This window comes from Thalassospira mesophila, from assembly GCF_002115755.1.
GTDB lineage: Bacteria > Pseudomonadota > Alphaproteobacteria > Rhodospirillales > Thalassospiraceae > Thalassospira > Thalassospira mesophila.
This window is the reverse complement of the sequence record NZ_JFKA01000002.1, coordinates 115,344-173,014: the sequence shown is the minus strand read 5'-3', so window position 1 is coordinate 173,014 and position 57,671 is coordinate 115,344. Positions and strand designations below refer to the sequence as shown.

Genomic DNA, 57,671 nt, shown 5'->3' with positions numbered 1-57,671 from the left:
TCAACCGTCGGGGCAATTTTATCGGGATCAACCGAGCGCGGGCGTTGCCCGCACAGGCCCATCAAAACCGCCGTGTCGGTGGCGTGCCCCTTGCCTGTCAGGGCAAGCGACCCGTAAAGGTCAACAATCACGCTGCCGGTTTGGGGCAGAAGTTTGCGGGCATCCATTTCCAGACAAAACCGGTAACCGGCCCGCATCGGGCCAACGGTGTGCGAACTCGATGGTCCGATTCCGATGGTATATAAATCAACAACAGAAAGATTAACGTCCTGGGGACGTTGCGTGGATGAAGTGGGCATAGGCCTCCCTCGGCTCTGATCGCGTTATATTTTTCTGCAATATTTGCTGCGATATCAACGAACCGGTGCCAGCCCCCTCTGTCCTTTAGGGCCAAGTGGCCCTTACCTGAGATTGTGCGTCGGGCGCATGCACGCCGCGACTTCATCCTTCGGTGGAAAACCGCCAAAATAACCGGCTTTCGCTCTCCAGAGCCTCAATCCGCAACGGTCCATGTGCCTGAGAGTGTTCGGGGTGAATTGCTCCTTCGGCGCCTGCCGGAACGTTGCCCGGCCGGTCTCTCCCATTGCGGTGTGCGAGGTATCACCGTTTAAGGATTTTATCGTACCTGTTTGAGGCGATCCTTGTCAAAGCAGGGCTGGTTGCGACGCGAAAATTTCCTGCGCGAAGGCTGTTCAGCACCATCTTTCATGATAAGTTATGATCAGAATTTGCGTCAGATGGCGGAACCCACCGCGCCCGGCGCCGTTTTGACCTATGACTGGATCATCATTTACAGGTTTGTTTACTGGTAATTCAGTCTTTTATCCTAGAAGTGGGGTTATGACAGTGACTGTATCGAACGCCGTAAAGCGTCCCCGTCCGGTGGTGCTCTGCATTCTGGATGGCTGGGGCTATCGCAAAGAAAGCGAAAACAACGCCGTTGCACTGGCCAATACGCCGGTGTGGGACGATTTATATGCCCATAATCCAACCGGCTTTATGATGGCCTGTGGCCTTGACGTTGGCCTGCCCGAAGGGCAAATGGGCAATTCCGAAGTTGGCCATATGAATTTGGGTGCCGGCCGCGTTGTCATGCAGGAACTGCCCAAAATTGACGAAGCCGTCAAAACCGGCAGCATTGCCGATACCGATGCCGTCAAAAAAGTGATTGCCAGCCTGAAAAAAAGCGGCGGCGTGTGCCACATTGCCGGGCTTTTATCCGAAGGCGGGGTTCATTCGCATCAGGTGCATATGGCGGCCCTGGCCAAAATTATTGCCAATGCCGGTATTGCCGTCAAAATCCATGCTTATACCGATGGCCGCGACACGCCGCCGCGTAGTGCGGCCGGATTTTTGAAAAAATTCCGCGCCCTTCTGGGCGATGCCGATATTGAAATTGCGACCGTTACCGGGCGCTATTATTCGATGGATCGCGATAATCGCTGGGAACGGGTCAGCCAGGCCTATTTCGCGATGGTCGATGGCAAAAATTACACCAATGCCAAGCAGGCAAAATCTGCCGAAGACGCCATCACCAACGCCTATGATGCCGACACCAACGACGAGTTTATTTTGCCAACCATCATTGGCGATTATGACGGCATGAAAGACGGCGACGGTCTGCTGATGACCAATTTCCGTGCTGACCGGGCGCGCGAAATTCTGGCTGCCCTGTGCGCGCCCGATTTTGACGGGTTTGACCGTAAAACACCGGTTAAATTTGCCGTTCAGGCCGGAATGGTCGAATATTCATCCCGCCACGCGGCTTATATGGATGCGATTTATCCGCCCAAAACCCTGCCCAATATTTTTGGCGAAGTGGTTTCCAGGGCGGGCATGAAACAGTTGCGCATTGCCGAAACCGAAAAATATCCGCATGTGTCGTTTTTCTTTAACGGTGGCGAAGAACAGGTCTATCCCGGCGAAGACCGCATTTTAGTCCCCTCGCCCAAGGTTGCGACCTATGATTTGCAGCCCGAAATGTCGGCCCCTGAAGTCTGCGCCAAACTGGTTGCCGCGATTGAAGCCGAAACCTATGACACCATCATTGTCAATTTCGCCAACCCCGACATGGTCGGGCATAGCGGTATTTTATCGGCAGCCATGAAAGCCGCCGAAGCCGTTGATGAATGTGTGGGCAAGGTTGTTGCGGCCATTCGCAAGGTGGGCGGCGTTATGTTTATTACCGCCGATCATGGCAACTGCGAAACCATGGTTGACCCCGACAGCGGCGAACCGCACACCGCCCATACCCTGAACCCGGTACCGACCATTCTGGTTAACGGGCCAAAGGGTATTACCCTGCGCGATGGCCGCCTGGCCGACGTTGCCCCGACATTGTTGCAATTGCTGGGCGTGCCGCAACCCGCGGACATGACCGGAAAAACGTTGATCGAAGGTCTGAACCCCGATGCTGCGCTGCCCCCGGCAAGCTGATATTGGCAAATGGTTGATGGTACCGGCACTGGCGACCGTGATGGTGGCGGGGGCCGGTACCCTTTTTCCGGCAAGCGCCGAGTCCCTGCGCAAGGTCGATTCACGCCTTGATGCCGTGCAAAGCCAGCTTTCCGAACAGCAAAAGCAGGAAGAATTCCTGTCGCGCAAATCGCACGAACTGCTGACCGAGGAACAGGCCCTGCAATCCGAAGAAGTATCGGTTGCCCGCCGGGTTCAGCAATATGAAAGCGAACTGACCGATATTGAAGACAAGCTGGTCGAGCTTGAAAACCGGGAAAAAGACGCCACCACCGCGCTTGAAGACAAGGCCGGGCAATATGCCCGCATCCTGATGGCGCTGGAACGGTTATCAACCACCCCGCCTGCCGCCTTGATTGCCTTGCCGCGCAGCCCGCAAGACACATTGCGATCGGCGATATTGTTAAAGGCGGCCTTGCCCGGCGTTGAACAGCACGCCAAGGATTTAAAGCGCGAACTGGGCGAAATCACCGATCTTCGCGCCACCATTAAAACCCGGCGCAGCGACCTTGGCGACGTCACCGCAAAACTGCGCGACGAACGCGAAAGCCTGTCGCGATTGCTCGACGATAAACGCCAGTTACGCCAGGATACCGAAGACGAAGCCCGCGAAGCCGCCCGTGCTGTGCAAAAAATGGCGCAGGAAGCCAAAACGCTGGGCGAGTTACTTGCCAGCATTAAAAACCGTGCCGATGGTTTGCCCTCCCCGCGCGAAAAGCCCGACTATGAATTGGTCAAGGACGCGCCCGACAGCGAAATTACCAATGTGCTGCCAACCCAAAGCGCATCTGTGGCCCAACCGGCCCGTAAAAGCAGCCCCGATCGCAGCGACGCGGTCGAAGAAGCATCAGTTGCCAGCTCCATCACCGAGGCCCGAGGGCATTTGCGCATGCCTGCGGCGGGCAAAATTGTAACACTTTTTGGTGAACGCAGCGTACAAAGTGGCCTTCCGGGCGGCGCGCACGCCAAGGGAATTGAGATTGAAACCCGCCCTGAAGCACAGGTTGTCTCGCCTTTTGATGGCAAAGTGGTGTTCGCCGGGCCGTTCCGTGGCTATGGCCGCCTCTTGATTATCGAACACGGCGAAGGATACCATAGTCTTGTTGCGGGTTTTGATCGTCTGGACAGTGTGGTAGGACAATATGTACTGGCGGGTGAACCTGTTGGAACCATGGGCGAAAACAGGCCAAAACTGTATCTCGAAATGCGCCATGACGGCGAAGCGATCAATCCGCTTCCCTGGCTGGCATCACAAAACGGCAAGGTAAGCGGATGAAAACGTCTCGATTGGTAGTATTTGCACTGGCGGCGGGCCTGAATATCGGTCTTGCGGCGCCGGTTTTTGCACAGTCTCCGGCCCCCAGTAGCACCCCGACATCATCAGCCGAAACCTATCGGCTGCTAAACCTTTTTGGCGACGTGTTTGAACAGGTCAAAGCCAAATATGTTGAACCGGTCGATGACAAGAAACTGATCGAAGCCGCCATTAACGGCATGCTGACCTCGCTTGATCCGCATTCATCCTATTTGAATATGGATAATTTCAAGGACATGCAGGTTGATACCCGGGGCGAATTTGGCGGGTTGGGCATCGAAGTCACCCAGGAAAACGGCTTTGTAAAAGTTATTTCCCCGATTTTTGATACCCCGGCCCAAAAGGCCGGTTTGCAGCCGGGCGATTTTATTACCCATATCGATGGCAAATCGGTGCGCGGCCTGCCGCTTAACGACGCGGTCGACATGATGCGCGGCAAGGTTAATACCGACATCAAACTAACCATAGTGCGCAAGGGCGAACAGGCCCCGTTCGATGTAACGCTGACCCGGGCTGTGATTAAAATCCAGTCGGTGCGCCCGCAGGTGAAAAACGATGTCGGTTACATCCGCATTACCAAATTCAGCGAACAAACCTTTAGCGGCCTGCAACGCGCCATCGAAGACCAACGCAAGGAAATCGGACCGAAACTGAAAGGTTTCGTGATCGACCTTCGCAACAATCCCGGTGGTTTGCTTGATCAGGCGATTGCGGTTTCCGACGCGTTTTTGAACGAAGGCGAAATTGTTTCGACCCGCCCGCGTGATACCAAAAACACCGAACGCTATACCGCCAAGGACGGCGACCTTGCCGACAGCCTGCCGATTGTTGTTCTGATCAATGACGGGTCGGCGTCGGCATCGGAAATTGTCGCCGGTGCCTTGCAAGACCATGGCCGTGCGATCATTATGGGCACACGCAGCTTTGGCAAAGGGTCGGTTCAGACCATATTGCCGATGCCGGGCAATGTCGCCCTGCGCCTGACCACAGCGCGTTATTACACCCCGTCTGGCCGTTCGATTCAGGAAGTCGGTATTGTACCCGATATCATTGTTCCGCAGTCGAAGGTCGAAACCGTCGAAACCGGCCAGCGCCGGTCCGAAGCAGACCTGAATGGTGCCCTGCATAACGAGGATACAACCACCCTCGATGCTGAAACCGAAGCAGACCAGCGCCGTCAGGACGCCGAAAAAGTAACCGAAGACGATTATCAGCTTGCCCGCGCACTTGATATGATCCGGGGTATCTCGCTTTATGGCAGCTTCCGATCAAAAAGCTGAAAGATCGTGACGGGAACAGGAAGAGACTGACCCGCAGTGATCGGTAAACTGTTCAAATTTCTGCGGCCTCGCCGCAAAACGGAATCCTCTGCAACCGATACGGACGACGATATGTTGTCCGACACGGTGGCGGAGGATGTTCCGTTTACAGAACTGCCTTACGACGAACAATACCGTCTGTTGCCGTTACGCCCGCCGTCGCGGCGCTGGCGGCTGTCCAAATTTTTGTTGCTGGTACTGTGGCTGTTGCCGTTTGGCATCGCATCCCTTGTCGCCCTGCCCATTATCGACCCCGAAACCGGCTGGCGGCTGATCCATCTGGGCGGACCAAAAGTAACCGACGCCATCCCCGGTACAGAACGCGAGCTGCAAGACGAAATTGCCAAAGGCGTGCTTGATGTCGAGGCAAAAAACCGCGCCGAAGAAGAAGCCCGCCGCAAGGCTGCCGCCAGTGCAGGCACCGCGGATGGCACAAGCCCCGACGCGCTGGGTGACCTGCCGCCGGGCATTGCCGACCTGACAGGTAACGGGGCAAATGGCACGGGCGAAAATGCGGGCAAAGAAGCCATTGCCCCGGGCGGCCCATCGCCCGAGGAACTGGCCGCCATGGCCGCCGATGGCGAGTTTGATGTTAAAATAGAAGCCGATCCCCTGCGACCGGCCCCGATCCCCGGTCTGGATGAAGAAGGCAGTTTTGGCCGGGTGCCCCGCATTGCCGACGATGGCACAACGCCGGCACAGGCCTATGCCCGGCCCTTTACGCTGGAACCCGATCAACCCTATGTCGCGGTGATTGTGACGGGGTTGGGCCTGAATGCCGACCGCACCAATAAAGCCATCGAAGATTTACCGTTGAATATTTCGCTGGGCCTGTCGCCCTATGCCGAAAACCTGCCCAAAACACTGGCGCGGGCCCGGATGGTCGGCCATGAAGTGTTTTTGCAGTTGCCCATGGAGCCCGATGACTTCCCGTTATCGGACCCCGGCCCGCGCGCCTTGATGACCAGCCTGCCTGAAGGCGAAAATCTGGTGCGGCTGGAATGGCTTTTGGCCCGCTTCCCCGGATATGTCGGCGTGGTTGGCCATTTGGGGTCCAAATTTGCCAATCTCGACAGTTCCATTCGCCCGGTTATTGATTTTCTTGATAAAACCGGGCTGATGTATATTGATGGTAGCAATACCGGCATGGTCAGCCTGGCGGCGCAATTGGCCGCCAATGTTGAAGAACCCAATGCCATTGTTGATTTTAATATCGATACCGTGCCCAGCCGACGTGCAATTGATGCCCAGTTAAGTGCACTGGTAAACAAGGCCAAGACCGAGGGTTTTGCCATTGGTCTTGCCCAATCCTACCCGGTGACAATTCAGCGGTTGCGTAACTGGGCGCAGCGGCTGGAACGTCAGGGGGTCAAACTTGCACCGGTTTCTGCCCTTGCCAGCAAGCAGGTCAAACCGCAATCACCACAAGAAGCCGCCGCTGCCCAACGCATGAACCAAACAACCGAAAATGCGGGCAAGGGGGACTCTGCGCCAACCAATGCTGACGCCACCGAAGAAACCATCGAGGGTAACTGATCTGCCATGTCCAAAGATCCTGCCAAAAAACCCAAAGCAGACAAGAAGAAAAAATCCAAAAAACATAAATCCACCTCCCTGCCCCTGCCCCTTGATGCCGGGCAATCGTCCGACAGCGATGCACCGGGAAGCGACCTTCCCTATCGCCCTTGTGTTGGCATCGCGCTGTTTAACGGGCGCGGCGATGTCTGGATTGGCAATCGCATCGGATTTGAAGGGGCATGGCAACTGCCCCAGGGCGGCATTGATGGTGACGAAACACCAAAACAGGCGGCCTTACGTGAATTAATGGAAGAAATCGGCACCGATCAGGCCGAAATCATTACCGAAACCCCGGAATGGCTGACCTATGATTTGCCAGAACACCTGATTGGCAAGGCATTTGGCGGTAAATATCGCGGGCAAAAGCAAAAATGGTTCGCCATGCGCTATCTTGGCAAGGACGAAGACTTTGTCATTCATGGTGATCACCCGGAATTTGACGCCTGGCGCTGGAACGATTTTTTGTCCCTGCCCGACATCATTGTACCGTTTAAACGCCCTGTTTACCTGCAGTTGGTAGAAATTTTCAAAACTGTTCCAGATCAAATAAAACAGGGGCCTGATCAGGCATAAGACCAAATGCGCGCTTGAACAAAGCACGCATTTGATTAAATTCCGGTGTCATTATCACCCCTGGGTTTGGAAAGGTTCTAAAATGGGTATGGATCGCCTGATATTTGGTATATTGGCCATTGCCGTTGGCCTTGGTGGCCTGTTTTATGCGTCAGCCGCACATGACGGATATTCCTATTTTGTCGGACTGGTGATGTTTTTCGGGGCCATTCTGTTTATGTTCTCGCTGATCAACAGCCATTTCGACGAGGTTGAAAAAACACATTAAACCCCGACGGACACGCGCCCGGCGGGGAGATAACGAAAGGACCGGATTTTGACCAATACACATTGGGATCCAGACCAGTATGGCCTTTTCGGTGATGAACGCCGCCGCCCGGCGATTGACCTGATTGCCCGCCTGCCCAAACCCGCCCAGGGATTTAACCCGACCAATATTGTCGACCTTGGATGCGGGCCGGGAACCGTCACGTCGCTTTTGGTCGACGCGTTTGCCACCAATGGTAACGAACCGGTCATTACCGGCATCGACCATTCGGCAGAAATGCTGGAAAAGGCGCGCGCCCATGATGATCGCATCATCTGGCAGCAAAGCGATATTGCAGCGTGGGAACCAGAGGCCCCGATTGACCTTTTGTTTTCCAATGCGGCCCTGCAATGGGTGCCGGGCCATGCAAACCTGCTGCCCCGCCTGTGTGGCTTTGTAAAACCGGGCGGCTTGATCGCCCTTCAGGTGCCTAACAATTTTCTTGCCCCCAGCCATCAGCTGATTTCGGAAGCCGGTGAAAAATGGGAAAAGGAAGTTGCCGCAGCACAGGACCAGCTTAAAATCATGCGTCCGGGCGATTATTTCGATGTTCTGACCCCGCATTGTAGCAATGTTGATTTGTGGCAAACCCAATATTGCCATGTTCTGCGCGGGGAAGACCCGGTTTTTAACTGGGTGTTTGCAACCGCACTGCGCCCGGTTCTGGCCAACCTGCCCGATGATGATGCCCGTGCTGCCTTTTGCGCGCATTACAAAACCCGGCTCAAACACGTTTACCCCGCCCGGCCCGATGGCATCACGCTATTTCCGTTCAACCGGCTGTTCATCGTTGCCAGCAAACGCTAAAATCGGGCAATCCATTTTCTTGTCACGCGATACCCGGCCCGCAACAACATGACAGGTGCGACCATGTCCAACCACGCCGAACTTGCCGCAAAGTCATTGCCGACTCCGGGCCGCAGGGTCCGCGATGTGTTTGTTAAGCTGTGCGGATACGAAACCCGCATTCGCCAGTGGGGCACACCGGGCAAGCCTGTCATCGTGATGGTGCATGGGCTGGCCCGGTTATCGACCGATTTTGACATCCTCGCCCGCGAGTTGACCGATGATTATTTCATTTTGTGCCCCGATATTGTCGGCCGCGGCTATTCCGCCTGGGCCCAAAACCCGGATGAAGAATATGTACCGGGCTTTTACGCCGCCCAAATGATTGAAATGCTGGATCATTTCAATATCGATCACTGTAGCTGGATTGGCACATCGATGGGCGGCATTATCGGCATGGTCGTTGCCGATGTGGCACCCAAACGCATTGACCGGATTTTGCTAAACGATATCGGCCCCGAACTGGCACAAGATGCCGTGGACAGGATCAAGGCCTATGTCGGGGGCACGCCGGAATTTGCCAGCATTGCCGAAATCGATGCCATCATGCGGGTCATTTATGCCCCGTTTGGCCTGGAAAATGACGCCGAATGGGCCGAACTGGCGATGTATTCGGCCCGTCGCCTCCCCAATGGCAAATATGCCATGCATTACGACCCGCGCGTGATGGAAGTTTTCCGCGATCAAATCGACGATTACGATGGCTGGGACATATTTAACCGCCTGTCCTGCCCGCTGACAATGTTTAGCGGCGTGCAATCCGACCTGGTGCCGGAACCGATTGTGAAAAAAATGCAGGCGGCAAAACCGGAAATGCATCTGGTCAGTCTGGAAAATTGCGGCCATGCACCTTATCTCAATACCAGGGGCCAGGTCGAATCGGTTAAAATATTCTTAAAAAGCTGAATTAATCACACAAAAACCACTTTAGCCCGCATACTGGAATGATCCAAAAAAGCTGGAAAACCAGTTGGGAATGGTTGCTATGCAATAAGTCGGCTGGCCATTGGCGCCAAAATGACCATATTGCCGCATCCTGACACGCAAACAAAAAAAACCGCATCCCGTCGCCAGACGTTGTTCGGCCCAAAGATGCAAATTTTTTTCTTTCGGGGGCGTCCTTTTCGGTGCCTGCAAACGTTCAGGTTAGTGACTGTCGATTTATCGGCGGTCACGCATGAACACTGCAGATGGTACTGACGTGAGCAAGACGGGAATAACGGCGATGACGACGCAGCAATATTTAAAAGCAGGACTGATCGGCGGCATTGCGATGCTAACCGCCGTGTTCCCGTTTATTGCCTGCGCACAGCAAGCCGTCAGCGAAACCGAAATGGCCGTTCCCGCAGCACCGGCAGAAACAGCCGCTGATACATCAAGCTATCTGGTGCAGGGTATTTTACCCGCACCGGGACGGCATGGATTTGATAATTATTTCAGCAGCGCGCCGGGCCGCCGCCACGGCGCAGTCCTGACTTTGCCGGGCAGCAAAACCAACGGGAATACCAAGGACCAGTCTGGCTTGATGTGGTTTGAAGCCAACAGCGACCAGACCGCAAACAAAGGCCTTTCAGCCCAGTTTGGCATTGGTTATTCGCCCAATCGCGCGGTTGGTTTTGCCTTTGGCCCGGTTGTGGAGCTTAACGGATCGCTGGGCCACCATATTGGTACATCAGGGACCGACGACGAAGACTATCTGGTGACGCCAACATTACGTAATGACAGCGGCATTTCCGGTGCCGGGTTTAATGGCGAAACCGGATCCGACAGTGCGGGCCTTGCTGCCAGCCTGTCCTATATGCCGTTCGAGGATTTATGGGTTGGCATCCATGGCCGCCTGACCAGCGACCTTACATCATCGTCAAGCAGCAGCTCGACCGACCGGTTTGATGCCATGTTGGGCCTGACTGCAGGCTATCGGCTGCAATTTTAAGGCATAAGTCATCAATTTCCGCTAAAATCGCGCTATGGCACGGCTGTTCTCTTGCCAGTGTGGCAACGAGGCTGCATGTTGCCAATGGACGCATTTTTAATGCCGCCCCCAAAGACAGGGCAATATACCCGCCTTTGGTTTTAGAATTACGGCAAGCCCTGGAAAATAAATGACCGTGTCACCTTCGCCTTTTTCCGGTTCTTCTCAAGATCCGTTTCTTGCTTGCAAGGAACTGGCTGCGGCCAAAAACGCCAATCTGTACCGGGCCGCCATGCGCCTGAACCCGGCGCGGCAGCGGTTTTTTCTGGCGGCTTATGCCTCCATGCGAGTGATTGACGATATTGTCGATGACGGTTTTTTAGAAAAATCCGACGCCGAGCGCGATAATCTGCGCGATGACACCTTTGATATTATCGACCGCTGGCAAGACCAGATCGAAGCTGCCAAGGTGATGGCCGACAACCCGTGGCCCGATGTTGGCCCCCTGCCCGGCCCGGTTTACGATGCGCTGACCCTGACATTGGGCGAAAGCGATTTATCGGTCGAACCGTGGGTCAAACTGGCCGAGGCCCTGCGCAAGGATGTCGCCGAAGACCCGCTAGATGAGTGGGACGATTTTATCGCCTATTGCGAAGGGGCCACCGCTGCCCCGGCATCAATTTTCGTCTATTTGCTGTCTGCGCGCTATGACGACGAAATCGGTTATGTTTCCAACCTGACGGCATCGCCGTTATATCACGCGCGCGACATGGCAATTTTTTGTTATGTCATTCACATCCTGCGCGACCTGCCGATTGACGTTAAAGGCCCGGACCGGCTGGTGACCATTCCGGGTGAAATGTTACTGGCAGCCGACATCAGCATTGGCGAAATTCGCAACGCAATCGGTCAGCAAGACTATGACACGCTGAACGTGCTGGGCACCTTCATGCTGGAAAAGGCATGGGAACATTTTGAAACCGGGCAAGCCCGCAGTGCCGAACTTCTTGCCATTCTCGAACCCGAGGAAACCGACACATTATCGCGACTGTTCAGTGTTTACATCGAACTTGCCGCGATGATGGATGGCGGATATGGCGCATTTCTGGCCGACCGGGTTGCCATTATTGACACCACCGCCGAGAAAAGCCTGCCCGATCAAAACACCATTGTTCATACGGCCAAGCCCCCCGCCGACAAGGATGCCCCCCGTGATGATGCCGTTAAATCGGCCCCCAGGGATAATTCCGCATCCGGGTCTGGCGGCAACAATACCGCGTCGTAGCCCCCCACCACATCATCGCCATAACGCCCGTTTTTAAAATAAAGGCCCGGCAAACTGAATTGCCGGGCCTTTATCGTTCAGATTATCGCCGGGATTCCCGGCTGTCTGGTCTGCTCAGTTCATTGCCTTGGCACTTGCCGGGCTATCGCTGCCCGGTGCCGGTTTGGCATCGTCCTTCGCGCCAACCAGCAACGCCTTTGCATTGGCATGTTGCTCAAGCTGTTTGCCGGTATAGCCCGCAATGCGGAAATATTCCGGCCGTGATGACAGTTTCAGGGTATAATCCCCGTCTTTGCCATCGCTTTTGCCCATCACATACTCAACCGGCTGGTCCTTGCCCTTGATCGTCAGGGACACTTTCAACACCGGATGATCCATGCCGTATTCCGGTTTCGCATCTTTGCCCAGCACCGACGAAATCCGAACCTTTGCCGTCATCGCCGCAAGCGTAGAGGCGGCAGCAGGTTGCAATTTCTGATCCGGTGCCGCATTGGCAAGGTTCCAAACCGTTTGCGTTTTGGCTTTGTCCAGGTCTGCCTTGTCGGCGTTTTCATCCGTTGCCGGTTTGGCAGCAGATTTATCAGCAGATTTGGCATCGCCTTTTGCAACCGGCACCTCGCTTGCCACCAGGGACAGGCCATCGACATCCATTTTAACAATATCGTCAGCCGATATTTGCAAAGCCGTGCTATCGATCCAGTCATCTGCCTTGGCCGGGGCGTCATAGCTGCCCATGGTTACGGCATAGACTTCGTTCTGATCATCGCGGCGGGCATGGGTTTGATGGGTGCCCTGCGATGTCCCGAAATACAGGGTCGCCACCGCCTTATCGCCGTTTTTAAGGGTAATACGGCGTTCAAAATCATCCTTCGCCAGTTTAAACCGTTTGATCGCACCGCTTGATGTCGCAATTGGCAGGCCTTCGTGAAGGCCGGTCAGTTTGCTGATCAAACCATCAACCTTGGTGCCATCGGCCGGGAAATTGTCCTGATCGGGCAATTGCCAATCCTTGCCGTTTTTCGCAAGGCTTACCTTGGCACCATCTGAATCCTCGATGGTGACATGGTCGATATCAACAGCATTAACCTTGGTCGCGACAAGTTTATCGCTTCCGCCGGTATCCGTGCTTTGCGGCTGGTAAAAATTGATCCCGATGGCAAAGCCAACCTGGACGATAAACAACACCACCAATATCTGAATGGTCCGTTTCATAATTTCAGACCTCCTCAAGAATGCGCTGGTAATGTTTGCGTTCGGTTGCCGCCACCCGGCGACGCCAGCCCCACACAGCCAAAAGACCGATCAGGGCAATACCGTAATTCAGATATTCCCAAATCTGTTCAGAACCTTCGGATGTTGGAACAAGGGTCCGGGCAAACTGGGTCCGTCCGCGCAATGCCAGCAAGGATTGATCTTCAAGCGACCAATCGATCACGTTTTGCATAAATTCCAGCGGTGCCGTGTAGCGTGTGCCCATTCCGCGTGATGCAAGACTAAGCGACATATCATCGGCAAAGCTGTTGGACCCCACCAGAACCAGACGGGCAGAAGACGGCGAACGATCAATCACGCCGCCAATCTGAACGTTTTTATCGTCGTCCTTTTTAGCTGTGGCCGCATCACCTTTTTTCGCATCCTTTTTATCGGCGTTTTTGGCGTCATCTGCCAAAAGCGGCGATTCCTTACCGGCATAGAAGGATTTGAACTGCCCTTCAATCGCGACGGCCAGATCATGCGGTCCACGGTCGCCCGAAACAGCAAACCCGGCATCAGGATGGGCTTTGTAATCGGGCAGAATATCGGTGCTGTCTGACAACCAGCTTTGTTTGGAGCTGTGCAGAAGGGCCGTTACCGTGCGGTCCTTGTTTTTGGCACCATCGACCGTTACCGGCGATGCCCAGTTCAGGGTGAGCTGACCCAGCCCGGCAGTTACCGGGTTATCGCCATTAAGCTGATCACCGCGCAAATCGGGGAAATGCGGGTATGGCATCATGCTGATTTGCTGGACCGTCATGCCGCCAATTTTGCGTTCGACCGGCACTGGCAAGGATGCATTTTGCGGGTCCAGCACCATTTTATCGTCAATCGAGACGCCATAACCGGCAAGCCAGTCTTTCAGGCCAGAGTCGACTTTTTTGGCCGAAAGGGTGTTGGTAATGCTGATATCGTAAGGCGATGTTGCCATCACCACACTGCCACCGCGCATCAGGAACTGGTCAATGGCAAAACGCTGTTTGTCATCAAGGTTGACCGGGTCCATGACCATCAGCAAATCGGCGGCTTCGGGAACGTGGCCGTCTTTCAAATCGGTTTCCACCACACGGGCGTTTTCCGACAGGGTTTTGTCGAGTTCCGTATAACGCGGGCCGGGGGCCTGCTGCATATAGGGGCTCGGCGGGGGCGATGCCGGTTTAACCAAAGCAATGGTTTTTAAAAAACCCGGTGCCATGCGATGCAGGGCCGAATCGATCGATCGTTTCAGCGCAGCTTTGTCCGTGGTTTCAGGCAAAGGCACCTGTACCTCGTCCTTGCCGCTTTTCAGCATCATATAAAACCAGAACGGTTGCGGGTTCATCAGGCTGGCCACTTGCGGGCTAAAGCCATAATCATCTTGCAACCGGGTTGCCAGCGCACCGTCATTTGCATCGGGGTCAGCAAAGGCAATGTTAAACTTGTCGCCTGCCTGATCCTTATAATCCTTTAAAACGCCGTCCAGCGTTTGGCGGAATTTCTGCAACTGATCGGGCAATTTATCGCTGGGCGAAACAAAGCCTTCAAACGTCACCGGCTGGGTCATGTTTTCAAACGGGTTGCCCCCGGCCTGATACTGATTGACCAGTTTGCGAATGGTGCGGCTGATCTCATATTCCGGGTTTTTCAGGCCAACATTGATGTCGCCCTCACCCCGGGTTTTTACCTCGATCAAATCGCCATAGGTCAATGTTTCGAACTGATCGCCATAGGCAACGACAATATCGAAATAGGAATTAACCACGGACGACTGATAGCGGCTGTTGGTCTGAAACGGCACCGGACGGATACCGTATTTGGATGCGGCTTCCTGTTCCTTATCGGGGTCTGCCGTCGGGTCAATAAACTCCACCCGGACATGGCCCTTGGATGCCACCTGATATTCCGACAGCAAATCCTTTACCCGCGGCACCAGCGGGGCCAGCAACGGGTGGGTTCGCGGCGAGAAATAGGCCCGAATGACCAACGGTTCCTGCAAATGTTGCAGTTCCTGCTTGGTCGAGGATGACAGCGAATAAATGTGCTGGTGCGTCATATCGGCGCGTGCCGCCGTAATTGGCGCCAGCCAGAAGTTGGCGGCAACAAAGTTCAGCACAAACAGGGTGGCAACAGCCCCCCACACACGGTGTTTGTTGCTGGTCGGGTTGCCATGCCAGCGCAGTTTTTCAAGGCTGAACAGGTTCAGCGTTAAAAACACACCAACAATCGACAGGTAATAATAAAGATCGCGCAGATCGAGCACACCGCGTGTGATGGACTGAAACCGGGTGCCGGTGCCCAATGCGGCCAACAAACCGCCAATTTTATCACCAAACAGCGATGTCAGCGTATCGGACCCGATCAGGTAAAATACACTGCATACAAGCGCGGTCAGGATAAGCGCGACAATCGGGTTATCGGTGCGGCCACTCATATAAAGGCCGATGGCGATATAGGCGGCGGCCAAAAACAGGGTGGCGACATAACCACCAATTACCGGGCCCCAGTCAAGCGGGCCCAGAATGGAAACAGTAATCGGCAATGGCAGGGTTAACACCAGCGCCAGAACCACCAGCAGCAATGCAGCCAGAAACTTGCCCAGCACCAGCGAAATGGGCCGGACCGGGGCGGTTAACAAGGTTTCCAAAGTTCCGGACCGACGTTCTTCGGACCAGGCCCGCATGGTCAGGGCGGAAACCAGAAAAATCAGTAACACCGGCATCCATTTAAACAATGGCTGCACGTCGGCAATGTTGCGGGCGAAAAAGGTTTCAACCCAGAAAAACACAAACAGATTTACCGCCAGAAACGCGCCAATAAACAGATAGGCGGCGGGTGTGGCGAAAAATCCCCGAAATTCCTTGCGGGAAATACGCAGGATGTCAGCCATTGACCACCTCCTCATTCACCTCGGCGAAAATGGTTTCAAGATCACGACGTTGCGGCTGCAACGCATAAAGCTGCAAGCCTTCGCGGTTTAGGGCCTGCGCAATGACTGGCGCGGCATCATTGCTGGCATTCAATCGGTAATGATGCAGACCGCCTTCTTCGGAATGGCTAACAATGCCAGTAATTTCAGGGATGGTTGAAAAGGCCTGATCAGCATCGCGGTCCACCGTTACCAGCAACCCGCCTGATTGTTGCAAGTCATCAATGCGGGCATCGACCACCAGTTTGCCCGCCCGCATGATCAGCGCACGTTCGCAAACGGCCTGTACTTCTTGCAAAATATGGGTGGAAACAATCACGGTGGCGGTTCTGGCCAGTTCGGCAATCAAATCGCGCATATGGCGAATTTGCGTGGGATCAAGGCCGTTGGTCGGTTCATCAAGAATGATGATATCGGGATTATGCAAAATGGCCTGTGCTACGCCAACACGCTGGCGATAACCGCGCGACAGGGTTTGAATGGACGCGGTTGCCTTGGCTTGCAAAACCGTGCGGCGAATGGCACTGGCCACCGCCGCCGGGCGTTTATCGGCAGGCACACCATGCAGGCTTGCCTGATAATCGAGATAGTCGATTACTGTCATTTCCGGCCAAACCGGGCAGTTTTCAGGCAAATAACCGATGCGTTTCTGAATGGCGCGGGTATCTCGCCCGACCTCCAGGTCATCAATGGCAATTTTGCCCGATGTCGGCTCCAGATAGCCGGTAATCATTTTCATGATTGTGGTTTTACCGGCACCATTATGGCCCAGCAAACCGACGATCTCGCCGTGCTTTATTTCAAAACTGACGTCATCCACCGCTATGAAGTCACCATAGCGGCGCGTCAGATGCTCAAATTTGATCATCTGTTAGTTCCGTAAACGGGATTTTTGAACGGGATGGGACACATGTAATTATTCACGCATCGCGGGGAGAGCGACACATGCCAGCTTTTTGCTGAAATTTAAGAAACCTGCCCGTTACGAAGGCGGAGGGATAGGTGTAACGAGCAAGCAGTGATGAAGTCGGCTGTCATGACCAGTCATTGTGACAAACGTCCATGCTGTGACAAAACCAGGGAGGGTTAGCACCCCCAACCTTTGGCTAGAACATGGCAACAATATGACACCCTGCCCATGGGACCAAAAATTGCAAAAATTTGCTAATTTTACGCGGGTCAATGTCGGAAAACCCGCCCTCCATCACGGCTTGGCAGATCGTTCAAAATTGCTCTGAAAACTGCAGGACCGCCTGAAATACCGGCTCAAAAAGCCTATACCTTTTAGGGATGCCTTCAAATTGCCTGCATGAAGAAATGCAGAACCATCATCCGGGTAAGTGGCACCTGCCATAAAAAACCCCTGCCAGAAGACTCCGGCAGGGGTTTGTCAAATATCATCCGACTTGTGGCAGGCAGATCAGCCCCGCACGTGCTGCCTGATCAATTTTGGCGCAAGGCAGCCACACCGGGAAGAACCTTGCCTTCAAGCCATTCCAGAAACGCCCCACCCGCGGTCGAGATATAGGAAAAGTCGGCATCAACGCCGGCATGGCGCAGGGCTGCAACCGTATCGCCGCCACCGGCAACCGACAGTAATTTGCCAGCTTTGGTCAGCTTGGCCGCGTGTTGGGCCACCGAAACCGTTGCCGTATCAAACGGGGTAATTTCAAACGCACCCAGCGGGCCATTCCATACCAGCGTTTCACAGCTTTCAAGGCGCTTGTTTAAATCGGCAATGGTGGCCGGGCCTGCATCCAAAATCATGCCATCGGCATCAATCGCTTTTAGATCCGAAACAACATGATCGGCATTTTCTTTAAATTCCTTGGCAACCAGTCCATCAACCGGCAATACGATTTCGCAATTGGCGGCTTCGGCCTTGGCGAAAATTTCGCGTGCGGTTGCCAGCAAGTCATGCTCGCAAAGCGACTTGCCCACATCCACACCCTTGGCAGCCAAAAACGTATTGGCCATACCGCCGCCAATCACCAGCTGGTCAACCCGTTCCACCAGATTGCCCAACAGATCCAGCTTGGTGGAAATTTTGGCACCGCCGACAATCGCCATAACCGGGTGTTTGGGGGCTTCAAGCGCCTTGCCCAGGGCTTCAAGTTCGATCTGCATCAAACGACCGGCATAAGCGGGCAGTTTGCGCGCTAAACCTTCGGTCGAGGCATGGGCGCGGTGCGCGCACGAAAAGGCATCGTTAACGAAAATATCACCCAGCTTTGCCAGTTCATCGACAAAGGCGGGGTCATTTTTTTCTTCCCCGGCGTGGTAACGCAGGTTTTCCAGAAGGGCGATATCGCCGTCTTTCAAACCATTCACCACATCGCCAGCAGCCTGACCAATACAGTCATCAGCAAAGGCAACCGGGCGGCCCAGCTGTTTTGCCAGCGCATCGGCCACCGGCTTAAGCGACATTTCAGCAACGCGCTGGCCTTTGGGCCGCCCGAAATGGGTAATCACCACCACCCGCGCACCGGCATCGGCCAGTTCGATCAGGCCCGGCACGGTACGGTCGATACGCGTGGTATCGCTTACGGCACCATCTTTCATCGGAACGTTAAGGTCGGCACGCAGCAAAACGCGCTTGCCTGCGACAGAAACACCGTCAAGCGTATTGAAATCAGCCATTATCAGAACCTGCCTTTGCGTTTAACAAGCCCCGGCGGGGCAATACAGTGATGCCCCAAAACCGGAAGCAGCCGCCAGAACAGCGGCGCGATCATCGGGTGCCTTTTTTGGCCGATCCGCAAGCCCGGTGCAAGCCCCAACGCAAACCCCGCGCGAAAACCCGATCAATGAACACCAAAAAGGGAAGGATGGAGAACACCGGAAAAACTGGTGGCAACCGGACCGGTCATTAGCACATGGTCATCGGCCAGCCATTCAATGCCCAAAACGCCGCCATCAAGAACAACTTCGACGGTGCGCCCGGTCAGGCCGCGGCGTGCCGCAGCAACCCCGACGGCACAGGCACCAGTGCCACACGCACGGGTAATGCCCACACCGCGTTCCCACACCCGCATGCGAATGCGGTTTTCCGCCATAAGATGGCAAACTTCGATGTTGGCGCGTTCGGGAAACATATCGTGATGTTCCAGAATCGGTCCGTATTTTTCCAGGTCAATTTTTTCGGCATCATCGACAAAAAATACCGCATGCGGGTTGCCCACACTCACACCCACCGCATCCGATAACGGGCCGACCGACACCGGAATGTGATTGGTATCAACCGCTTTAAGCAACGGAATTTCGCGCCAGTCAAGCCAGGCCGGGCCCATATCAACGCTAACCTGGCCATCTTCAAGCCCCCGGGCTTCAAGCAACCCGGCAACGGTTTGCACGGTCACATCGCGACGGTTCAGCTCGGCCATCAAAACATCGGCAACGCAGCGCGTGGCATTGCCACAGGCACCGACTTCGCTGCCATCATTGTTGCGAATGCGCATGAAGGCATCGGCGTCGTCATCGCGTGATGGTTCAATGACAATAAGCTGGTCACAGCCCACACCGGTTTTGCGATCGGCAATGCGGGCGGCGGTGGCGTCGTCCATGTCAAGCACGACCGAATCGCGTCGTCCGTCAAAAACGACAAAATCGTTGCCAAGGCCATGCATCTTGATAAAGGGAATTGCGTTCATATCACTGGGCTACCGGCTGTAAAAAGGCGATCAGGCCCTACAGCATCACGGCTTTGAAGCCGGGGCGCAATAGCGGATTTTGCGTGGCACAAAACCGGCATCTGAAAAAAACGATTTCATGCGCAAATTTGGCTCGTCGACCGCCACATAGGTGGCCGCACAGCCATGCAGACGCAACAGGCGATCCATTGCTTCGCGCATGCAATGCAGGACATGGCCGCGGGCAACAATTTCAACGGCTTTGACATTGTCGACATGCAACACCGAACCGATGCTGATATCGGCACGAATTTCATATGAAAACAGCCCGTGAACATAACCGCGTTCGTTGCAAATAATCATAATTCCCTTGCTGCGCAGCCACAGGCTTTCAGGGATCGGGTCATCGGCGCACACATAATCTGCCACGAAATCCTGCCATTTTTGCAGGGTCATGCCAGGCTCGGTCATCTGGACCAAAGGGTATGTCATATCCGCAACGCCAGCGGTCAAGGGGCGCGCTTTATAGCTGTTCAACATGGTTGTTTTCCCGAGTTTGTCGGCAGATCATGGCGTAAAGAAAACAGCCCAGCGTTGATGTGCATCAACAACAGATAGCCCAATAACAAGGCATAAGCATTACTGCGACAAAGCGTTTCGAACCGGCACAACCTTAACTGGCACCTTGTCCGCGCATCGCGTTAATCGCCCCGCATTGGCAATGGTCAATCCGGGGCGGACGAAATGCACGAACGATGCCGGAAACAGGTGTTTCCTGCCTGGTTTGCCCTGTCATACCGGCGTTCACGCCTGACGGGACAAACACCGGAAGTTTTAATCGTCGGCGGCACGGGGGATGACAAGGTCATTGCAGGATGCCGCCAGGGCTGTTCGGATTGCCGGCCCCATGCGGCAATCCACCCGCACACGTAAACGGGAGTCGAGAATGAGCCAGGGGAGCATGGCACAGACGGCTTCGTCCGCCGTTGACTATAATATGGACGTAGTGCGCTGGGGCGCGCTGGCGACTGTCTTTTGGGGCGTCGTCGGCTTTATGGCAGGTGATTTTATCGCCTGGCAATTGGCGTTTCCCGCATTAAACTTTGACTTCGAGTATATGAATTTCGGGCGTCTGCGCCCGCTTCACACCTCGGCAGTTATTTTTGCATTTGGCGGCAATGCGCTGATCGCGACATCGTTTTATGTCGTTCAGCGCACATGTCGCGCCCGCCTGTTCGGTGGCAAGGCTTTGCCTGCCTTCGTATTCTGGGGTTATCAGCTGTTCATCGTTCTGGCCGCTGTTGGCTATGTCATGGGCGTAACCCAGGGCCGCGAATATGCCGAACCGGAATGGTTTGTTGACCTGTGGCTGACTGTCGTCTGGGTTTGCTATCTGGCTATTTTTGTCGGCACCCTGCTAAAACGCCAGGAACCGCATATTTATGTGGCCAACTGGTTTTACCTGGCATTCATCGTGACCATCGCGATGCTGCATCTGGGTAACAACCTGGCGGTACCGGTTTCCTTCATGGGCACCAAATCCTACTCGTTGTTTTCGGGTGTGCAGGATGCGTTGACCCAGTGGTGGTATGGCCACAACGCCGTAGGCTTCTTCCTGACAGCCGGCTTCCTGGGCATGATGTACTATTTCATTCCCAAGCGTGCTGAACGTCCGGTTTATTCCTATCGCCTGTCGATCATTCACTTCTGGGCGCTGATCTTTCTTTATATCTGGGCTGGTCCGCACCACCTGCACTACACGGCCCTGCCCGACTGGGCGCAAACCCTTGGCATGACCTTCTCGATCATGCTGTGGATGCCGTCCTGGGGGGGGATGATCAACGGCCTGATGACCCTTTCGGGGGCCTGGGACAAACTGCGTACCGATCCGGTTCTGCGTTTCATGGTTGCCGCTGTTGGTTTCTATGGCATGTCGACCTTCGAAGGCCCGGTTATGTCGATCAAATCGGTCAACGGTTTGTCGCACTATACCGACTGGACCATCGGTCACGTTCACTCTGGTGCTTTGGGCTGGGTTGCATTCATCACCTTTGGTGCGATCTACTTCCTGATCCCGGTTCTGTGGAACCGTGAACGTCTGTATTCCATGCGTCTGGTGGCCCATCACTTCTGGCTCGGCACCATTGGTATCGTTCTCTACATCACCTCGATGTGGGTATCGGGTATCATGCAGGGTCTGATGTGGCGTGCCCACGATCAGCTTGGTTTCCTTCAGTATTCCTTCATCGAAACCGTTGAAGCCATGCATCCCTACTACATCATCCGCGCCACTGGCGGCACCTTGTTCCTGCTTGGTGCCTTCGTAATGGTCTGGAACGTCTACAAGACGATCCGGGGTGATGTTCGCCGGGAAGCACCCATCGGGGTCAGCGCCCCGGCAGCGGTCCAGTAAGGAGGGATGGAAAATGCTTCTTAAAAAACACCACTTCCTCGAGAAGAACGTTTTCTTCCTTATTCTCGGTATTTTTCTGACCATCATCATCGGCGGGATTGTTGAAATCGTTCCGTTGTTCACGATGGAACAGACGATCGAGAAGGTTGACGGTGTGCGTCCCTATACGCCGCTGGAACAGGCCGGGCGGAACATTTATATCCGCGAAGGGTGCTATAACTGCCATTCGCAGATGATCCGTCCGTTCCGTGACGAAGTGGAACGTTATGGCCATTACAGCCTGGCTGCAGAGTCAATGTATGACCATCCGTTCCAGTGGGGATCAAAGCGTACCGGGCCGGATCTGGCGCGTGTCGGCGGGAAATATTCCAATGCCTGGCATGTTGCACACCTTGATGATCCACGTTCGGTCGTACCGGAATCGATCATGCCGGGCTATCCGTTCCTTGCCAAAAAGGAACTGAAGTTCGAAGACGCTGCGGAACATCTTAAAACGTTGCGCATGGTCGGCGTTCCCTACACCGACGAACAGGTCGCTGACGCTGTTGCGGACCTTCATCTTCAGGCCACCGCAGACGAGGATTACGACGACTTCCTCGCCCGCTATCCCAATGCCGCCACCGGAGATTTTGACGGCAATCCGGATAAACTGACCGAGATGGATGCCCTGATCGCGTATCTGCAGATTTTGGGACGGATGGTGGATTTCACCACCTACAACCCAAGCTTGAATCTGCGCTGAGACAAGGACGCGAATCATGGAATTCTTTTCCGCACTCGCTGATTTTCTCCGGCCCTTGTGGGGGCTGTGGCTGATGATTTTCTTTGGTGTGATTATTGCTTTCGTCATGTGGCCAAGCAAAAAACGCCAAAAGAATTTCGAAGACCATGCCCAGATCCCGTTCAAGGACCAGGACTAGGGAGAACCGAGCTATGTCGACGCATGTCGAAAAAGACAATGTTACCGGCCGCGAGACCACTGGCCATGATTGGGACGGCATCAAGGAATTGAACACGCCGCTCCCGTCCTGGTGGGTTTATGTGTTTTGGGTCTGCATCATCTGGTCGATCGGTTACTGGGTGGTTTATCCATCCTTTCCAACCGCACACGGCTATTTGAAGGGTATGTTCAACGTTACCGAACGGTCGAAAATTGAAGAAACGATGGCAAATGTAACTGCCGAACGCGCACCATATATGGAACGCCTCGCAGCGCTGGATGTTGACCAGATTGCCAACGATTCGGAACTTCTCAATTTTTCGATGGCGGGCGGCAAGGCTGTATTTGCTGAAAACTGCGCCCCGTGCCATGGCACGGGCGGGGTGGGCAATACGGGCTTCCCGTCGCTTCAGGACGATGACTGGCTTTGGGGGGGGACGCTGGATGATATCTCGCAAACCATCCATGTCGGCGCGCGCTGGGCACAAAACGACGATACCCGCTTTAATGATATGCCTGCCTTTGGCAAGGATGGCATCTTGTCCAACGCCGAAATCAGCGACGTTGTGCAACATGTACTGTCCTTTAGTGGCCGGGAAACCGACCCTGCCGCCGCGACGCGGGGCACAGAAATCTTTGCTGATAACTGTGCCGCATGTCATGGCGACAACGCCAAAGGCATTACCGAAATGGGCGCACCTAACCTGACCGACAATATCTGGCTGTATGGCGGCGACCAGGCCACCATCACAGCAACGGTCACCAATGCCCGTCGCGGTGTTATGCCTGCCTGGGAAGGCAAGCTTAGTGACGAAACCATCAAAATGCTGGCGGTTTATGTTCACTCGCTTGGCGGTGGCCAGTAAAAACCACAATGGGACGGCGTTAAAACCGCCCTGTTATCCTGACAAACAAGAAGACCGGGGTTTTGCCGCCCCGGTCTTTTTTGTTGGCAATTAACGTGCTACCCGGCCCGAGGTGTGGTTGTGCGGCTTTGCGGCACACACCGCGTGATAAATGCTGAAATAAAATAAGAAAATTCAACAAACAGGCGTCGCTTCCTTGCAAGCAGGCGGGCATTCCCCAATCTGGCAACAATTATTCCCAGCCGCCCTAAAATCCTGTCACATCAGCTACTTGCGCACCCACCCGTCTTTTGCCCTCTCAAAGCATCGCCTTTTTCCGGTGTATGAACGGCCCCCGCCTGTCGAGCGGCCATAACTGGTTCGTTCAAAATTGATTTGTGTCATGGAACAGCATGGCCCGTTTACAATATTTTGCCTGCGGGATTTGAATAATCCCAAGTCTGTCAGGCCGAGCGTGCCGACCTGGCAGATCCCCGCAGTACCGACTGATTGATTGCCCCACAATCAATATGAGCAGAGCAGCCGGTCTGTATCGCACGGCAAATGGTCAGGTCTCGATCATGGAATTGTCTCGTACTCAATCACCCGCGCCCGAAAAGATGACGCCGCAAAACAACGACGCGCAGCTTGAGGACGACATCCCGCTCTATAAAGACCGCGAAAAGGTCTATCCAAAACGGGTATCGGGTTATTTCCGTAATCTGAAATGGTTTGCCCTGATCACGTTGCTGGCCATTTACTGGATAGTGCCGTGGCTGCGCTGGGATCGTGGTCCGGCAGCGCCCCATCAGGCTGTCCTGATCGATATGGATCAGGGTCGGGCCTATTTCTTCTTTATCGAAATCTGGCCGCAGGAAGTTTATTATATTACCGGTATTCTGATCCTGGCTGCGATTGGCCTGTTTCTGGCAACGTCGCTGTTTGGTCGCATCTGGTGTGGCTATGCCTGCCCACAAACCGTATGGACCGATCTGTTCATGCTGGTTGAACGTTATATTCAGGGCGACCGTAACGCCCGCATGCGCCTGGATAAAGCCCCGTGGTCGCTTGAAAAATTCGCCAAAATTGGCGGCACCCATTTAACATGGATTGTCATTTCGCTGATCACCGGCGGGGCCTTTGTTCTGTATTTTAACGACGCGCCAACCGTGATCATCGATATTTTCACCGGCAATGCCAGCATGGCGGTTTATGTCACCACAATATCGCTGACATTTTCGACCTATCTGCTGGCGGGGTGGGCCCGTGAACAGGTTTGCACCTATATGTGCCCGTGGCCCCGGTTTCAGTCGGCGATGCTTGATGACGAATCCATGATCGTCACCTACGAAGCATGGCGCGGGGAACCGCGCGGCTCGATCAAACGCAAAAACCTTGTCCGCGGTGAAGTCCCCGAAGTCGGCCATTGCATCGATTGTCAGGCCTGCGTCAATGTCTGCCCCACCGGGATCGATATTCGCCACGGCCTGCAACTCGAATGCATTGGCTGCGGGCTGTGCATTGATGCCTGTAACGAGATGATGGACAAGGTCAGCTTCCCGCGCGATCTGGTCCGGTTTGACTCGGTCCAGAATTCACAATTGCGCGCACATGGCCAGGCAACCAAAGTCCGCATTGTTCGCCCGCGCACCATTTTTTATTCCATCTTGCTGGTGCTGGTGGCCGGGGTGATGATGTTTGGTTTGCTCAACCGCAGCACCATGGATGTCAATGTCCTGCGTGACCGCAATCCGCTTTATGTGCCGCTTTCCACCGGCGATGTCCGCAATGGCTATACGCTAAAGGTGCTGAACAAGGAACAAAGCGCGCAAACCTATCTTCTGGATCTTTCGGGCGTTAACGCCACCGATTTTCAGATTATCGGCCAGAAACCGGCTGCTGACGGCAAATTCTCGCTTACCGTTGCCCCCGATCAGGTCGGAAGTTACCGGGTTTTCATTGCAGCCAACCCGTCCAGCCTGCAAAGTGATGCCACACCGATTGATTTCATTGTGACCAACACCGACACCGGCGTTTCTGAAACCCATGACACCATTTTTGCCGGCCCGAAAAAATAAGGGTCGGCCCGCCGAAAAGGGCCGTCGAAATGACCACTACAACCACTCAAAACTCGATCCCGGCTTCCTCAGGCCCGCGCAAATCGGACCGGTTGATCCCGTGGTATTTCGTGGGCGGCTTTGCCGTCATGCTGTTCGCCAATGTCTGCCTGATCGTTTTTTCCCAAACCAGTTGGGTCGGACTGGTCAGCGAGCATGCCTTTGAAGATGGCAATAACTATAACGAAGCCATTTCTGATGCCAAAGCCCAGGCCAATCTGGGCTGGCGCACCAAGGTAACCGTTGCGGGCGTTATTAATAACGAAGCCACCATTACTGTGCTGTTTCGCGACAAGGCACAGGAACCGATTACCGGTGCCAAAATGGAAGCGGTTTTAATGCGCAATGATCGTGATGACATTGATGAAAAAATCATGCTCAGCGAAATCAGCCCCGGCCAATACCGCACCCGTGCCAAGGTTCCGGTCTATGGAAACTGGAAATTGCGCATTGTCGCCCATGCCCAAAACCACGACTACCAGGTCGTCGAGGATGTACTGATCAAACAATGAACGCGATTACCGCCTGCCGCCATTGTGGCGAGCCGGTGACCGCCAGCTCGCCGGCTGGGCCAGACTTTTGCTGCACAGGATGCGAAGCCGCCTTTTCCCTGATTAACGATCTGGGCCTTCAATCCTATTACACCCGCCGCAGCGTTGATCCCAACATTCGTGCCCTTAAACCCGAAGATGACGGGCCGGGGGCCTTTGATTTTACCGATCTTGTCAATATCGGCGAGAACGGTGATTGCCGTCTTGATATGATGATCGACGGGCTGCATTGTGCGGCCTGTGTCTGGCTGATCGAAACCATTTTGCAACGCCAGCAACAGGTGGTTCAGGCCCGGATCAACATGTCCACCCGCCGCCTGCATCTGGTTTGGCAAGGCCCCCCCGGTGACATTGCCCGGTTGGTGGCCCCGGTTTTCCAGATGGGATACCGGCTGATCCCGTTTGATCCCGAAACCCTTGAACGTGCCGCCGACCAGCGCAACCGCGAACTTTTGCGCTGTCTGGCTGTGGCCGGGTTTGCCGCAGGCAATGTCATGCTGCTTTCAGTATCCATCTGGGCGGGCTACCTTCAGGGTATGGGCGAATTTACCCGCGATTTGTTTCACTGGTTTTCCGCGCTGATTGCCGTGCCTGCCGTTGCCTATGCCGGGCGGCCGTTTTTTCGGTCGGCCCTGGGCGCATTGCGCCACGGCCGGGTAAACATGGATGTGCCGATTACACTCGCGGTATTGCTGGCCCTGGGCATGAGCCTGTTTGAAACCATGCGCGGGGCCGAACATGCCTATTTTGACAGTGCCATTACCTTGCTGTTTTTCCTGTTAATCGGGCGCTATCTTGATGGTCGCGCCAGAAGCCAGGCACGATCGGCTGCCGAACATATGCTAACCCTGCGCGCACGTTCCATCACCGTGATTGAAAAAGATGGAACGCGCAAATTACTGGCCCCGGAAAAGGCACAACCGGGCATGATCGTGCTGATTGCCACGGGCGAACGGGTCGGCATTGACGGCGATATCATCGACGGGCAGTCCGATATTGATACCAGCGTTATCAGCGGCGAAAGCCTGCCGACCACGGTAACCATCGGCAGCCGGGTGTTTGCCGGGACCATGAATTTGTCAGCCCCGATCCGGGTCTGCATTACCGCAACGGGCGATTCGACCCTGCTGGCCGAAATTGTCCGCCTGATGGAAAACGCCGAACAGGGACGGGCAAAATATGTTGCCCTTGCCGACCGTGTTGCCCGCGCCTATGCCCCGGTGGTTCACAGCCTTGCGGCAATTACCTTTCTGGGCTGGTGGCTGATTGGCGGCATTGGCTGGCAAGATGCCCTGATGAACGCGATTGCGGTACTGATTGTGACCTGCCCCTGTGCGCTGGCGCTGGCGGTACCTGTGGTTCAGGTGCTGGCAACCGGGCGGCTGTTAAAGGCCGGTATTTTGGTTAAATCTGCCACGGCACTGGAACGGTTGACCAAAATTGACGGGGTTTTGTTTGATAAAACCGGCACACTAACAACCGGCCGCCCCGACCTGATATCGACACCCGACGCCGATTCCCTGAAACTGGCCGCATCGATGGCCGCAAACAGCAACCATCCGCTGTCGCAAGCCCTGGTTCGCGCGGCCGGCAACACATTTGTTGCCGCGCGTGTTACCGAACATCCAGGACAGGGCCTGTCGATGATATTGGCCCGGGGCGAGGTCCGGCTGGGTAGCCGTGAATTTTGCGGGGCAGCCCACGCCATCACGCCCCAAACGGCTGAAAACGGCCCGGAAATATGGCTCGCCGAACCAGGCAAAGCTGCCATCCGGTTCGGTTTTCGCGATTTACCCCGCCCCGATGCCGCCGCCACCATTGCCGCCCTGCGCCATAAAAAAATCCCGGTGCAGTTACTTTCGGGCGATCGCGCGGAAAATGTCCGCCAGCTAGCCCACGACCTTGATATCAGTGACTGGAAAGCTGCCCTGTCGCCCGCCCAAAAGGTAGCGGTGGTAACGCAACGTGCCCGCACCGGGCATTACGATTTGATGGTGGGCGACGGCATCAACGATGCCCCGGCCCTTGCCGCGGCCCACGCCTCGATGTCTCCGGCCAGTGCCGCGGAAATCAGCCAGAATGCCGCCGACATTGTCTTTCAGGGCGACAGATTGGGGGCGGTTATCACGGCCCTTGATGTTGCCCGGATGGCCGACAGACTGGTCCGTCAGAATTTCTCGCTGTCTTTTGCCTATAATCTTGTCACCATTCCGTTGGCGGTGGCTGGCATTGTAACCCCGCTAATCGCCGCCATTGCCATGTCAACATCATCGCTGGTTGTTATTGCCAATGCGCTGCGCCTGAACTGGAAAAAACAGCCCGAAACAACACCGAAAGCTGCCGGATAAAAATAACGCGTAATAATCGAGACGAAATAACCGTGAACAAAAAACAAATAACGATGAGCAGGAAGAAATAACCATGAGTAATCTGCTGCTTTTGATCCCGATTGCACTGTTTCTGGGCCTTTTGGGGCTGGGTGCTTTTTTATGGGCATTGAAGTCCGGGCAATTCGACGATATGGATGGTGCGGCAAACCGGATATTGTTTGACGACGATGAAAATATTGGTGTCCCCAAACAAACGGACCCAAAATGACACGGTGCAACGAATAGCTTGAATCCTTGCATCACAATCGTCTAAAGTAATTCCAGTTTGTGCCCGTGAAGATTGTGCAGCCTCGGAGAATCAGATGGCGGTTCGTTCCCAACTTTGTGATGCCTGTGATATCCGGGACCTGACATTTTGTTCCGCACTTCATGGTGAAGAACATATACGTCTGCGCCAGTTGCTGACTCACGTTCAGTATGACGGGCACAGCACCATTTTTCACGAAGCCGAAGAAGCCGATTACGTTTTTAACGTCACCTCGGGCTCGGTGAAACTTTACAAGTTGCTGGGCGATGGTCGCCGCCAGATAACCGGTTTTTTGTTTGCCGGTGATTTTCTGGGCCTGGCCCTGAACCTGACCTACAGCTATACCGCCGAAGCCATTGAACCGGTCACGGCCTGCCGTTTCCCGCGCCAGAAGCTCGAACGGCTGTTTGACGAATTTCCCCGCCTTGAAAAACGCATGCTGGGCATGGCGGTTGACGAACTTGCCGCCGCCCAGGACCAGATGCTGCTTTTGGGCCGGAAAACCGCCAAAGAAAAAGTCGCATCCTTTTTGCTGATGCTGGCACGCCGTCAGGAACATCGTGGTGTTAATGACGCCGCCATCGAAGTACCGATGAGCCGGTCAGACATTGCCGATTACCTGGGGCTGACCATCGAAACCGTGTCGCGCACCTTGACGCAACTGCGTAAGGAAGCGACCATTTCGCTTAAAGACAACAAACATATCGAGGCCATTGGCCTGAGCATGCTTGAAGATCTGGCCGAGGGGCTTTAACCCGGAAAAGCGGCCATTTTCCCGGCTATTTCCGCGATCAGGGCGGTATATGGGATGCACCCCTGACGAAAGTGCATATGCGCCTTTCAAAAAATATTTCGCACCTGCTGTCATCCTATTGTAAACATGACTGCCCGTCCGGCGAAGACCGGGCTGTACATACCGGTAACCCGGGGGAGAAACGTCATGAGTACCACCACCAATAAAAAGGGCCGGGTCACGGTTCCTGCCCTTCGCGCCCGCAAAGGCGGAGAGCCTATTGTCTGCCTGACCGCCTATACCACCCCCATGGCGCAGCGCCTTGACGCCCATTGCGACCTGCTTTTGGTGGGCGATTCGGTGGGCACTGTGGTTTACGGCATGGACAACACGCTGGCTGTTACGGTTGATATGATGATCAACCACGGCAAGGCTGTGATGCGCGGCAGCAAAAATGCCTGCGTTGTCATTGACCTGCCCTTTGGCAGCTATCAGGAATCCAAAGAACAGGCCTTTCGCACTGCCGCCCGGATTTTGTCCGAAACCGGTTGTGCCGCAGTCAAATTTGAAGGTGGCGCCGAACTGGCTGACACCATCGAATTTCTAACCCGGCGCGGCGTTCCCGTCATGGCCCATATCGGCCTGATGCCCCAGCAGGTTAACACGCTGGGCGGCTTTAAATCGCAAGGTCGCGATGATGTAACGGCCAGCAAGGTTATGGCAGATGCCAAAGCCGTGGCCAAAGCCGGGGCTTTCAGCGTTGTGATTGAAGGCACGGTCGAAGCCGTTGCCCGCGCCATTACCGCCGAAATTGACATTCCCACCATTGGCATTGGTGCATCCCCCGCCTGTGACGGGCAGGTTTTGGTCACCGAAGACATGCTGGGCCTGTTTTCCGATTTCACACCGAAATTTGTCAAACGCTATGCCAATCTGGGTGATCAGGTTGCCGAAGCTGCAGCGCGTTATGCCGCCGAAGTTCGCAACAGAAGCTTTCCCGGTGACGAACATTGTTATGGCATGACCAAACCGGGCAATTTGCGCGCGGTAAAATAAGACAAGCGATTTTCAAAATATGAGCCTGCATACTGTTCACACCGTCGCCGATCTGCGCGCCCAGGTTTCCTCGTGGCGCGCAGAAGGCCTTAAAATTGCGCTTGTGCCCACAATGGGCGCACTGCATCAGGGTCATATCAGCCTGACAACACTGGCCCGCCAGTTTGCAGACCGCGTTATTGTCAGCGTTTTTGTCAATCCTACCCAGTTTGGCCCGACCGAGGATTTCGCCGCCTATCCCCGCACCCTGCCCGCCGATCAGGTGATATTGCAAGATGCCGGGGTCGAGCTGTGTTTTGCCCCCACGGTCGAGGAAATGTATCCGTCGGGTTTTGCCACCCGCCTGCATATCGATAATATGACCGACATGCTGTGCGGTGCCTCGCGCCCCGGCCATTTTGATGGCATGGCACAGGTGGTCAGCAAATTGCTGCTTCAGGCCCTGCCCGATGTCGCCCTGTTTGGCGAAAAGGATTACCAGCAGCTTATGGTGATCAAGCGCTTTGTCACCGACCTGAACATTCCGGTATCCATCATTGGCGGCCCCATTCACCGCGAACAAGACGGGCTGGCGATGTCGTCGCGCAACCGGTATTTATCGGCGCACGAACGTCAAACCGCCACCACGCTTTACCAGGTTCTCACCGCAATTGCCGATCGCGCGGCGCGCGGCGATGCCATTGAACCGCTGCTCGAAACCGGTCGCCAGCAAATTGCGGCGGCGGGCTTTACCCCGATTGATTATCTGGAAATTCGCGACGCTGAAACCCTCGACCTGATGCAGGGCATAATCAACCGCCCGGCCCGGGTTTTTGTTGCCGCCCGCCTTGGCAAGGCCCGCCTGATCGATAATTTCGCCATTACGCCGCACCAGGAAGACTGACCGACCCCACGTTTATACCAGTCCCGTTGGTCCGCGATCCGGCTGATCGAGCCTTACCAATCGCGGCACACGTCGCGCGGTGCCGTCGCACGTGACCGGTTCGCCATAATTTGGCATTACCCAAGGCTGGCATTCTTTGCCATTGCCGCGCCGTCTGGTTGTTACAGCACCGAAAACCGGTGCGAATCCGCATTGAACAAGGCGATACGGATTTAACGGTGCAAACACCGATGAAAACGGCTGAAACCGGGCATTTCGCGCTGCTTTACACTTGACTCTTCCCCTGCACTCACTTAAACACCCCACAGCAAAGGTCATCCGTGTGGTGACTCCCCCAGTCCTCGAGATCTCGAGCACTGGGCAAATTTTTTTTGTGCGCACATGGTGGAAACACCGGCAAACAGACGGGATATGGGATGTTTGAAGGACTTAGCGATCGGCTTGGCGGCGTTCTCGACAAACTGCGTAAACGCGGTGCGTTAAAGGAATCTGACGTCCGCGAAGCCATGCGCGAAGTTCGTGTCGCCCTGCTTGAGGCTGACGTCGCCCTTTCCGTTGTTAAAGACTTCATCAACAATGCGACCGAACGTGCGATTGGCCAGGATGTCCTGCGCTCTGTCACGCCGGGTCAGATGGTCGTCAAGATCGTCCATGATGAACTTAAAAACATGCTGGGTGAAGGCGAAGAAATTAATCTTGCCGCCACGCCGCCAGTTCCGATTTTGATGGTTGGTTTGCAGGGCTCGGGTAAAACCACCAGTTCCGCCAAAATTGCCCTGCACCTGACCAAAAAGCGCAATAAAAAAGTCCTTCTGGCCTCGCTCGATATTTATCGCCCGGCCGCCCAGCAGCAGCTTAAAATTCTGGCTGATGCCAATGGCCTGCATGTTTTGCCGATCATTATGGGCGAAAAGCCGGTTGCCATTGCCAAGCGCGCCATGGATATGGGCCGCAAGGAAGGCTTTGACGCCGTGATCCTTGATACGGCCGGTCGCCTGCATATCGACATGGAACTGATGAGCGAAGTCGCCCAGGTCCGTGATGCGGTGAAGCCGACCGAAACCCTGCTGGTCACCGATGCCATGACCGGCCAGGATGCGGTGAATGTTGCCAAGGAATTTGCCGACAAGGTTGGCATTACCGGTATCGTTCTGACCCGTGTTGACGGCGATGCGCGCGGCGGTGCGGCACTGTCGATGCGCCAGATTACCGGCTGCCCGATCAAGATGCTGGGCGTTGGCGAAAAGATCGACGAGATGGAACCTTTCCATCCTGATCGTATTGCTGGCCGTATCCTTGGCATGGGCGACGTTGTCAGCCTGGTGGAACGTGCAGCAGAAACCATCGAGCGTGAAGACGCTGAAAAGATGGCCAAAAAGCTGCAGAAAGGCCAGTTCGACTTAAACGACCTTCTGGCACAGCTTAAACAGCTTCAGAAAATGGGCGATCTGTCGGGCATCATGGGGATGTTGCCGGGCATGGGTGCAATGAAAAAGCAGATGGCCCAGACCAAGATCGACCCGAAGCTTTTGAAACATCAGGAAGCAATTATTCAGTCGATGACCGTGAAAGAGCGCGAGAACCCCGCGCTCATCAAGGCATCGCGTAAAAAACGTATTGCAGCGGGTTGCGGCCTGAGCGTTCAGGACGTCAACAAGCTTCTCAAACAGTTCCAGACCATGGCGACGATGATTAAAAAGGTCGGCAAAATGGGCAAAAAGGGAATGTTTGGCAAAGGAATGCCCCAGATGGATCCGTCCATGCTGGAAGGCGGGGATGCTGGAGATCTTCAGCTTCCCAAAGGTTTTCCCGGTGTTGGCGGCGGTATGCCGCGGCTTCCGGGAATGGGCGGCGGTGGCTTGCCGCCGGGCTTTCCGGGGTTTGGTAAAAAGAAATAACCATGCCCCCGGTTCGAAAGAACCACATCATGCGGTCTCGCACGAACCTTTGTTAAAGGTTCATTCGAACCGGACCAAATTGGCCCTGCAAAGGGCTGTAACGTAAAGACTACTAAACCCGAGCTGAAAGGAACTTATCCGAATGGCTGTCAAGATTCGTCTCTCCCGTGGCGGTGCCAAAAAGCGTCCTTACTACCGTATCGTAGTTGCTGACGCCCGTGCCCCGCGCGACGGTAGCTTCATCGAAAAGGTCGGAACCTATGATCCGATGCTTCCGAAAGAAGCTGAAAACCGCGTAACCTTCAAAGAAGAACGCATTAAATATTGGCTCGGCGTTGGCGCCCAGCCGACCGAACGCGTTGCCCGTTTCCTGGGTAAAGCCGGTCTGGCCGAAGCATTCAAACCGACCGAACAGCCCAAGAAGTCTGCTCCGAAGGCGAAAGCCCAGGAACGTCTTCGTGAAAAAGCTGCCAAAGCCGAAGCTGCTGCTGAAGCCGCTGCCGAAGCTACCAGCGAATAATTGGCTGATCGTACAATTTGATCAGATACCAGGTAATTGTGAACTGACATGGCTGAGAACCGCAAATCCAAAAACGATACAGATTTTGTCTGCATTGGCATGATCACGGCCCCTCACGGGGTTCGCGGTGCCGTGCGCGTCAAAAGCTATACCGTTGACCCGGATAATCTGGTTGGTTATGGCCCGTTATTTGATGCCAAAGGGAAACAGAAATTCAAACTGTCGCCCGTTGGCCACGTTCGTGACCAGTTGATCGCCAAGATCGACGGTGTCAACGACCGTGACGCGGCTGAACGACTGCGCGGAACCCGGCTTCATATTCCACGGACGGCATTGCCGGACACGGAAACAGACGACGAATTCTATCTTGCCGATCTGGTCGGTTTGAAAGCGATCCATGTTGATGGATCTGTTTTTGGCACCGTCCGCGGCGTGGCTGATTTTGGGGCGGGCGATGTTATCGAAATCGCCCTTGAAGAAAGCCGGGGAAAAGTTGTTGTGTTGCCGTTCACCCGCACAGTTGTGCCAGAAGTGATTTTGTCAGAACGCAAGCTGGTGGTTAACCCGCCCGAGGGGCTGTTGCACGATGACGATGGGCCGGGCAATCGCCCGGGTCGCACATCGAAATCAGGCAACAACGCCCAGGCCGACCGCGACTCCGAAGCCGTGACCGCAGATGCGGCAGGCGCGGAAACCGCGACCGGCAGCGGAAAGGAGGCCTGAAGGATGCCCGTGTGGCAGGCCAAAGTTGCAACCCTGTTCCCGGAAATGTTTCCCGGTGCCATCGGCCAGGCTTTGGCTGGCAGGGCGCTGGAAAACGGGATCTGGTCGTTGGATGTCAAAGACATTCGCGACCATGCAACCGACCGCCACCGCACGGTTGACGATAATCCTTTCGGGGGTGGGGCCGGTATGGTCATGCGCCCCGATATCGTCGATGCCGCCCTGCGTGAACTCCGTGCTTCGGCACCGGAATTACCGCTGATTTATCTCAGCCCGCGGGGAAAGATGCTGAACCAGAAACGGTGCCGCGAATTGGCAACGGGACCAGGTGTGATGCTGTTATGCGGCCGATACGAAGGTATCGACCAGCGCGTATTGGATGAACACCAGGTCGAAGAAATCAGCATTGGCGATTACATCCTTATGGGCGGCGAATTGCCGGCCATGGTCCTGATTGAATCGTGCATACGCCTGATCGAAGGAGTGGTGAATAAAGCCGCTTCCGTCGATGAGGAAAGCTTTGAAACCGGGTTGCTGGAATATCCGCATTACACGCGCCCGGCCAATTGGAACGGGCGTGAAGTACCGGAAATTCTGCTCTCCGGGCATCATGCCAAGATACAGGCCTGGCGGCTTGACCAGGCAGAAGAAATCACTCGTGAACGGCGTCCTGACCTTTGGGATCAGTATGTTGCCACGGGCCCAGCAAAGAGGGTTAAATCATGACCAATGCAATCATTCAGCAGATCGAAAAAGATCAGCTTGATAAAATCTCCGCAAAGCGCGCCGTGCCGGAATTTGATGCCGGTGATACCGTTCGCGTTCACCTGAAAGTTGTTGAAGGCACGCGCGAGCGTATTCAGCAGTTTGAAGGCGTTTGCATCGCGCGTAAAAACCGCGGCCTGAACTCTTCCTTCACCGTGCGTAAAATCGCATCGGGCGAAGGTGTTGAGCGTATTTTCCAGAACTATTCCCCGGCGATTGACAAAATCGAAGTCGTGCGTCGTGGTGATGTTCGTCGTGCAAAGCTTTATTACCTGCGCGGCCGTACTGGTAAATCGGCACGTATCGCCGAACAGACCACCGGTCACAAAGGCAAGCTGACGGCGGCTGAACGCAAGAAATAAGCTGCCACCGGGCAACCGGACAGCACAAAACGGGTCCATTGCAAAATGGGCCCGTTTTTTTATGCCTAACCCTTATCTGCCCTGCCACATCCCCTTGCGTATCTGTACCTCACGCGCCATTGGCCGTGATTGATCCATGCCGGTCTGTGGCGATTGAACGATTATAAAAACACGCAATAGTTGCGTTATGGCGAATCGGTAAAAACTGCCCGCCAACCATCTCATTGGCGGAATTGTTCACCCTTAGCCATCACATTTTTCTATATCAGCTATTTAGACTATGGGGCTCAATCCCGCTTTATAGGCTGCATCAGCTACCCAAAGATGCCAAATTTTGACCGTTTCAATTTAAAGATGTTGCCGCCTGAAAAAACACCCGCTCCGGCGCTTGCGATTTGCAAGCTGGCGTGTATAAAAACAGTCCCGCGGCAAAAACAGTCCCGGGCAAGCGTTTCTGAATAATAAAATTTCGCAGCGCCAAGCTGCGCCGGAGGAAATGGCGGTATCCCGCCACCCTGCATTACCGCCAGATTATCCCGTGATGATCGTACGGTTTTATCCCCGGTATCATTCGCATCGCCTGCCCGCGCGCCTTATGTTTTGCAATAACGCACACAGGATCGAATAGAGAGGAGGTCGAGATGGGAAACCCGAAAACCCTTTTTGACAAAATTTGGGCAAGCCATGTGATTAATACGCAGGATGACGGCACCTGCCTTATTTATATCGACCGCCATCTCGTTCACGAGGTTACCAGTCCGCAGGCCTTTGAAGGTCTGCGCAATGCCGGTCGCAAGGTGCGCCATCCCGAACTGACGCTGGCCGTGCCCGACCATAACGTGCCGACCACCGACCGCTCCCAGGGCATCAAGGAAGAAGACAGCCGTATTCAGGTTGACACCCTTGACCAGAACGCGCGCGACACCGGCATTCACTATTTCCCGATGAACGATCTTCGTCAGGGTATTGTGCATATTGTTGGCCCGGAAGAAGGCTTTACCCTGCCCGGTGTGACCATGGTTTGCGGTGATTCGCACACCTCCACCCACGGGGCCTTTGGCGCGCTGGCATTTGGTATTGGCACATCCGAAGTTGAACATGTGCTGGCCACCCAGACCCTGGTTCAAAAACCGGCCAAAAACATGCTGGTCAAGGTCGAGGGTGATTTGCACCCCGGCGTGACTGCCAAGGACATCACCCTTGCCATTATCGGCCGTATCGGTACCGCAGGCGGCACCGGCTTTGTGATTGAATATGCCGGTTCGGCCATTCGTGCGCTTTCGATGGAAGGCCGCATGACGGTTTGCAACATGGCGATTGAAGGTGGCGCACGCGCCGGTTTGATCGCGCCGGATGAAAAAACCTTTGACTATATCAAGGGCCGTCCGATGGCACCCAAGGGTGCGGCATATGAACAGGCTGTTGAATACTGGAAGACCCTGCCCACGGATGACGGCGCACATTACGACAAAGTCGTCGAACTTGATGCCAACGACATCATCCCGCAGGTTACCTGGGGCACCAGCCCGGAAGACGTTGCCCCGATCAGTGCTGTTGTGCCTGGCCCGGACGATGTGACCGATGCGGGCAAGAAAAAAGCCATTACCCGTTCGCTCGAATATATGGGTCTGGTTGCGGGCACTCCGCTTGAAGAAGTTAAAATCGACCGTGTTTTCATTGGTTCTTGCACCAATGGCCGGATCGAGGATTTGCGCGCAGCCGCCGTTGTCGCCAAAGGCCGCAAGGTTGCGGCATCGGTTAATGCCATGGTCGTTCCGGGTTCGGGACTGGTCAAGGAACAGGCCGAAGCAGAAGGTCTGGATCAGATCTTTCTTGAGGCCGGTTTTGAATGGCGCGAACCGGGTTGCTCGATGTGCCTGGCAATGAACCCCGACCGTCTGGAACCGGGTGAACGTTGTGCATCGACATCAAACCGCAACTTTGAAGGCCGTCAGGGCCGCGGCGGTCGGACCCATCTGCTTAGCCCGGCGATGGCCGTTGCAGCAGCGGTAACCGGTTATCTGACCGACGTTCGCAAGCTTGAAATTGTGTAAGGCCCGATAATGTCTGCACAAGCCTTTACCAGTTACGAAGACGGCATACCGCGTTACGGGCGGGCAATGGTGTTAGAAAGCCTGTTGCCCCAGCTTACCGGGATTAACCTGCCCGATTTCGTTGCTAATGACATCGACGCCACCGAAGACCTGATAGAAGCCCTGGGTCGGGTGTGGGATGCCGAAAACAAGGGATAAGACAATGGACAAGTTCGACACTTTAACCGGTGTGGCCGCACCGTTGCCGATGCTCAATGTCGATACCGACATGATCATCCCCAAGCAGTTTCTCAAGACCATCAAACGTTCCGGTCTTGGCAAAAACCTGTTTGATGAAATGCGTTTTGACGATAACGGCGACGAAATTCCTGGTTTCGTTCTGAACCAGCCGGCGTATCGCAATGCCAAAATTCTGGTCACCGGAGCCAATTTTGGCTGTGGGTCATCGCGCGAACATGCGCCCTGGTCGCTGCTTGATTTTGGTATTCGCTGCATTATTGCGCCCAGCTTTGCCGACATTTTTTACAATAACTGCTTTAAGAACGGCATTTTGCCGATCGCCCTGCCGCAGGAAGATGTTGATAAACTGATGCTTGACGCCGAACGCGGTGCCAATGCCACGGTGACGATTGACCTTGAAAAGCAGGAAATCACCGGCCCGGATGGCGGTTGCATCAAGTTTGATGTCGAACCGTTCCGCAAGCATTGCATGCTTAATGGCCTTGATGACATTGGCCTGACCCTGCAACAGGGTGATGCGATTAACGGCTTTGAAGCCGAACGTGCATTGTCGCAGCCCTGGCTGTCGCTTTAAAAAATTACGGGCGGCGCAAATATTTTACGCCGCCCGTTTTTAATTCCCGCATATCTGGCGCGCTTGCGCGCCGCTGTTTCTTTGCGAAGGTTTGAAAATGACGATTACCAAAAAAGTTTTGATGTTGCCGGGCGACGGCATTGGCCCCGAAGTGATGCGCCAGGTTCAGCGCGTTATGGACTGGATGGCCAAAAAACGTGACATCAATTTTGACGTCACCGAAGGCCTGATCGGCGGCGCCTCGATCGATGCCCACAACAACCCGCTGACCGACGAAACCCTGGCCGACGCCATGGCTGCCGATGCCGTGTTGCTTGGTGCTGTGGGGGGCCCGAAATGGGACAACATTCCGTTCGACATCAAACCCGAACGCGGCCTTTTGAAAATTCGCAAGGAAATGGGCCTGTTTGCCAATTTGCGCCCGGCCCTGGTATTTGACGCCCTTGTCGGCGCATCGACCCTGAAGGAAGATGTGGTTAAGGGTCTCGATATCATGATCCTGCGCGAATTGACCGGCGGCATTTATTTCGGCCAGCCACGTGGCATTGAAGAACGCGACGGTGTTCGTTTTGGCTTTAACACGCTGGTTTATTCGGAACCCGAAATCGAACGTATCGCCCGCGTTGCCTTTGATATGGCGATGAAGCGCAACAAGCGCCTGTGCTCGGTCGACAAGGCCAACGTTCTGGAATCCACCGTTTTATGGCGCGAAGTTGTTGAACGCGTTGCCAGGGAATTCCCCGAGGTCGACATCAGCCACATGTATGTCGATAACGCCGCCATGCAGCTGGTGCGCAACCCCAAACAGTTTGACGTGATGGTTACCACCAACATGTTTGGCGATATCCTGTCTGATTGTGCCGCTATGCTGACCGGGTCACTGGGCATGCTGCCATCGGCATCGCTGGGTGCGGCCGATGAAACCGGCGCACGCAAGGCATTGTACGAGCCGGTCCACGGATCTGCCCCCGACATTGCCGGTCAGGACCTTGCCAACCCGCTGGCAACCTTGCTGTCATTCGCCATGATGCTGCGTTATTCGTTCGACATGGGCGATGACGCCACCATGATCGAAACCGCCGTTCAGAACGTTCTGAAGGGTGGCCTGCGCACCGCTGACATCATGCAGCCGGGCATGGCCAAGGTTTCAACCAGTGTTATGGGTGAAGCGGTTATCAACGAGCTGAACAAGCTGGTCTAACCGACCACCACATCATCGATCTGAATTTCAAGGCCGGGGCCGATAACGCCCCGGCCTTTTTATTTTATTTCAACCCATTGCGTACAATGCGACACAAATAAAATCGCAAACGGTTCATGCATTGCAGACAACGCGTGATATATTAGCGATCACATTTTTCAGATTTGCAGGGGACCGCGCGATCAGATGGCCAAAACCGCAAAATTCATTATTGGCAGCCTCGTTGTTGTGGCCGCGGCTGGTGCCGGGCTTCATTTTTTGGCCCCGGTCTATACCGAAAATAATCTGCGCAGCGCGCTGACCAACCCGCAATCGATGATCCGTGGCGAATTTACCAATTTTCAAATGTCGCTGTTTAAAGGCACCATGTCGGGCGACAATGTCAAAATCGTCAGCATGGACGGGGCTGTTTATAGCGCGCAACATGTCGATATCACCGGCATCGACTGGCTTGCGGTTTACGGTTTTAACCCGTCACACGATGCACTGGCGCAGGGCATGACCCTTGGCAATGCGACCATCGAGGTTAACGGGCGCAAAATTTCCTTTGATCAGGCGCGCCTTGCAGGTGTTTCGGCCGATCCCACCAACTGGCTTCCCGACACTTTTGCCGCCGCCGATATTACAAGCCCCGGCCTGACCCAAACCTTTGAGGATCAGACCAGCACAATTGAAGATATCCACATTCAGGATATCGCGGCGGACCATATTGGTGGCATTACCACCGGTGCCTGGAGCTATGACGCCGGGCCTGATCAGGGCAATGCCCGCATTGCGCAAAGCATTTTTGCCAATTGTGCCGGGCCGATGCCGCTGTTGCAGCAGCTTGATAACAGCGATTTTAACTGGAATTCGGCTGAATCGTGCAAAAACATGGCCTTGGCCGATTTAACCATGTCGCTGCCAGACCATTCTGCCATTTCAGCGGCGGGCATATTGGTCGACGGATTAACCACCCAATCGATTGAAACCACCAGCGTTAACGGGCTTAAAATTCGTCTGCCGAAAAATGGCGGGGCCCTGACCATTGGCCGGATCGAACTTGGCGGGTTTGATCAGGCGATCAACCCGGATCTGATCCCGGCACCGGGCGAAAAATTTGACATTGACCAGTGGCTGGCCGCGTTTGAAAGCGTGAAAATCGACAAGCTGGAATTATCCGACCAGCTTTACACCCTGCCCGAAGCGGAAATTCGCTGGGACCACCTTGCCATCCATAAACTGGCGCATAATGTGATTGGTGAATTCTCATCGGGTGGGCTTTCGGTTCATGGCAGCAACGTTGCCCAGACCCTGAAAATCGGGCTGGATCAAGCCACCCTTCGCGATGTTGATCTGGCCAATATCGGCACGGTCCTTCGCCAGTTTCAGGGTGTCACCGCCAGCACACCAGAAGAACAACTTGCTGAAATGCAGGACAAAACACTGGGAGAAGTCGGTTTTCCCTTTAACCCGCCTGTTCTGTCGACCTATTTACTGACCGGCATTGAACTTGGCATTACCGGCAGTGAAACCTTTCATCTGACGCTTGATGAACTGGGTGGTGCGCTGGGCGATGTTGGCCCGGCACGCGAAGACGGGCCACAGGTTGCCCGGGCAGCCTCCAGCCATATTGGCGGCTTTAGCATCGACATACCCGACGAAATAAGCACCGATCCCCGTGTTACCAGCATGCTAGGTGTTGAACGGTTTGATCAGGTGACGCTCGATATCGATGCGCATCAACGCTGGAACGCGGAAAATGGCGAATTCCAATATGGCGTTGATGAACTCACCGTGCATGATTTTGGCACCGTAAAATTTTCCGTCACGCTGGCAGGGTTAACATCGGATGTTATCGGGCAGTTGCAGGACATTCCCCTGATCGATGCCAAACAACGCATTGGCAAAATCTTTAGCCAATCTGCCCTGTTAAAGGACGCGTCGCTGGAAATTTCGGGCGAAAACCTGATGCCGACCGTGTGGAAAATTGCCGCAGCAACCAGCGGCGTTCCAGCAGATCAATTACAGCTGACCGCCGGAATGGTGGTGGTTCAGGCCCAGCAACAATATGGCAAGACGGGCCAACTCGGCGCATCCCTTGGGCAACTGGCCAATTGGCTGGCCGCCCCGCACCGCCTGAAAATTACGCTGTCGCCGCCAAAGCCGGTGGCGTTTGGCCCGTTGATGAAGGCCCAAAAGCCGCCCACCCCGCCGGTTCTGGCCGAAACATTTGGCCTTAAAATCCTCGCCAATGATGAAGTTGGCAAATAACCCATCCCGACGACCAGGGCGATAACACCATAACGGCCAGGCGCACATGTGCAGCTTGGCCGTTATTATTTGCATGGCCCTTTACGGTCTGGCACCTCACGGCACATGCAAACACCCTGCCCCCGAAACACTGTCTGGCCACTCACTTTATAGTCCAGACAACGCGTTTAACTTCTATTTGGTTGAAACACCGCGATCTTATCAGGATTGCGATGGACGAAAATGCGATCAATGCGGCCATTTTCAACGGCAAATGTAATGGCGGTATGCACAACACCATCGGCGGCAAACAGGATCCAGCTTTCGGCTTCGCTTTCCGCGATCGTCATATCGGCAGCAGCAAAGTTTTTGTGCCATACCCCGGCAAAGAAACGGGCAACATGGTCTGTTCCGAACAATGTATTGATGTTAACGCTGGCTTTACCGCCGCCATCGCTTTGCAACGTCACATCGGGTGATAACAGGGCCGCAATCGCGTCAGCCCTTCCCGATTGCAAGGCGCTGATAAAACCCGCCAGATCTTCGCGCTTTAACCGGCGCGCGCACCCTGTTTCATCAGATAAAACCGCAGCCGCAACCGGCTTCTCTGTTGCGGTGTCACCCAATTCCGACGCCGCCTGATCTTGCATTTTCCGACGTGCCCGAAATAATATTTGTCGGGCATTATTGGGCTGGTTGCCCAGGGTTTCCGCAATGGCGCTATGATCCCAATCAAAAACATCATGCAAAACCAGCGTGATACGCTCGGGTGGCGATAGCTTTTCCAGCATCACTAAATACGCCTGCGACAGGTAATCGCGATTAATCAGTGCGGCTTCGCTTTCATTGGCAAACGGGTTTACCCAGGGCTCGGGCAACCAGTGGCCGACATAATTTTCGCGACGACGACAGGCAGATTTCAAAATATCCAGGCACAAATTGCTGCACACCCGCACAAGCCAGCCAAGCGGATCGTTTATAGTGGCGATATCCGCCCCGCACCATCGCAGCCAAACATCCTGTACCGCATCTTCGGCATCGGCGTGACTGCCCAGCATGCGAAACGCCAGCGCAAACAACCGGGGGCGATGCTGTTCAAAAATCGCTGTCGACATCATGTTGCCTTCTCTCCGCAAAAACGCACAAGGCGGCACAGGCATGTGTGCCTGTGCCGCTAAAATCCGGGCAATAACCGTGTTTATGTCATGGCAACGCCGGGCAGGCAGGTTGCCGGTCAAACACGGGGGGCGATCAGGCCCGTTGGTGCTGGGCAATACCCAACCGGTTCCAGGCATTAATCAGGGCAATACCGGTGGTCAGTTCCGATATTTGGCTTTCGCTAAAATGCGCGCCAAGGGCTTCAAAGCTGGCATCGATGGCGGCGGAATCGGCAGCGATGGTCAGCTTTTCTGCCCAGTCAAGGGCGGCACGTTCGCTCGCGTCAAAATCCTTGGCATTGCGCCAAACGGCCAGCATGTCGATTTTGTCCTGCTGCCCGCCATGTTTCAAATAATCATCGCGATGCATACGCAGACAAAACGAGCAGGCGTTAAGCTGCGATACCCGGCATTTCACAATTTCGACCACCGTTTTGGGCACTGTCTTTTCGGTCTCGAACACAGTCGAGGCATGATACAGCCCCTTGAACAAGGCAGGGCTAGTTTTGGCAAAATCAAAGCGGCTCATGGTGCAATCTCCTGTTTGCAGACAATGAAAAACATTCGCTACAAACAGGACGAGACAACATGGACAGCTGTTACATCACGTGATGATTTTTCCCAAAAACAATCATCCTGAAATTCCACCGCTGTTGCGACAATGGCGCTGGCACCGGCCCGCCAGTTCGCTACGCCGCTGGTTTAAATCCCGCGTTTTTGCTCAGGAAATTCCACTTTTTCTTAGCGCTTCTGCCAATGTCGGATGCAAAACCCAGTTCCAGTCCTCGGTTTCCATTTGCGTGCCGTCAGCCAGGCTAAAAATAGCGGCAAGATACGCGCTGACATCGGTTTGGCATTGCGGCAACCCGGCTGCCATCGCAATTTTACGACCAATACGCCCGTATTTTTTAAGGCCAATGCGCGGGCCAAAATGCCCGGCCGCAAAGGCAAGGTCCAGCCCGGTAATGCAGTGATCAGGGGCGCGCAAATGGGCGCGCAGCATGTCGCGCTCGCAACTTGACAGCTCCACCACCGACAATGCCTTGCAGTATTGGTCGACCGAACCGACATAATCTGGTCGATCATCCGTAGCTGCGAGGTCGGAAAAAGCAAAATAACCCGTCCCCCGGCGGGCGTTGGCACGCGCGTTAACGGCGGGTCCGGCATGGCTTGAATACAGCATGGTTTTCCTCCCTAAAAGGAAATCAACCGATCATATCCGGGTTAATCAGGGCCGGTTGCATCCCTGTGTCCCGGTTGGCGGACTCTTGCGGTCCGCTGGGTAGGCACGTTCAAAAAGACAAACCAGAATGCTGTTCGTTGTTAATTTTTGTTCGTCGACAAATCTGGAAACGTGGGCAGCGGAGCGTAAAACATCCCCGCTGCCCGCAAGATCAATTATGACGATAGCCCGGTTTGGTGAACACAAACTGGCCCACCCGCATGCCACCGCCGCCTTCGCGCGCATCAAACGCGTTGATGCAGCCCGCCAGATAAAATTCCCACATCCGTTTGAACTCGGTATCGTATTTTTCCGGATCAAGCTGATCCTGAATTTTACGAAAGTTCTCGCGCCATGCCATCAAGGTCCGGGCGTAATTATCGCCGGGATGAAAATGGCAGGCTTCCACATCCAGATCGGCCTGTTCGGCGGCTTCAACCACTTCATGGACGGCAGGAATATACCCGCCCGGGAAAATATAACGGTCAATCCACGGCGAGGTAAAATCGGGCCGGGGTTTGATAATGGTGTGGATAACCGCACGACCGCCCGCCTTTAACAGGTGGCTGACTTGCTCGAAATAGGTTTTGAACTGCGGGCGCCCCACATGTTCAAACATCCCCACCGACACCACCCGGTCATAGCGTTCCTTGTTGGCTTCGGCGAAAACCCGGTAATCCTGCAAATGATAATCCAGACCTTCGTGGAAATCGGCAGGCAGTTCGGCCTTGCGTTCCAGCGCCCAGTTATATTGCTCGGTCGACAGGGTAATGCCATGCACTTCGGCACCGGTGGTGCGGCGGATAAACCGGCTTAACCCGCCCCAGCCACACCCAATATCGACAACCCGGGTTCCCGGCTCGGTAATTTGTAACCGGTCGGTGGTCAGGGTCATTTTATGGTGCTGGGCCTCGGCAAGGTTTTGGGCCCCGTCATCCCAGAATGCACAGGAATACTGCATATCCGCGTCAAGAAAGCGGGTATAAAGGTCGTTGCCGATATCATAATGGTGGCGCACACGGCGAGATGCCGCCTCGACCGAGGTAAATTGCGCAATTCGGAATTTGAATGCCTGCAATTTTTCAATCAGCAAGCCAAAGCTGCTGCTGGAATGGCCACCATCAAAATTAAGGCGTAACACGCGAATCAGGTCTTCAAGCTCGCCCGATGTTACATCCAGGCCACCTTGCATATAAACTTCGCCAAACCCCGGATCGGGGCTGAGCGCCATTTTCATGGCATTGGTCCAATTGGGCAATGTCATGGTTGCGCGTGGATCACCGCCATCACCAAGGGCAACCTCGTGGCGGTCATTTACGCGCACAACAAGCGTGCCGCGCGTTACATGTTCGCGAAAAAAATCGAGGACTTTCTTGTCAGTCCAGTTCAATGTCATCGGGTACGTCATAGCCGTCCTTCTCAAGCCGGAAATGCGACAACCCCCAAAATCGCGAAATATCAACCAACATTTCACAACCCCCGTGAGATATAGTGACATATTTCACTGCAATCTCAAGCAGTAAAAACCGAAACCATCCTTGCACGACGCCGCACAAAGCCTTACATCTCGGCCAGCTTACCGGTCGGTTCAGGGTGACCCTATCTAGTTGTTTAGGGAAATCTCCAATGCACAGGCATACCGTACCAAAACAGAAAGAGGCACTTGATGGGTTACAAAATCGCCGTTGTGGGCGCCACTGGCAATGTCGGGCGCGAAATGCTCAACACTCTGGCAGAACGCAATTTTCCCGCCGAGGAAGTCTTTGCGCTGGCCTCGTCGCGCTCGATCGGACGCACAATTTCGTATGGCGATGACGACCTGATTGTCCAGGACGCCGCCCGCTTCGACTTTGCACAAATCGATATCGCGCTGTTTGCCGCAGGCAGCACCACGGCAAAAAACCTGGCCCCGAAGGTTGCCGAAGCCGGATGCGTCGTGATCGACAATTCCAGCTACTGGCGCATGGAACCGGGCATTCCGCTGATTGTGCCTGAAGTTAATGGCGAGGCCCTTGCCGGCTACGCCAAGAAAAACATTATCGCCAATCCCAATTGCTCGACCATCCAGATGGTGATGGCATTAAAACCGCTGCATAATTTGCAGCCGATCAAACGCGTGATTGTGTCGACCTATCAGGCGGTTTCGGGTGCGGGCCGCGCGGCAATGGACGAACTGTTTAACCAGACACGCGGCATTTATGTGAATGACCTTCCGACCAAGGAACAATTCACCAAGCAAATCGCCTTTAACGTCATTCCCCATATTGACGAATTTATGGATGACGGAGCGACCCGCGAAGAATGGAAAATGACGGCGGAAACCCGCAAAATTCTGGACCCTGACATCGCCGTTCACGCCACCTGCGTCCGGGTTCCGGTTTTTGTCGGCCATTCCGAAGCCATTAATATCGAATTTGAAATGCCGGTCACCGTCGAGGAAGCCCGCAAGGCGCTAAAAGCCTTTCCCGGTGTTTCCGTGGTCGATTATCGCCGCGATGAAGGCTATGTCACCCCGCATGAAGTTGCGGGCGAAGATAACGTCTTTATTTCGCGCATTCGCAAAGACCCCAGCATTCCCAATGCCCTGTCATTGTGGTGTGTTGGCGACAATTTGCGCAAAGGGGCTGCCTTGAACGCAGTTCAGATCGCAGAATTGCTGGTCTCGGACTATCTTCCGAAAAAATAACAGCTTTTCTGATCTGGTATCCGTTTCATATGGCCGCTCCCACCGGGGCGGCCATATTGTTTTGTGCCACGCCACATCATTGGCACTGGTCATACCACTTAAAAAGAGCTAGAGAAAATCACTGTCCAGCCTGCGAGATGGGGCTGCAATATCCATCTTCGCGCGATTTGCCCCGATGCAACCTTGACCGTCGCGCAATGCCAACAAAAATAAAATCGGAAGACAGGGATGGTAAAACGTACCCGCAAAGAAGCTGCCCGACTGGATGAAGCCGCCCGTGCGGGTTGGCTGTATTATTGCGCGGGCAACACCCAGGACGAAATCGCCACCAAACTGGGCGTCTCACGCCCCACCGCACAGCGCCTTGTGTCGGCCGCCATCAGCGAAGGGCTGGTTAAAGTGCGGCTGGATCACCCGATTGCCGACTGCATGGAACTGGCGGCCCGCCTGAAAGACCACTATCAGCTTGAACATTGCGACGTGGTGCCAACCGACCCGGCCGCACCCGATGCCATGTTTGGCATGGCGCAGGCTGCCGCCAATGTGCTGGAACGTGTTTTGCAATCGCCGGAGTCCAAGGTGATTGCACTGGGCACCGGGCGCGCCATGCGCAGCATGGTTAATGAAGTTCAGCGCATTGATGCCAGCCACCATAAAATCGTGTCGCTGGTTGGCACCATCGCAACCGACGGTGCCGCCAGCTTTTATGATGCCGTAACCGAACTGGCCGATTTGACCCGCGCCCCGCATTACCCGTTATCGATCCCGGTGATTGTGCCACGCGCCGAACAGCGCAAACCGATGCAGGAACAAGCGCCGATGGATAACATCCTGCATCTGGCCGCAAGGGCGGATGTGAAATTTGTCGGCATTGGTCAGATGGGCGACGATGCCCCGCTTCTGGTTGACGGTTTTATTACTCCGGCCGAATTAAAAAGCCTGCAAGACCATGGCGGCATTGGCGAGCTGATCAGCTGGACATTTGATCGTGACGGACAAATTCTTGACCATGATGTCAATAACCGGGTGACCAGCGCGCCGTTGCAAATTCCCGGTCAAAACACCATCGCCGTTGCCAAGGGTGCAAAGAAAATTGCCGCGATTCGCGGGGCGATGGCGGGGAAATTAATTACATCTCTGATTACCGACGAAGCCACCGCCAAGGCATTGCTGCGCTGATACCCGAAAAATAATCCCGAATAATCAATAAAGCATATTTCTTTTAATAAGACCCATTTTGTTTGTTTTTGGCGTGTCGTTTGGCAAGGCACAGTGCGCTGCGCGATGCGGCGCATCGGGCGAGCGGTGTAACGCCGCCAAACACCGCCAAAAACAAACCCTGCGGGCCGGTGCAGTCTACCGCCTGGCCGCGTCGAAATCCTTGCCCGTAAACCCATTACGCTCTGCGGACTTCTCCTTGCCAGGCTGTAGACTGCATCGGCAAAATGGATCTTATTAAAAGAAACATGCTTTTGCGTAACAAAACCCGCAGTCCATTCCTGCGGGTTTTTCTGTTGCAATGCACAATCGAATTCGGTTGACAAGGATGGTGAAAATTGAGTGAATGTTCACGTCCTGAACAAATGATCAAAATGAGCAACACAGTTTGCTTGACGGGAAAAGTCCTTTTGGGAGGAATTATGAGAAATATTATGGGAGCAGCGCTGTGTGCGCTGTTGGCCGGCGGCGTCGCTTTTGGTGCCAGTGCCGAGACCAAACTGACGATTGCCACGGTTAATAATGGTGACATGATCCGCATGCAGAAGCTGACGGATGACTTCACCAAAAAAAATCCCGATATCTCGCTTGAGTGGGTGACGCTGGAAGAAAATACCCTGCGTCAGCGTGTCACAACCGACATCGCCACCAATAGCGGCCAGTACGACATCATGACCATCGGCACCTATGAAGCCCCGATCTGGGCTAAAAAAGGCTGGCTGGCACCGCTCGAAAATCTGGGCGCTGACTATGACGTCGATGACATTATGCCGTCGATCCGTTCGGCATTAAGCAACGACGACAAGCTGTATGCGGCACCGTTCTATGCCGAAAGCTCGATGATGATGTACCGCAAGGACCTGTTCGAAAAAGCGGGCATCGAAATCAATGGTCGCCTGACTTGGGACCAGACCCTCGACATCGCCAAAAAGCTGAATGATCCGGCAAATGGCGTTTATGGCATCTGCCTGCGCGGTAAAGCGGGCTGGGGCGAAAACATGGCGCTGATCTCGACCATGGGCAATGCCTATGGCGCACGCTGGTTTGATGAAGAATGGAAACCCGAATTCAACGGCCAGGAATGGAAAGATGCCCTGTCCATGTATGTTGACATTCTGGGCAAATACGGTCCTCCCGGTGCAACATCGAACGGGTTTAACGAAAACCTTTCGCTGTTTAATGCGGGCAAATGCGGCATGTGGATCGACGCAACTGTTGCGGCGTCTTTTGTGACCAACCCCAAAGATTCCAAAGTTGCCGACAAGGTTGGCTTTACCGAAGCCCCTTGCGCTGTAACCTGCACCGGTGCCAACTGGCTCTGGGCATGGAACCTGGCGATCCCGGCTTCTTCAAAAAACACCGAAGCTGCTGAAAAGTTCATCGCCTGGGCAACATCGAAATCCTATCTCGAACTGGTTGCCAGCAAAGACGGCTGGGCGAACGTTCCCCCGGGAACCCGTATGTCGCTTTACCAGAACGAAAAATATCTTGATGCCGCCCCGTTTGCCATCAAGACCCTTGCTGCCATCGACAGTGCAGATCCGATCAACTCCACTTTGAAACCCAAACCTTATGTTGGTGTTCAGTTTGCCGCTATTCCTGAATTTCAGGGTATCGGCACCGTTGTCGGCCAGCAGTTTTCCGCGGCACTTGCGGGCCAGGTCACCGTTGACCAGGCGCTGGCAAATGCCCAGGAATCCACAGATCGGACCATGCAGAAAGCTGGTTACTACTGATCTTGATCCTGTAATCTGACCTCCTTGACCTGGTAGACTAGGGTGGCGGCACTTCCGCCACCCCTTTTCTTCCAAAGTCAGTCAAAGACACTGCAAACGGGGAGCGCACCATGTCGACACGGGCCTCGACCCTGGCCGGGCGCGTAATGTCCGCACCGTCGATCATCGCCTTGTTTTTGTGGATGATCGTGCCTTTGGGCATGACAATTTACTTCTCTTTTCTTCGCTATAACCTGCTATCCCCAGGGATGGAGGAATGGATTGGTTTTGTTAATTACAAGTTTTTCCTGACCGACCACGCCTTTTTTGCCTCCCTTGCCAACACCCTGATCCTTGTCGGGTCTGTTCTGGTGATGACCGTTATTGGCGGTATTTTGCTGGGGCTGATGCTCGACCAGCCGATTTTTGGCCGGGGCATTTTGCGTATTTTAGTGATTTCGCCGTTCTTTATTATGCCAACGGTAAATGCGCTGGTCTGGAAAAACCTGTTGATGAACCCGGTTTCCGGCTTTTTTGCGTGGATATCAACATCACTGGGTTTACAACCGATTGACTGGTTTACCCATGCCCCGCTCACGGCCATTATCATTATGGTGGCCTGGCAATGGCTTCCTTTTGCGACGCTGATTTTGCTGACCGCCTTGCAGTCGCTCGATCGCGACCAAAAAGAAGCCGCCCAGATGGACGGGGCCGGACCGGTATCGATTTTCTTTTATATAACCTTGCCGCACCTCAGCCGTGCGATCACGGTTGTGATCCTGATCGAAACCATTTTCCTGCTGAGCGTGTTTGCCGAAATTTTCGTCACCACGGGTGGTGGACCCGGTTTGTCGACCACAAATATCGCCTTCCTCGTCTATACCCAGGCCCTGCTGCAATATGACGTCGGCGGTGCTTCAGCGGGCGGTATCGTTGCTGTCATTCTTGCCAATATTGTCGCGATCTTTCTGGTTCGCCTCATCGGCAAAAACCTGGACGCATAGGGGGCGACAATGGACAGTAAATTCAAAACACCTTTCGGTCAGTTCGCCTATTCGGTCTTTGCCTGGATTGTCGGCCTCACGGTTTTCTTTCCCATCTTGTGGATGGTGCTAACCAGTTTCAAATCCGAACTTGATGCGGTGAACATGCCGCCTCTGTTTTTCGATTTTAACTGGACGCTGGAAAACTATAGCGGAATTCTGGAACAGTCGAACTACTTCAAGTTCGCCATGAACTCGATCATCCTGTCGTTTGGGTCGACCTTTCTTGGCCTGATCTTTGCGGTGACCTGCGCATGGGCCATGGCCTTTAACCCGACCAAACGCACCAAGGATACCTTGCTGTGGATGCTGTCGACCAAAATGATGCCGCCGGTTGGCGTGCTGGTGCCGATCTATCTGGTGTTTCGCGACTGGGGCCTTCTCGACACCCGGTTTGGCCTGATCATGGTTCTGTTTTTAATGAACCTGCCGATCATGGTCTGGATGCTTTACACCTATTTCAAGGAAATCCCCAAAGACATCCTTGAAGCCGCCCGGATGGACGGGGCAACCTTGCCCAAGGAAATTATCTTTGTGCTGTTGCCCATGGCGCTTCCCGGCATTGCATCCACCATGCTGCTCAACATTATTCTCGCCTGGAACGAAGCCTTCTGGACGCTGAACCTTACGACCTCGGATGCAGCCCCGCTGACCGCCTTTATCGCGTCCTATTCCAGCCCCGAAGGGTTGTTCTGGGCAAAATTGTCGGCGGCATCGACCCTTGCGGTTGCGCCCATTCTGATCGTCGGCTGGTTCTCGCAGAAACAGCTTGTCCGTGGTTTGACCTTCGGCGCGGTGAAATAAACCGCCGCCGGACCAAAATATACAAGGAAGGAACACCACAATGGGTGCAATCCGACTGGAAAATGTCAAGAAAACCTTCGGGAATATCGACGTTATTCCCGGTGTTGATCTTGAAATTAATGATGGCGAGTTTGTTGTATTTGTCGGCCCGTCGGGCTGTGGCAAATCCACATTACTGCGCCTGATTGCCGGGCTGGAAGATGTGACCGCCGGCAAGATCCTGATCAACGATGTTGACATGGTCAATGAATCGCCGGCCAAACGCGGCTTGTCGATGGTGTTTCAGTCCTATGCGCTTTATCCGCATATGACCGTTTATAACAACATCGCCTTTGGCCTTAAAATGGCTGGCGAACCCAAGGCCGTTATCGACGAAAAAGTCCGCAATGCTGCTGGCATCCTGAACCTGACCGACTATCTTGAACGTCGTCCGGGTGCGCTTTCGGGCGGGCAGCGCCAGCGTGTGGCAATTGGCCGTGCAATTGTGCGTAACCCGGCCGCCTTCCTGTTTGACGAACCGCTTTCAAACCTTGATGCCTCGCTGCGGGTGAATATGCGCCTTGAAATTACCGGGCTGCATCAGGAACTGAAAACCACCATGATCTATGTAACCCACGACCAGGTCGAAGCCATGACCATGGCCGACAAAATCGTGGTTTTGCAAGCGGGCCGGGTTGAACAGGTTGGCAAGCCGATGGATCTTTACGCCAAACCTGCCAATAAATTTGTCGCTGGCTTTATCGGATCGCCCAAAATGAATTTCATTGAAGGCGATTACGCCAGGGCCCGCAATTGCGCCTGTGTCGGTGTCCGCCCTGAACATTTGCTGCTGAGCACTGAGCAGGGCGAAATTGCCGCAACCGTCAAGATTGCCGAACATCTGGGCGCTGAAACCTATTTGCATGTCAATGCAGACAATATTGGCCCGATGACGGTCCGTGCCACCGGCGAAGTGCCGCTAAGTGGAAATGACCGCGTCTGGTTAACGCCGGACCCCGAACGCATTCACCGCTTCGATGCAAGCGGCAACGCCATTTCGAATTAGGGCTGGTACAAATCCGGACTTTCGGCCGGTAACACAAGCAAAATCCGGCCGGAAGCCTATTTTCCCACTGAGCAAACTGCGAGATCAAAATGTATCTGAAAATGTTCGATCTGACCGGACGCCGCGCCTATGTCACAGGGGGTGGCCGTGCCATCGGTCTTTCCTGCTGCGAGGCACTTGCCGAGGCAGGGGCACATGTGGTTATCGGCGACATCAGTGCAGAAGTTGCCGAAGAAGGCCGCGACTACCTGAAATCCAAAGGTTACGATGCCAGCATCGACCTGATGGATGTCACCAACCCCGACCAGGTTCGCACCAGTGCGGCCAAACAGGCGGAACATGGCGGCATTGACATTCTTGTCAATAATGCCGGGATTGCCCGTTCAGAAACCCCGGCAGAAACCGTGGAAGATGAACATTGGCGCAACGTGATTGACGTTAACCTGAACGGCACGTTCTGGTGCTGCCGCGAGTTTGGCAAACAGATGCTGGACAAAAAACGCGGTGCCATCGTCAATATCGGTTCCATGTCGGGCTTTATCGTCAACAAGCCGCAGGAACAGGCCTATTACAACGCATCAAAGGCAGGCGTTCATCACCTGACCAAATCATTGGCCGCCGAATGGGGGGGCCGTGGTGTTCGTGTAAACGCGGTTGCACCGACCTATATCGCAACGCCGTTGAACGAATTTGTCAAATCAAAGCCGGAAATGTACAACGCCTGGATCAGTGGCACGCCGATGGCACGCCTGGGTGAAACCCACGAAATCGGGTCTGTTGTTTTGTTTCTGGCATCTGATGCCGCAAGCCTGATGACCGGTTCCATTGTTTTGGCTGATGGGGGCTATTCCTGCTGGTAAGGAGGCAGGTTTAGCCGACGATCACGGTCCTGAAACTCATTAGTGATCGGGCCAAAACAACGGATGAACGGGGCGTGGTTGTGGGACCTACGCCCCGTTCGCTTTTAACAGCGACGCACCAAACAACCGCCCGGCCCAAACAAAGCAAACCGGTGGCATCGACTTATGCCAACCTGCACTGATCGAAACCGATCAATGCAGCCCTCAGTCGTCGGGCGGGCTTCTACGAAGCCCTTGCCTTTCGCGGCACAGGCCGCGCGGCGCAGTCGCGCCTAACCAGACCTCCATGGGTCATCCTCATTGAGATCTGGTATTACGCCAATGCCCCTTGTGCGGCAAGGCGTTTGGAAAACCCGTTCATTTGCGTTACCTCCACACCTTCCATATCAAGGAACCGGGCGAGTTGATGCAAATGCACCATTAGCGATGCTGCCACATCATCGCTGTCACAACCTTGTTCAGCATGGGCCGAAAACACCCGCAATACTTTTGCCTGCCGGTCGGCTTTCAAATCCACACGGGCGACAAATTCGCCATTGTGCATAAACGGCAGCACGTAATAGCCAAACTGGCGCTTTTCCGCCGGGGTATAAATTTCGATCCGGTAATTAAAACCAAAGATGCGCTCCACCCGGTCGCGTTCCCACATCACAGGGTCAAACGGCACCATCAGGGCGCTGGGCGCTGACCGACGCCGTATTTTGGCATCAGGTGCGATAAAGCCCGGCTGCGCCCACCCCTCGACCGAGGCCGGAACCAGATCGCCATTTTCAACCATTTCGGCCACCCGTGCCTTGGCATCCTCGTTGGGCAGGCGGAAATATTTTCGTATATCGGCAGTCGTGGCAACACCCATTGCAACAATGCCCCGGGCAATCAATGCCCGCTGGGCCACATCGCGCGGCAATGTCGGCGCGTAGGCAGCATCGCCAATAATACGATGGGGCAAATCGTATTCACGTTCAAACGAACTGCGCCGTTTGCGCGCCATCACCTGCCCGCTCCAAAACAGATATTCCATCGCCGTTTTGGCCTTGGTCCAGCCCCACCACTGGCTGCCGCCTTCGCGGGGTTCTTCATTAAGTGCGCTGGCGGCAGTCGTTCCTTCGCGCTCCAGATGGCGCAGCAAACTGGCAACAAAATCGGGTTCTTCGCGCGCAATCCGCGCCATGCGGCCCCACATGCCCTCGCCGCGCAGGGCATCTTCCATCCGCCAGCGATAAAGCGGGTAATCCTCGACCGGGATCAACGATGCCTCATGGCCCCAATATTCAAACAGTTTACGTTGCTTTGCCGTGCCCCAGCTAAGCTGGTCCAGCAATTCACGGTCATAAATGCCAAGGCGGGAAAATACCGGCATATAATGCGCGCGGCTAAGCACATTCACGCTGTCAATTTGCAGCATGTTGGACTTGCGGATCATCTTCATAATCCGGCGGCGATCTACAGCTCGGTCCGGGTCTGGCGTCTCAAAGCCCTGCCCGGCCAACGCCAGATGACGCGCCTGTTTGGCCGAAATCGAAACGGGTTTTATCGCACTCACATCAGGCATGGCATCCCCAAACAATTCTTATTTCGATCCTGCGATCAATTACTTGAGCCAATGCTACCACACCGCACTGACAATTTTGGCAGGAGCTTTTCCGTTTTTGTTCTTCCGCGCGACCATAAAAAAAGGCGGGCACCGCTGCCCGCCTCAAAAATCGTAATAACTCTTATCAGCCGCCAAAACCCAGCTTGGGCGGCGTCACGCCATTGGCGCGACACGCTGCGATCAGGGTGTTATTGAGCAAGCAGGCAATGGTCATCGGGCCGACACCACCGGGAACCGGTGTAATGGCACCGGCAACCTCAACCGCGCTGGCAAAGTCAACATCGCCCACCAGTTTCATTTTGCCGTTTTCGCCTTCAATGCGGTTAATGCCCACATCAATCACAGTCGCCCCCTTGGCGATCCAGTCGCCGGTAATCATGTTGGGGCGGCCCACAGCGGCAATCACGATATCGGCACGGCGTACTTCTTCGGCCAAATCGCGGGTGCGCGAATGGGCGATGGTCACGGTGCAGTTTTCTTTCAACAGCAACTGCGCCATCGGCTTGCCAACAATATTGGACCGGCCCACAACAACCGCGCGTTTGCCCGACAAATCACCCAGCGTATCTTTAAGCAACATCAGGCAGCCATAAGGCGTGCAAGGGGCAATACCATCGCCGCCGGTTGCCAGCGCACCGGCATTGATAATGTGAAAACCATCCACATCCTTGGCCGGGTCAATTGCGGCGAGAACGGCGTTTTCATCAATATGTTTGGGGACGGGCAACTGGCACAAAATGCCATGCACCTTGGGGTCGTTATTTAACTGGGTAATAATTGCCAGCAAATCTTCCTGGCTGGTTGCCGCCGGAAGTTTGTGTTCATAGGAATTCATACCGCATTCAAGGGTTTGTTTGCCCTTGTTGCGCACATAAACCTCGCTGGCCGGGTCTTCCCCCACCAAAACAACCGCCAAACCGGGAACAACGCCGTGTTCGGCTTTCAGCTTGGCAACTTCGCTGGCGATATCGCCGCGCAGTTTTGCAGCAAATGCTTTGCCATCAATAATTTTTGCACTGCTCATGTCTAATCCTCGCCCGTCCATTGATTGATTTGCGCTACGATCTGCTGTGCATCGCCAGAAATGACCAGCACCTTGTTCCGGTCGGTCTGACCACTGACAATGGCAATGGCTGATTTGGGCCATTTGGCCGTTTTTGCCAGCAGCTTGACCAGCGCGTCGTTTGCTTTGCCGTTTTCCGGCACGGTTGTCACGGTGGCCTTCAGGCGGTTCTGCCCGTCCGCATCTTGCTGCGATCCGCCAATGCCGTTGCGCGATGCCTTGGGTGTCAACCGAAGATAAAGCCTGACACCCTTGCCATCTGGCAGAATTTCAAATGCGAATTTTGCCATGATCAGCGGGCCGTTGCCAGCATCGAAAAGGAACCGTTAATAGATCAACGGGGCAAGCAATTCGAACATCAGGCTTTTAATAAAGCTCAGCAGCAAAATCAGCACGATCGGCGACAGGTCAATGCCACCCATATTGGGCAAAATCGCCCGGATCGGCCGCAAGGCAGGCTCGGTAATACGATACAGAAAATCCCCGACCATATAGACGAAACGGTTACTGGTGTTGATGACGTTAAATGCTACCAGCCAGCTCAGGATCGCCTGAAGAATCAGACACCAGATATAAAGGCTGATAACTGTGCTTATCAGCATCAGGACAGACTGCATTACCGCTCCTTCTTGTTGTCGGGCCCGTATGGGTGACGCAAACCAATTCACCGCGAAAGTAATGACAAGGACACACTGGCGCAAGCGCCAAGCCACCTAAACGGGCGGATTTGGTCAATTTTCCCTGTATTTCCAATCAAAAATCAGAACAAGCGGCCCTGTTTGCGCGCCCAGATCGCCACCGCAACGGGAATGGTCATGGTTATGGCAATTGCCATCACGCTCATTGCCATGCCCATACCAACCGATCCCTGTTCAAATTGCCGCCAGATAAACAACGCCACGGTTTTTGTGCCAATCGGGGCCAGCAAAATGGTTGCCACCAGTTCGCGTGCTGCCACCGCAAAAACCAGCAACATCGCCGCGAGAATACTGGGAAATATCAGCGGCATTAAAATGCGGAAAAACACCTTTATGCCCCCGGCCCCGGCCACCCGTGCCGCATCTTCCAGGCTGACACTAACCTGGCGCAGGGCCGCATTGGCATAACGCACCGGATAGGGCA

At 54.6% G+C, this 57,671-nt stretch carries 54 protein-coding genes and 1 riboswitch (2 of these 55 cut by a window edge); of the genes, 38 read left to right on the top strand and 16 right to left on the bottom strand.

Annotation, left to right across the window (positions count from 1 at the left end; translation table 11 throughout):
* Positions 1-299, bottom strand: the start of a protein-coding gene (locus tag TMES_RS05170) for an L-serine ammonia-lyase (protein ID WP_085580203.1). The gene continues 1,117 nt to the left of window position 1, outside the view; 299 of the gene's 1,416 nt are visible here — the first part of the coding sequence; it begins with the start codon at positions 297-299; the stop codon falls past the left edge of the window.
* 195 nt (positions 300-494) lie between these two features.
* Positions 495-593: riboswitch (glycine riboswitch) on the bottom strand.
* A gap of 247 nt (positions 594-840) precedes the next feature.
* Between TMES_RS05170 and gpmI the strand changes: the two genes are divergently transcribed.
* The 10 genes from gpmI (at position 841) to TMES_RS05120 (ending at position 11,610) form a co-directional block, all read left to right on the top strand.
* On the top strand, positions 841-2,436 hold the full coding sequence (gpmI, locus tag TMES_RS05165; RefSeq protein WP_085580201.1) for a 2,3-bisphosphoglycerate-independent phosphoglycerate mutase: 1,596 nt from the start codon (positions 841-843) through the stop codon (positions 2,434-2,436).
* Positions 2,411-3,751, top strand: a complete 1,341-nt coding sequence (locus TMES_RS05160; protein ID WP_085580199.1) for a murein hydrolase activator EnvC family protein — start codon at positions 2,411-2,413, stop codon at positions 3,749-3,751. Before gpmI ends, TMES_RS05160 begins: the two co-directional genes overlap by 26 nt.
* On the top strand, positions 3,748-5,070 hold the full coding sequence (locus TMES_RS05155; protein WP_085580197.1) for a S41 family peptidase: 1,323 nt from the start codon (positions 3,748-3,750) through the stop codon (positions 5,068-5,070). The genes TMES_RS05160 and TMES_RS05155 overlap by 4 nt, the downstream gene beginning before the upstream one ends.
* A 111-nt stretch (positions 5,071-5,181) precedes the next feature.
* Positions 5,182-6,645: a divergent polysaccharide deacetylase family protein gene (locus TMES_RS05150; RefSeq protein ID WP_085581169.1), complete on the top strand. Its 1,464-nt coding sequence runs from the start codon at positions 5,182-5,184 to the stop codon at positions 6,643-6,645.
* A gap of 6 nt (positions 6,646-6,651) precedes the next feature.
* Positions 6,652-7,260 carry an RNA pyrophosphohydrolase gene (locus tag TMES_RS05145; protein WP_085580195.1) on the top strand — a complete coding sequence of 203 codons (609 nt, stop codon included), beginning with the start codon at positions 6,652-6,654 and terminating at the stop codon, positions 7,258-7,260.
* A gap of 82 nt (positions 7,261-7,342) precedes the next feature.
* On the top strand, positions 7,343-7,528 hold the full coding sequence (locus tag TMES_RS05140) for a hypothetical protein (RefSeq protein ID WP_085580193.1): 186 nt from the start codon (positions 7,343-7,345) through the stop codon (positions 7,526-7,528).
* 48 nt (positions 7,529-7,576) lie between these two features.
* Positions 7,577-8,374 carry a methyltransferase domain-containing protein gene (locus TMES_RS05135; protein WP_085580190.1) on the top strand — a complete coding sequence of 266 codons (798 nt, stop codon included), beginning with the start codon at positions 7,577-7,579 and terminating at the stop codon, positions 8,372-8,374.
* A 63-nt stretch (positions 8,375-8,437) separates the two neighbouring features.
* On the top strand, positions 8,438-9,319 hold the full coding sequence (locus tag TMES_RS05130; protein WP_085580188.1) for an alpha/beta fold hydrolase: 882 nt from the start codon (positions 8,438-8,440) through the stop codon (positions 9,317-9,319).
* Between the two features lie 319 nt (positions 9,320-9,638).
* A complete protein-coding gene (locus tag TMES_RS05125) occupies positions 9,639-10,346 on the top strand; it encodes a hypothetical protein (protein WP_085580186.1) in 708 nt (235 codons plus the stop codon).
* 169 nt (positions 10,347-10,515) lie between these two features.
* Positions 10,516-11,610, top strand: a complete 1,095-nt coding sequence (locus TMES_RS05120) for a squalene/phytoene synthase family protein (protein WP_085580184.1) — start codon at positions 10,516-10,518, stop codon at positions 11,608-11,610.
* 114 nt (positions 11,611-11,724) lie between these two features.
* On the opposite strand, the gene TMES_RS05115 is transcribed toward TMES_RS05120, so the two are convergent.
* From TMES_RS05115 to TMES_RS05090, 6 genes are all read right to left on the bottom strand, one after another.
* Positions 11,725-12,822 carry a DUF4340 domain-containing protein gene (locus TMES_RS05115; RefSeq protein WP_085580182.1) on the bottom strand — a complete coding sequence of 366 codons (1,098 nt, stop codon included), beginning with the start codon at positions 12,820-12,822 and terminating at the stop codon, positions 11,725-11,727.
* Positions 12,823-12,826: 4 nt separating this feature from the next.
* A complete protein-coding gene (locus TMES_RS05110) occupies positions 12,827-15,730 on the bottom strand; it encodes a Gldg family protein (protein ID WP_085580180.1) in 2,904 nt (967 codons plus the stop codon).
* Positions 15,723-16,637, bottom strand: a complete 915-nt coding sequence (locus TMES_RS05105; protein WP_085580178.1) for an ABC transporter ATP-binding protein — start codon at positions 16,635-16,637, stop codon at positions 15,723-15,725. The genes TMES_RS05110 and TMES_RS05105 overlap by 8 nt, the downstream gene beginning before the upstream one ends.
* Before the next feature lie 575 nt (positions 16,638-17,212).
* Positions 17,213-18,409 (bottom strand): phosphoglycerate kinase, encoded by a 1,197-nt coding sequence (locus TMES_RS05100; RefSeq protein WP_085580176.1) that lies wholly within the window; start codon positions 18,407-18,409, stop codon positions 17,213-17,215.
* Between the two features lie 164 nt (positions 18,410-18,573).
* Positions 18,574-19,419 carry a diaminopimelate epimerase gene (dapF, locus tag TMES_RS05095; protein WP_085580174.1) on the bottom strand — a complete coding sequence of 282 codons (846 nt, stop codon included), beginning with the start codon at positions 19,417-19,419 and terminating at the stop codon, positions 18,574-18,576.
* Between the two features lie 45 nt (positions 19,420-19,464).
* Positions 19,465-19,938: a hypothetical protein gene (locus tag TMES_RS05090; RefSeq protein ID WP_245835217.1), complete on the bottom strand. Its 474-nt coding sequence runs from the start codon at positions 19,936-19,938 to the stop codon at positions 19,465-19,467.
* Between the two features lie 421 nt (positions 19,939-20,359).
* Between TMES_RS05090 and ccoN the strand changes: the two genes are divergently transcribed.
* The 21 genes from ccoN (at position 20,360) to TMES_RS04970 (ending at position 42,163) form a co-directional block, all read left to right on the top strand.
* Positions 20,360-21,811, top strand: coding sequence for a cytochrome-c oxidase, cbb3-type subunit I (gene ccoN, locus TMES_RS05080; RefSeq protein ID WP_085581165.1), 1,452 nt, complete (start codon positions 20,360-20,362; stop codon positions 21,809-21,811).
* Between the two features lie 13 nt (positions 21,812-21,824).
* The gene (ccoO, locus tag TMES_RS05075) at positions 21,825-22,553 is read left to right on the top strand and encodes a cytochrome-c oxidase, cbb3-type subunit II (protein ID WP_085580170.1); all 729 of its coding nucleotides are present in this window, start codon (positions 21,825-21,827) and stop codon (positions 22,551-22,553) included.
* A gap of 16 nt (positions 22,554-22,569) precedes the next feature.
* Positions 22,570-22,731: a cbb3-type cytochrome oxidase subunit 3 gene (locus TMES_RS05070; RefSeq protein ID WP_085580168.1), complete on the top strand. Its 162-nt coding sequence runs from the start codon at positions 22,570-22,572 to the stop codon at positions 22,729-22,731.
* A gap of 13 nt (positions 22,732-22,744) precedes the next feature.
* Positions 22,745-23,617 carry a cytochrome-c oxidase, cbb3-type subunit III gene (gene ccoP / locus TMES_RS05065; protein WP_085580166.1) on the top strand — a complete coding sequence of 291 codons (873 nt, stop codon included), beginning with the start codon at positions 22,745-22,747 and terminating at the stop codon, positions 23,615-23,617.
* A 509-nt stretch (positions 23,618-24,126) separates the two neighbouring features.
* A complete protein-coding gene (gene ccoG / locus TMES_RS05055) occupies positions 24,127-25,674 on the top strand; it encodes a cytochrome c oxidase accessory protein CcoG (protein ID WP_245835216.1) in 1,548 nt (515 codons plus the stop codon).
* A gap of 29 nt (positions 25,675-25,703) precedes the next feature.
* On the top strand, positions 25,704-26,225 hold the full coding sequence (locus TMES_RS05050; protein WP_085580160.1) for a FixH family protein: 522 nt from the start codon (positions 25,704-25,706) through the stop codon (positions 26,223-26,225).
* The gene (locus TMES_RS05045) at positions 26,222-28,612 is read left to right on the top strand and encodes a heavy metal translocating P-type ATPase metal-binding domain-containing protein (RefSeq protein WP_085580158.1); all 2,391 of its coding nucleotides are present in this window, start codon (positions 26,222-26,224) and stop codon (positions 28,610-28,612) included. Before TMES_RS05050 ends, TMES_RS05045 begins: the two co-directional genes overlap by 4 nt.
* 73 nt (positions 28,613-28,685) lie before the next feature.
* Positions 28,686-28,862 (top strand): cbb3-type cytochrome oxidase assembly protein CcoS, encoded by a 177-nt coding sequence (gene ccoS, locus TMES_RS05040; RefSeq protein WP_085580156.1) that lies wholly within the window; start codon positions 28,686-28,688, stop codon positions 28,860-28,862.
* A gap of 94 nt (positions 28,863-28,956) precedes the next feature.
* The gene (locus TMES_RS05035) at positions 28,957-29,655 is read left to right on the top strand and encodes a cyclic nucleotide-binding domain-containing protein (RefSeq protein WP_085580154.1); all 699 of its coding nucleotides are present in this window, start codon (positions 28,957-28,959) and stop codon (positions 29,653-29,655) included.
* A gap of 186 nt (positions 29,656-29,841) precedes the next feature.
* Complete coding sequence (gene panB / locus TMES_RS05030; RefSeq protein ID WP_085580151.1) at positions 29,842-30,690, top strand: 3-methyl-2-oxobutanoate hydroxymethyltransferase; 849 nt, start codon at positions 29,842-29,844, stop codon at positions 30,688-30,690.
* Between the two features lie 19 nt (positions 30,691-30,709).
* Positions 30,710-31,573, top strand: coding sequence for a pantoate--beta-alanine ligase (gene panC, locus TMES_RS05025; protein ID WP_085580150.1), 864 nt, complete (start codon positions 30,710-30,712; stop codon positions 31,571-31,573).
* 416 nt (positions 31,574-31,989) lie between these two features.
* Positions 31,990-33,471: a signal recognition particle protein gene (ffh, locus tag TMES_RS05020; protein WP_085580148.1), complete on the top strand. Its 1,482-nt coding sequence runs from the start codon at positions 31,990-31,992 to the stop codon at positions 33,469-33,471.
* Positions 33,472-33,613: 142 nt separating this feature from the next.
* Positions 33,614-33,991, top strand: a complete 378-nt coding sequence (rpsP, locus tag TMES_RS05015; protein ID WP_085580146.1) for a 30S ribosomal protein S16 — start codon at positions 33,614-33,616, stop codon at positions 33,989-33,991.
* Between the two features lie 48 nt (positions 33,992-34,039).
* On the top strand, positions 34,040-34,714 hold the full coding sequence (gene rimM / locus TMES_RS05010) for a ribosome maturation factor RimM (RefSeq protein ID WP_085580144.1): 675 nt from the start codon (positions 34,040-34,042) through the stop codon (positions 34,712-34,714).
* Positions 34,715-34,717: 3 nt separating this feature from the next.
* A complete protein-coding gene (gene trmD / locus TMES_RS05005) occupies positions 34,718-35,440 on the top strand; it encodes a tRNA (guanosine(37)-N1)-methyltransferase TrmD (protein WP_085580142.1) in 723 nt (240 codons plus the stop codon).
* Positions 35,437-35,841, top strand: a complete 405-nt coding sequence (gene rplS / locus TMES_RS05000) for a 50S ribosomal protein L19 (protein WP_085580140.1) — start codon at positions 35,437-35,439, stop codon at positions 35,839-35,841. Before trmD ends, rplS begins: the two co-directional genes overlap by 4 nt.
* A 641-nt stretch (positions 35,842-36,482) precedes the next feature.
* The gene (leuC, locus tag TMES_RS04990; RefSeq protein WP_085580136.1) at positions 36,483-37,895 is read left to right on the top strand and encodes a 3-isopropylmalate dehydratase large subunit; all 1,413 of its coding nucleotides are present in this window, start codon (positions 36,483-36,485) and stop codon (positions 37,893-37,895) included.
* Positions 37,896-37,904: 9 nt separating this feature from the next.
* A complete protein-coding gene (locus TMES_RS04985) occupies positions 37,905-38,093 on the top strand; it encodes a hypothetical protein (RefSeq protein WP_085580134.1) in 189 nt (62 codons plus the stop codon).
* Between the two features lie 4 nt (positions 38,094-38,097).
* Complete coding sequence (gene leuD / locus TMES_RS04980) at positions 38,098-38,709, top strand: 3-isopropylmalate dehydratase small subunit (protein WP_085580133.1); 612 nt, start codon at positions 38,098-38,100, stop codon at positions 38,707-38,709.
* Between the two features lie 97 nt (positions 38,710-38,806).
* Complete coding sequence (gene leuB, locus TMES_RS04975) at positions 38,807-39,910, top strand: 3-isopropylmalate dehydrogenase (RefSeq protein WP_085580131.1); 1,104 nt, start codon at positions 38,807-38,809, stop codon at positions 39,908-39,910.
* A 186-nt stretch (positions 39,911-40,096) separates the two neighbouring features.
* Entirely contained in the window at positions 40,097-42,163 is a 2,067-nt protein-coding gene (locus tag TMES_RS04970; RefSeq protein ID WP_085580129.1) for a hypothetical protein, read from the top strand.
* A gap of 167 nt (positions 42,164-42,330) precedes the next feature.
* Here TMES_RS04970 and TMES_RS04965 read toward each other — a convergent pair whose 3' ends face one another.
* From TMES_RS04965 to TMES_RS04950, 4 genes are all read right to left on the bottom strand, one after another.
* Positions 42,331-43,260: a sigma-70 family RNA polymerase sigma factor gene (locus tag TMES_RS04965; RefSeq protein ID WP_245835215.1), complete on the bottom strand. Its 930-nt coding sequence runs from the start codon at positions 43,258-43,260 to the stop codon at positions 42,331-42,333.
* Between the two features lie 133 nt (positions 43,261-43,393).
* Positions 43,394-43,828 carry a carboxymuconolactone decarboxylase family protein gene (locus tag TMES_RS04960; protein ID WP_085580127.1) on the bottom strand — a complete coding sequence of 145 codons (435 nt, stop codon included), beginning with the start codon at positions 43,826-43,828 and terminating at the stop codon, positions 43,394-43,396.
* 192 nt (positions 43,829-44,020) lie between these two features.
* Positions 44,021-44,482: a hypothetical protein gene (locus TMES_RS04955; protein WP_085580125.1), complete on the bottom strand. Its 462-nt coding sequence runs from the start codon at positions 44,480-44,482 to the stop codon at positions 44,021-44,023.
* Between the two features lie 211 nt (positions 44,483-44,693).
* Complete coding sequence (locus tag TMES_RS04950; RefSeq protein ID WP_245835214.1) at positions 44,694-45,929, bottom strand: class I SAM-dependent methyltransferase; 1,236 nt, start codon at positions 45,927-45,929, stop codon at positions 44,694-44,696.
* A 258-nt stretch (positions 45,930-46,187) separates the two neighbouring features.
* Here TMES_RS04950 and TMES_RS04945 point away from each other — a divergent pair, with 258 nt between their 5' ends.
* The 7 genes from TMES_RS04945 (at position 46,188) to TMES_RS04915 (ending at position 53,892) form a co-directional block, all read left to right on the top strand.
* On the top strand, positions 46,188-47,207 hold the full coding sequence (locus TMES_RS04945; protein ID WP_085580121.1) for an aspartate-semialdehyde dehydrogenase: 1,020 nt from the start codon (positions 46,188-46,190) through the stop codon (positions 47,205-47,207).
* Between the two features lie 228 nt (positions 47,208-47,435).
* Positions 47,436-48,386: a sugar-binding transcriptional regulator gene (locus tag TMES_RS04940; RefSeq protein ID WP_085580119.1), complete on the top strand. Its 951-nt coding sequence runs from the start codon at positions 47,436-47,438 to the stop codon at positions 48,384-48,386.
* Positions 48,387-48,847: 461 nt separating this feature from the next.
* The gene (locus tag TMES_RS04935; RefSeq protein WP_085580117.1) at positions 48,848-50,161 is read left to right on the top strand and encodes an ABC transporter substrate-binding protein; all 1,314 of its coding nucleotides are present in this window, start codon (positions 48,848-48,850) and stop codon (positions 50,159-50,161) included.
* Between the two features lie 110 nt (positions 50,162-50,271).
* Entirely contained in the window at positions 50,272-51,144 is an 873-nt protein-coding gene (locus TMES_RS04930) for a carbohydrate ABC transporter permease (protein WP_085580115.1), read from the top strand.
* A 9-nt stretch (positions 51,145-51,153) separates the two neighbouring features.
* A complete protein-coding gene (locus TMES_RS04925) occupies positions 51,154-51,987 on the top strand; it encodes a carbohydrate ABC transporter permease (RefSeq protein ID WP_085580113.1) in 834 nt (277 codons plus the stop codon).
* Positions 51,988-52,027: 40 nt separating this feature from the next.
* Positions 52,028-53,032: an ABC transporter ATP-binding protein gene (locus tag TMES_RS04920; RefSeq protein ID WP_085580112.1), complete on the top strand. Its 1,005-nt coding sequence runs from the start codon at positions 52,028-52,030 to the stop codon at positions 53,030-53,032.
* 89 nt (positions 53,033-53,121) lie between these two features.
* Positions 53,122-53,892 (top strand): SDR family NAD(P)-dependent oxidoreductase, encoded by a 771-nt coding sequence (locus TMES_RS04915; protein WP_085580110.1) that lies wholly within the window; start codon positions 53,122-53,124, stop codon positions 53,890-53,892.
* Between the two features lie 313 nt (positions 53,893-54,205).
* Here the strand turns inward: TMES_RS04915 and TMES_RS04910 are convergent, their stop codons facing one another.
* The 5 genes from TMES_RS04910 to TMES_RS04890 form a co-directional block, all read right to left on the bottom strand.
* A complete protein-coding gene (locus TMES_RS04910; RefSeq protein ID WP_085581161.1) occupies positions 54,206-55,444 on the bottom strand; it encodes a winged helix-turn-helix domain-containing protein in 1,239 nt (412 codons plus the stop codon).
* 166 nt (positions 55,445-55,610) lie between these two features.
* Positions 55,611-56,510: a bifunctional methylenetetrahydrofolate dehydrogenase/methenyltetrahydrofolate cyclohydrolase FolD gene (folD, locus tag TMES_RS04905; RefSeq protein WP_085580108.1), complete on the bottom strand. Its 900-nt coding sequence runs from the start codon at positions 56,508-56,510 to the stop codon at positions 55,611-55,613.
* A 2-nt stretch (positions 56,511-56,512) separates the two neighbouring features.
* On the bottom strand, positions 56,513-56,839 hold the full coding sequence (locus tag TMES_RS04900; protein ID WP_085580106.1) for a DUF167 domain-containing protein: 327 nt from the start codon (positions 56,837-56,839) through the stop codon (positions 56,513-56,515).
* Between the two features lie 36 nt (positions 56,840-56,875).
* Positions 56,876-57,166, bottom strand: coding sequence for a YggT family protein (locus TMES_RS04895; RefSeq protein WP_085580104.1), 291 nt, complete (start codon positions 57,164-57,166; stop codon positions 56,876-56,878).
* Between the two features lie 143 nt (positions 57,167-57,309).
* A protein-coding gene (locus tag TMES_RS04890; protein WP_211275873.1) for an ABC transporter permease crosses the window boundary here: on the bottom strand, positions 57,310-57,671 show its 3' portion. It continues 1,330 nt past the right edge of the window; the window shows 362 of its 1,692 coding nt (coding positions 1,331-1,692); the start codon falls outside the window, past its right edge; the stop codon is at positions 57,310-57,312.

Excerpts from the sequence above, each read along its gene's own strand:
- gpmI (WP_085580201.1), top strand. The coding sequence starts at position 841 with ATGACAGTGACTGTATCGAACGCCGTAAAGCGTCCCCGTCCGGTGGTG.
- TMES_RS05160 (WP_085580199.1), top strand. The coding sequence starts at position 2,411 with ATGCTGCGCTGCCCCCGGCAAGCTGATATTGGCAAATGGTTGATGGTA.
- TMES_RS05155 (WP_085580197.1), top strand. The coding sequence starts at position 3,748 with ATGAAAACGTCTCGATTGGTAGTATTTGCACTGGCGGCGGGCCTGAAT.
- TMES_RS05150 (WP_085581169.1), top strand. The coding sequence starts at position 5,182 with ATGTTGTCCGACACGGTGGCGGAGGATGTTCCGTTTACAGAACTGCCT.
- TMES_RS05145 (WP_085580195.1), top strand. The coding sequence starts at position 6,652 with ATGTCCAAAGATCCTGCCAAAAAACCCAAAGCAGACAAGAAGAAAAAA.
- TMES_RS05140 (WP_085580193.1), top strand. The coding sequence starts at position 7,343 with ATGGGTATGGATCGCCTGATATTTGGTATATTGGCCATTGCCGTTGGC.
- TMES_RS05130 (WP_085580188.1), top strand. The coding sequence starts at position 8,438 with ATGTCCAACCACGCCGAACTTGCCGCAAAGTCATTGCCGACTCCGGGC.
- TMES_RS05125 (WP_085580186.1), top strand. The coding sequence starts at position 9,639 with ATGACGACGCAGCAATATTTAAAAGCAGGACTGATCGGCGGCATTGCG.
- TMES_RS05120 (WP_085580184.1), top strand. The coding sequence starts at position 10,516 with ATGACCGTGTCACCTTCGCCTTTTTCCGGTTCTTCTCAAGATCCGTTT.
- TMES_RS05115 (WP_085580182.1), bottom strand. The coding sequence starts at position 12,822 with ATGAAACGGACCATTCAGATATTGGTGGTGTTGTTTATCGTCCAGGTT.
- TMES_RS05110 (WP_085580180.1), bottom strand. The coding sequence starts at position 15,730 with ATGGCTGACATCCTGCGTATTTCCCGCAAGGAATTTCGGGGATTTTTC.
- TMES_RS05105 (WP_085580178.1), bottom strand. The coding sequence starts at position 16,637 with ATGATCAAATTTGAGCATCTGACGCGCCGCTATGGTGACTTCATAGCG.
- TMES_RS05100 (WP_085580176.1), bottom strand. The coding sequence starts at position 18,409 with ATGGCTGATTTCAATACGCTTGACGGTGTTTCTGTCGCAGGCAAGCGC.
- dapF (WP_085580174.1), bottom strand. The coding sequence starts at position 19,419 with ATGAACGCAATTCCCTTTATCAAGATGCATGGCCTTGGCAACGATTTT.
- TMES_RS05090 (WP_245835217.1), bottom strand. The coding sequence starts at position 19,938 with ATGTTGAACAGCTATAAAGCGCGCCCCTTGACCGCTGGCGTTGCGGAT.
- ccoN (WP_085581165.1), top strand. The coding sequence starts at position 20,360 with ATGGCACAGACGGCTTCGTCCGCCGTTGACTATAATATGGACGTAGTG.
- ccoO (WP_085580170.1), top strand. The coding sequence starts at position 21,825 with ATGCTTCTTAAAAAACACCACTTCCTCGAGAAGAACGTTTTCTTCCTT.
- TMES_RS05070 (WP_085580168.1), top strand. The coding sequence starts at position 22,570 with ATGGAATTCTTTTCCGCACTCGCTGATTTTCTCCGGCCCTTGTGGGGG.
- ccoP (WP_085580166.1), top strand. The coding sequence starts at position 22,745 with ATGTCGACGCATGTCGAAAAAGACAATGTTACCGGCCGCGAGACCACT.
- ccoG (WP_245835216.1), top strand. The coding sequence starts at position 24,127 with ATGAGCAGAGCAGCCGGTCTGTATCGCACGGCAAATGGTCAGGTCTCG.
- TMES_RS05050 (WP_085580160.1), top strand. The coding sequence starts at position 25,704 with ATGACCACTACAACCACTCAAAACTCGATCCCGGCTTCCTCAGGCCCG.
- TMES_RS05045 (WP_085580158.1), top strand. The coding sequence starts at position 26,222 with ATGAACGCGATTACCGCCTGCCGCCATTGTGGCGAGCCGGTGACCGCC.
- ccoS (WP_085580156.1), top strand. The coding sequence starts at position 28,686 with ATGAGTAATCTGCTGCTTTTGATCCCGATTGCACTGTTTCTGGGCCTT.
- TMES_RS05035 (WP_085580154.1), top strand. The coding sequence starts at position 28,957 with ATGGCGGTTCGTTCCCAACTTTGTGATGCCTGTGATATCCGGGACCTG.
- panB (WP_085580151.1), top strand. The coding sequence starts at position 29,842 with ATGAGTACCACCACCAATAAAAAGGGCCGGGTCACGGTTCCTGCCCTT.
- panC (WP_085580150.1), top strand. The coding sequence starts at position 30,710 with ATGAGCCTGCATACTGTTCACACCGTCGCCGATCTGCGCGCCCAGGTT.
- ffh (WP_085580148.1), top strand. The coding sequence starts at position 31,990 with ATGTTTGAAGGACTTAGCGATCGGCTTGGCGGCGTTCTCGACAAACTG.
- rpsP (WP_085580146.1), top strand. The coding sequence starts at position 33,614 with ATGGCTGTCAAGATTCGTCTCTCCCGTGGCGGTGCCAAAAAGCGTCCT.
- rimM (WP_085580144.1), top strand. The coding sequence starts at position 34,040 with ATGGCTGAGAACCGCAAATCCAAAAACGATACAGATTTTGTCTGCATT.
- trmD (WP_085580142.1), top strand. The coding sequence starts at position 34,718 with ATGCCCGTGTGGCAGGCCAAAGTTGCAACCCTGTTCCCGGAAATGTTT.
- rplS (WP_085580140.1), top strand. The coding sequence starts at position 35,437 with ATGACCAATGCAATCATTCAGCAGATCGAAAAAGATCAGCTTGATAAA.
- leuC (WP_085580136.1), top strand. The coding sequence starts at position 36,483 with ATGGGAAACCCGAAAACCCTTTTTGACAAAATTTGGGCAAGCCATGTG.
- TMES_RS04985 (WP_085580134.1), top strand. The coding sequence starts at position 37,905 with ATGTCTGCACAAGCCTTTACCAGTTACGAAGACGGCATACCGCGTTAC.
- leuD (WP_085580133.1), top strand. The coding sequence starts at position 38,098 with ATGGACAAGTTCGACACTTTAACCGGTGTGGCCGCACCGTTGCCGATG.
- leuB (WP_085580131.1), top strand. The coding sequence starts at position 38,807 with ATGACGATTACCAAAAAAGTTTTGATGTTGCCGGGCGACGGCATTGGC.
- TMES_RS04970 (WP_085580129.1), top strand. The coding sequence starts at position 40,097 with ATGGCCAAAACCGCAAAATTCATTATTGGCAGCCTCGTTGTTGTGGCC.
- TMES_RS04965 (WP_245835215.1), bottom strand. The coding sequence starts at position 43,260 with ATGATGTCGACAGCGATTTTTGAACAGCATCGCCCCCGGTTGTTTGCG.
- TMES_RS04960 (WP_085580127.1), bottom strand. The coding sequence starts at position 43,828 with ATGAGCCGCTTTGATTTTGCCAAAACTAGCCCTGCCTTGTTCAAGGGG.
- TMES_RS04955 (WP_085580125.1), bottom strand. The coding sequence starts at position 44,482 with ATGCTGTATTCAAGCCATGCCGGACCCGCCGTTAACGCGCGTGCCAAC.
- TMES_RS04950 (WP_245835214.1), bottom strand. The coding sequence starts at position 45,929 with ATGACGTACCCGATGACATTGAACTGGACTGACAAGAAAGTCCTCGAT.
- TMES_RS04945 (WP_085580121.1), top strand. The coding sequence starts at position 46,188 with ATGGGTTACAAAATCGCCGTTGTGGGCGCCACTGGCAATGTCGGGCGC.
- TMES_RS04940 (WP_085580119.1), top strand. The coding sequence starts at position 47,436 with ATGGTAAAACGTACCCGCAAAGAAGCTGCCCGACTGGATGAAGCCGCC.
- TMES_RS04935 (WP_085580117.1), top strand. The coding sequence starts at position 48,848 with ATGAGAAATATTATGGGAGCAGCGCTGTGTGCGCTGTTGGCCGGCGGC.
- TMES_RS04930 (WP_085580115.1), top strand. The coding sequence starts at position 50,272 with ATGTCGACACGGGCCTCGACCCTGGCCGGGCGCGTAATGTCCGCACCG.
- TMES_RS04925 (WP_085580113.1), top strand. The coding sequence starts at position 51,154 with ATGGACAGTAAATTCAAAACACCTTTCGGTCAGTTCGCCTATTCGGTC.
- TMES_RS04920 (WP_085580112.1), top strand. The coding sequence starts at position 52,028 with ATGGGTGCAATCCGACTGGAAAATGTCAAGAAAACCTTCGGGAATATC.
- TMES_RS04915 (WP_085580110.1), top strand. The coding sequence starts at position 53,122 with ATGTATCTGAAAATGTTCGATCTGACCGGACGCCGCGCCTATGTCACA.
- TMES_RS04910 (WP_085581161.1), bottom strand. The coding sequence starts at position 55,444 with ATGCCTGATGTGAGTGCGATAAAACCCGTTTCGATTTCGGCCAAACAG.
- folD (WP_085580108.1), bottom strand. The coding sequence starts at position 56,510 with ATGAGCAGTGCAAAAATTATTGATGGCAAAGCATTTGCTGCAAAACTG.
- TMES_RS04900 (WP_085580106.1), bottom strand. The coding sequence starts at position 56,839 with ATGGCAAAATTCGCATTTGAAATTCTGCCAGATGGCAAGGGTGTCAGG.
- TMES_RS04895 (WP_085580104.1), bottom strand. The coding sequence starts at position 57,166 with ATGCAGTCTGTCCTGATGCTGATAAGCACAGTTATCAGCCTTTATATC.